Source organism: Aeromonas sp. R5-1 (assembly GCF_040908265.1).
GTDB lineage: Bacteria > Pseudomonadota > Gammaproteobacteria > Enterobacterales > Aeromonadaceae > Aeromonas > Aeromonas caviae.
Window position 1 is genome coordinate 1 of sequence record NZ_JBFODJ010000071.1, and the last position, 44,612, is coordinate 44,612.

The window sequence follows — 44,612 nt, forward strand, 5'->3', positions numbered from 1 at the left end:
GTAACCGTTCACCGGGACGGTGTTGACAGCACCAACTCCTCCGGGAACGGGTAGTCGGTTTTCTCGATGCAGGACCTGACAACTGCCCTCAGCCACTCCTGCGGGCAGCGGCCCAATCGCTTGGCCGTCTCCACCAACGATAGGATACGCTGCCTGAACTGCTCGCCTCGATGCGACCAGACGCCATAGCTTCCCTTGCGCCACAGCACATAGCCACGCAGCGCCCGCTCCGCTTCATTGTTGGTCAGCGCTATCTCGTCGTTTTCCATAAAACGCCATAGCATCTCATCGTCCTTGAGCAGTAACTGGCAGCGCCCACGGTAGCGCTTGGAACACAGTACACTGCCCCGCTCCAGCTGCCTTCGCCAGCTTTGCCGACATCGCTGCAACCTTCGCTGGTACTGCTCCCGGCTTAAGCAGCCTTGTTCATAGCCATGCCGGGTTCTGAACACCGTGTCAGCCAGCAGTACCAGCCGGGCTCCGATAGGCTGGTTGACGGCGTCGCTACTCTCGGCAATCGCCGCCACGTTGCGCAGCACATGCGCCCAGCACAGTTGGCGCTGGGCGCTGTCGATGAAGCGGTATCCCGCATACTGGTCGGTCACCAGCACCCCATCAAGCTCACTGCCCAGCAACCGCTTCGCTGCCTCCTGACCGCGGCCAAACGCCGTCATGAAGCAGACCGCGACCTTGCTCAGGGCCAGCCACATCCAGCGTCGCTCACCGCCCCGCTGGTGCCGGGTTTCATCGGCATGGATGATGGCGGCAGACTGCACTTGCTGTTTGATGGCTTGGTGGGTCGGGGTGAGCATGGCGCTGACCCGGCCTTGCGCTTCACTGATGGCGCCTCGGCTAAAGCTCAAACCGAAGTGCTGCTTGAGCTGCTGCTGTATCTTGCTGATGCTCTGGTGGAACTGACCACTCTGCAAAGCGATATAGCTCAGCAGATTAGCCCCCATCTGGCTGTGGCTCACCGTATCGGGCAGGGCTGCTTCACTGGTGGTGACGCACCCACGGCAGGTGCCCCGATACAGCTGATGCTCTGTCACCACATAGCTGACCTCGGGCAGGTCAAACACCTGATGAACCCGGTAGGGCTTGTCATGGGACACCACCTGCTCACCACAGCAGGCGCACTGCCGGGCAGGATAGTGTGGTATTGCCGTCAGTCGGTCGTCCTCAGGATGACGTTCACGCCGCTGCCCCTTGTGGCCAGGCTGGGCACCACGAGCCTTGCCGGAAGCGGGGCGCTTGCGCGCAGGCGGGGTCCCCGAGCCATCAGTGGAGGGGGGCTTGGAGGAGTTATTGCTGTTTTGGTTGAGGCGGTCTTCAAGCTCGGCGATGCGCGCCATCAGCTTGTAAATCAGCTCGTTGGCTTGCTCGAGGGTCAGCGGCAGGCCGGGTGGTGGCGTAATGGGTTTGCTCATGACGTGATGGTGCCAAGCTGGCGGGATCAGGCAAGGGGCAACAGTGGATCAAGGGATGATCGTCTCACTTTTTCCTGTCAATGCCATCTGGGTGAACAGTTACGATGCGATAGGCCAGCCAGTCCTGGCGCATGCCGTCCCGCAGGCCCACCGCCAGGCGCTCCATGGCGCCCCCTTCCAGGCCGCCATAGGTCGGGAAGCCTTCCTGCACCACGCACAAGGTGCGGCACTCGGTGTAGACGTCCAGCATGCTGTCATCCTTGAAGCACAGCAGCCCCCCCATCTGCACCATGGCATCCTTCTTCGCCGACATGGCGAGGCCGTCGGCGTACTTGTAGGACTCTCTGGTAATCTCCTCGATGGTCCAGTTCGCGTAGCCAGGCTCCCGCTGCTGGATGAAGTAGGCGTTCTCGGCGAAGCGGGCGGAGTCCATGATGACCGGGATGTCGTACTTTCTGGCGATCTCGTACACCGCCTTCAGGTTGGCAATGGAGACCGGCTGCCCCCCGGCGGAGTTGCAGGTGATGGTGCTGACGATGTAGGGCACGTTGGCGGGGCCCGCCTCCAGGATGGCCTCTTCCAGCTTCACCAGATCGAAGTTGCCCTTGAAGTCGGCGGTGACCGAGGTATCGAACGCCTCCCTGGTGTAGACGTTCTTCGCCACGCAGCAGTTGATCTGGGTGTGGCCCTGGGTGGTGTCGAAGAAGTAGTTGGAGAGGGCCACCATCTTCTTGCGATCCAGCCCCTTCTCCTGCTCCCGCTTCTTGATGAGCACGGGGATGTAAATCTGCTCGGCGCCGCGCCCCTGGTGAGTGGGGATGGTCAGGGAGTAGCCGAAGATCTCCTGCACCGCCTGTTGCAGGGCATAGTAGCTGCGGCTGCCGCTGTAGGCCTCGTCACCGCGCAGCATGGCGGCCTGCATGTCCTGGGTGATGGCGCCGGTGCCGCTGTCGGTCAGCAGGTCGATGAAGACGTCTTCGCTGTCCAGCAGGAAGGGGTTCATGCCCGCCCGGACAATGGCCTCTTCCCGATAGGCACGGGTGGTGCGTTTGACCGGCTCGATGACACGAATACGGAAGGGTTCGGGCAGATGCTTGAAGTTTTCCATAATATAAACACCCCAGATTTAAATATTCAGAATGAGTCTCTTCCCCCGCCGAAAATAGAATGTCCGGCAGGTGGGAAATATTGGTAAATAGGTGCACGACATCGCCTCGCCAGAATAAACAGGCGAAGACGGGTGCAGCTATTTCAGTTCAGGAATGGAGGCGGGCTCGTGACATGGCAGGCATGCCGCGCCGCCGCGGGGAATTACAGCGGGAAGAAGAACGCGATCTTATGGTCCAGGGTAAACCACTTGGGATAGCTGACCTTGATATTCATGTTGTTGCTCATCCAATTGATATTAACAACGCCAAATAACAGCACCCATTATGGTGGGGAGCGCTATATGATCAATTGCAATATGAGCAAAGTGGGATGGCGCTAACAATTTGGCGGGGGATTTTTATACAGCTTTTATCGCCAATCCGAAAGATCCCCCCATCATCCACCTTTTGCCCTTTCCCCCCTCAGTGGCTCAACCAGGGCAGCCGCTGCAACAGCTCGTAGCGGTCAGGGATCGGTGTCTGGCTGACCCAGAGATCCAGCAAGCCGTAGGAGAGCAGCGGCAACACCAGCAGCAACAGACAGAGCAGTCCCAGCAGTTGGCGGGGGGCGAGCCGGCGCCCCTGGGTGCCCAAGTGCAGCGCATCAGCCCGCTTGGGGCAGGCGGCCACGCAGCTCTGGCAGCTGGTGCACTCGAGACTGCGCACCGCGATAAGCTGGTGTACCTGGATGCGAGACGGGCAGGCCCGGCTGCACTTGTCGCAGTCGTGGCCCAGGCTTCGCAAGCAACGGGCCGGGTCACGGCGAATGCGCAGCGGGGTCAGCAGGCCGAGCAGGGCCATCCAGGCGCCATAGGGACAGAGGTAGCGACAGAACCCTTGCCGGAAGGTGGCGGTGAGCAGCAGCACCCAGCCAAGGCACAGGCCCGAGATCAGGGTCAGGTTGAAGAAGAAGGCCCCCATCTTCATGTCCGCCGCCTGATGGTAGGGGCTGGCAAGGTAGCCGGGCAGGGCGGCGGCGGGTACCGCCAGCAAGATGATGAAGAGCAGAAAACCGAGCACCAGAAACTTCTGGCCGCGCAACACGGCATCGAGCCAGCGCGGCGGGGTCCACTCCCCCGGCAACAGGCGCGAGCGCAGGCCGTGCAGCGACTCCCCCACCAACCCGAGCGGGCAGAACCAGGCACAAAACGCCCGACCCAGCAGCAGGGCCGACAGGGAGAGCACCAGCACGGTGACGGTGGCCGCCGGATGGTGGGGGTCCGTCAGCCCCTGCCCGAGCCAGGCCCGCAGCCCGAGACCACCTGCGATGGGCAGGAAACCATCCACCACGTCGGGGCGCACCAGCCAGGGGGTCATCCCCAGCCCCAACTGTCCGATATGAACAACATATTGAACCGCCACCAACACCCAACACAGCAGCAATAGCTGCCTGGTGGCCGTTCTGAGACGTTGACTGTCTATGTGGGCCAGCATGAGTAGGGGGCGGTAGCGCAGCCAGAGCGCCAGGGTCGTGGCCACCAGCCCCAGTGCGAGCCAGAGTACCGAATCCGCCACCAGCAGCCAGAGCGCGGCGGCCAACAGCAGAGAGAGCGTCCAACCCCAACCGCTGCGGCCCTGCCACAACAACAGAACCAGATAGACCAGACCCGAGGTCATGGTCAGGGCTTCCAACAGGCTCATGCTTCCCTCACAGTGCTCATCCGAATCGAGGGGGCAGGATAACCAACATCTGAGTTGATGATTTTGATCTGCATGGGCAGAGGGGGCATTTGCCCGCTCCGCCCCCTCAGCCTTAAACCCCGTTATTTGCGGCTGTGGAACAGCGGCTGGTCGGATTCGGCCTGCTCGGCCCAGAAGTGGATGTTGAAGCGGGCATCCTCCGACAGCTCGACCCTGTGCCAGTACTGGGGCGGGCTGGTGGCAAACTCCCCAGCCCGGATCACCATGCTCAGCTCGGGCTCCTCGGCCTGTTCGTCGGCAAAGCCGTGATAGGTGACGGTCCCCTCCATCACGCAGAGCTGGCCGAACACCCCGGCCGCAGTGTTGTGGTGGGTGAGCAGGGCCTGGGGCACGTTCTGGCGGGTGAAGAAGGGGGTGGAGCGGCGCACTACCCAGTGAGACGGAATCAGTTGCATGGCCATATCGGTTCTCCTCAGATGGCCGGGTCAGCCCGGCCTGACGTTATCAATGAATCAACGGGGCAGCTGACGCAGCAGCGGGAAGGCGGCACTCATCTGGTCGCCCCCCACCACGAAACCGCACAGCTCGCCATCTTCGCCGCGCGCCTCGGCCACCATGCCGTGGCTGTTCCAGCGGCACTGCCAGGCGAGATCTTCACCCCGGGTACGACCCGCCAGTTGCAGCGGGTAGCGCGGCGTCTTCACCTTCACCAGCATGGGCGGCAGGGCCAGCAGGGTCGGCGTGCCGAGCAGGGTGCGCGCCAGCGCATTGGCCCCCAGCACTATGGGTTGCAGGAAGGGGAGCAGCTGACCCTGCCACTGCACGCAATCCCCCAGCGCGAAAATATGGGGGTCGCTGGTCTGCAGCCGATCGTCGACCAGGATACCGCGCTCCACTGCCAGCCCGGCCCCGCGGGCCAGGGCCAGATTCGGCCGCAGGCCGATCGCGGCGATCACCAGATCCTGCGCACTGACGCGCCCGTCGGTCAGGGTGACGCGCCAGCCATCCCCCGGCTGGGCATCCATCCTGGCGAGACCCGTCCCGCACTGCAGGCTGACCCCCTGGCTGCGCAGCGCCTGTTGCAGCGGCTCGGTCAGGGTGGCGGGCAGCAGGGCGCTTAAGGGGCTTCCCGCCAAGTCCACCAGCGTCACCTCTTTTCCTGCGCTCGCCATGTCCATCGCCAGCTCGCAGCCGATGAGCCCCGCCCCCAGCACCAGAATGCGGCGGGCCTGGCGCAGTTGCGCCTCGATGGCGGCGTACTCCTGCTGGCTGTTGAGGGTGACCAGGTGTTCGCTGCCCGGCAGATCGGGGCGCACCGCGCTCGCCCCGGTGGCCAGCACCAGCTTGCCGTAGGGGAATTCCCCCTGCTCGGTCAGCACCAACCGCCGGACAGGGTCGATGCCGAGCACCGGGCTGTGGGGCAGCAGCGCGATGCGCTGCTGCTCGGCAAAGTCGCTGCCGCTAAGACGGGTCATGGCTGCGGCGGCGCAGCCCCGGCTCACCACATGGCTCAAGTCCGGCTTGTTGTACTCGTCGCCGCTGTCGGCGGTGATGAGGCGGATAGGCTGATCCCAGTCCAGCTTGCGCAGGCTCTTGACCAGCTGCTGGGCAGCGAAGCCGCTGCCGATCACCACTATCTCCCGGCTGATGCCAGCGTCAGTTTGAATTGCTGCGCTCATACACAGGCCTCCACGGCGCAGGGTTCGAATACCTCCTTGCCGATGCCGCAACCCGGGCAGAGGAAGCTCTCCGGTACCTGGGCCCAGGGGGTGCCCGGCGCCACCAGCTGATCCGGCTCGCCCTGGGCCGGGTCGTAAACCCACTGGCAGACGGTGCAGAGCATGGCCTGGTCGTCATCCCATTCGGCGGCAGCCGCTTCGGTTTGCGGCTCAACAGCAGGCATCGCGGGGACGGGCGTCACGGTTGCCTGAGTCGTGGTGATCGGGCGGGGTGCGTCCAGGGGGTGCAGCGCCCACTGACGGGCGAGCTGGCGGCCATGCTCGCGGCATTCGGCCAGCGCCGAACCATCCGGGCGCCACTTGGCCTTGAGGGAGAGGCTGATGTCGAAACCTGCATCCATCAGGCGAGTCTGGATCCGGTCCACCGCACCGCCGGTCCAGCCGTAGCTGCCGAACGCCGAGGCGCGCTTGTTGCGAAAACGCAGGCCGGTGATCTCTTCGAGCATGCCCGCCACCTTGGGCATCATGACGTTGTTCATGGTGGAGGAGCCCACCAGTATCCCCTTGGAGCGGAACACCTGGGTCAGGATCTCGTTCTTGTCGTGGCGGGCCACGTTGTAGATCTTCACCGCCACGCCGGGGTCCACCTCGTGGATGCCCTGGGCGATGGCGTCGGCCATCATGCGGGTGTTGTTGGACATGGAGTCGTAGAACAAGGTGATGCGGTCTTCCTGATAGTGGTCGGCCCACTCCAGGTATTTCAGGATGATCTGGGTGGGGTCCTCGCGCCAGACGATGCCGTGGGAGGTGGCCACCATGCTCACCGGCAGGTTGAAGCCGAGCACCTCCTTGATCTTGGCGGTCACCAGCGGGCTGAAGGGGGTAAGGATGTTGGCGTAGTAGCGCTGGCACTGCTCCATCAGCTCGCTCTGATCCACCTCGTCGTTGAACAGGTGCTCGTCGCAGTAGTGCTGGCCGAAGGCGTCGTTGGAGAACAGCACCGCATCCTCGGTCATGTAGGTCATCATGCTGTCGGGCCAGTGCAGCATGGGGGTCTCGATGAACACCAGCTGCTTGCCGTTGCCGATGTCCAGGCTGTCACCGGTCTTGACCGGGTGGAAGTTCCACTCCGGGTGGTGATGATGGCCGGTGATGGAGTCGATGGCGTTGTGGGTGCAATAGATGGGGGTGCCTGGGATACGGGCCATCAGCTCGGTCAGGGCGCCGGCGTGATCCTCCTCGGCGTGGTTGATCACCACGTAGTCGATGGAAGCGAGATCGATCTCGGCCGCCAGGTTCTGCACGAACTCACGGCTGAACTTGTGATCGACGGTATCGATCAGCACATTCTTCCCTTCGCGGATGAGGTAGCTGTTGTAGCTGGTGCCCTTGTGGGTCTTGTACTCGGTGCCGTGGAAGTCGCGTACCTCCCAGTCCCGTTGGCCGACCCAGTGAATGTTGTTCTTGACGTGAATGCTCATCAGGCAGTTCCTCGGATGCAATAGTGGATGTTCAACTGAACCAGCTATTGCAGCGGACATGCCAACTTGTAACCCATTGTTTTTAATGGCTTCGTATATCACTCGTTGTCATTAAGACACCACACCTTTATAGTCAAAATCACAAATACACTGTCATTTGGACAATTATCGTGATCTCGACCGACAGCCTGGCGCGCATCGCCCTCGACCTGCAACTCGGCATCTCTCATCAGGACCGCTTCCACCGCCTGATCCAGAGCGTTCGCAGCCTGCTGAACTCGGATGCCTCGGCCCTGCTGCGCTACGAGGGGGGCCAGTTCATCCCGCTGGCCATCGACGGCCTGATGCAGGACGTGCTGGGTCGCCGCTTCGCCCTCAAGGATCACCCGCGCCTCGAGGCCATCGCCCGCGCCGGGGATGTGGTGCGCTTCCCTGCCGACAGCGCCCTGCCCGACCCCTATGACGGCCTGCTGCCGGATCACGACGACTTCAAGGTGCACGCCTGCGTCGGCCTGCCGCTCTTCTCGGATCAGACCCTCATCGGCGCCCTGACCATAGACGGCATGAACCCGGCCCAGTTCGACGGCATCAGCGACGAGGAGCTGCGTCTGGTGGGGGCCCTGGCCGCCGCCGCCCTCGACAACGCGCTGCTGCTGGAGCGGCTCGCCCGCCAAAGCAGCGAGCCCCTGGTCCCCGGCACCCGGCCCGGCCCTGAGCAGCCGGAGATGATAGGCCACTCCCCCGCCATGGCCCGGTTGCGCCACGAGATAGACGTGGTGGCCAGCTCGGAGCTGAACGTGCTGATTTTGGGGGAGACCGGGGTCGGCAAGGAGCTGATCGCCAAGGCGGTGCATGGCGGCTCGCCCCGCGCCCATACCCCCCTGGTCTACCTCAACTGCGCCGCCCTGCCCGAATCCGTGGCCGAGAGCGAGCTGTTCGGCCACGTGAAGGGGGCCTTTACCGGCGCCATCCACAACCGGGCGGGCAAGTTTGAGCTCGCGGACAAGGGCACTCTGTTTCTCGACGAGATAGGGGAGCTCTCCCTGGCACTGCAGGCCAAGCTGCTGCGGGTGCTGCAATACGGGGATCTGCAGCGGATCGGTGACGACACCCCGCTCAAGGTGAATGTGCGCATCCTGGCGGCCACCAACCGGGATCTGAAACAGGCGGTGGTCGAGGGGCAGTTTCGGGCCGACCTCTACCACCGGCTGAGCGTGTTCCCGATCCACGCCCCGGCACTGCGGGAACGCCCGGGCGACATTCCCCTGCTGGCCGGTTACTTTTGCGAGCGCTGCCGGCTCGGCCTGGGGCTGGAGCAGCTGCGTATCCAGCCACAGGCGCTGCAACTGCTCGAGCGTCACGACTGGCCCGGCAACGTGCGCGAGCTGGAGCACGCCATCCACCGCGCCGCCGTGCTGGCCAGGGCCGAGCAGGGCAGCCCCTCGCCGACCCTGGAACCCCACCACTTCAACCTGGGGACGACGGGCTCATCCCTGCCCGCCGACACCGTCAGCCAGCCCGCCTCTCCGGCCATTGTCGGCCTCGGCCTTCGCGCCGCCACCGATCTGTTCCAGCGCCAGCTCATCGAGCAGACCCTGACCGCCCATGACGGCAACTGGGCCGCCACCGCCCGGGCGCTGGATCTGGATGGCGGCAACCTGCACCGCCTCGCCAGGCGGCTCGGCCTCAAGGCCTGACGCCCCAGATACGAGAGGGGCCCAAAAACAGAAACCCCCTCGCTGGCGAGGGGGTTTCTAGTTCATGGCACCCGTGGCGCCGTCAGCGCAGGGACTTGACCGAGCGGCGGACGATGAGCTCGGGCTGCACCGTCATGGACTCCACTTCCAGCTCCTTGTTGCGGATCCGGCTCACCAGTTGCTGCACCGCCAGCAGACCGAGCTCGGCCTTGGGGTGGCGGATGGTGGTGAGCGGCGGGCTGGAGAAGCGCGCCATCTCCACGTCGTCATAGCCGATCATGGAGATATCGTCCGGCACCTTGACCCCGGCCTCCCAGGCGGCGCAGATGGCACCGATGGCCATGGGATCGTCGAAGGCAAAGACCGCAGTCGGGCGAGGGGTGAGGGCCAGGATGCGCTGCATGGCATCGAAGCCGCTCTGGCTCTCGTAGTCCCCTTCGAAGATCTGCTCTTCTTTCAGGGTCATCCCCTGTTCAGCCAGGGCATCGCGCACCCCGTCCAGCCGCTGCTGGGTGGTCGGCTTGGCGAGATGGCCGGTGATGCAGACGATGTCGGTATGGCCCTGCTCCAGCAGATGGCGCACCGCCAGACGCGCGCCGATGCGGGCGTTGTCGTTGATCACGTTGGCGAAATCGCACTCGTTGCCCCAGTCCAGCACCACCTGCGGCACCTTCTTGTGGATGCGCAGCATGTCCCTGAACTGGGTGTCGATATCGGTCCCCAGCACCAGCAGACCGTCCACCCGCTTTTCCATCAGCATGCGCAGATAGTGCTGCTGGCGTGGCGGCTGGTTCTCGGTGTTGCACAGGATCAGGCTGTAACCCTGCTCGAAGCAGTAGGCTTCCACCCCCTGTACCACTTCCGCGAAGAAGGGGTTGGCACTGGTGGTCACCAGCATGCCAATGGTCTTGGTCGAATTGATCTTGAGACTGCGCGCCACCGAGTTGGGCGCGTAGTTCAGCTCTGCCACCGCCTCAAGCACTTTCTGGGTTGCGTCTTCGCTGACCCGACGGGTGTGATTGAGTACATGTGAGACGGTGGAGATGGATACGCCTGCGCGCGAGGCGACATCCTTGATAGTTGCCATCTCTGTCTCCTGAATAACAAAGGCGGAACAGTAGCAGATTTCCCGAATAAAGGCTTGGTTTTAACGGGCGCTGCCAATGAATTATCAATGCTGGCTAATCTATGCGGTCATTTCTTTTTGCGCAAACGGATTTTGGTCAAAATGAGAGCGGACGCAGAATGAAATATCGTCAGTTTTTTACTCTGGAAATTGTCACCATGACAATTTGTTATCTGTATGTTGCACCACCTTGACAACATTAAACTCCAATAAACAGCAATAAACTGCGCGTTAGTTTCACAAAACCCCTCTCGCGCCTGCTCCGGTTAGTATCTTTAACATCTTGTTATTGCCCGGCGAGGAATGATAGAACCTTATCTATCGCCGGGCTGGCGGGACACAGGCTCGGAATGACGTGCATAAAATGAAACAATTCACTGATTAAGGGACGAATCAATGCATAACTTCAGCAAAATGGCAGTCAGAGCAGCGGTTTCTTTGGCTCTGTTTGGATCAGTTTCCATGGCCAATGCGGCCGATACCATCAAGATCGGCATCGCCGGCCCCCTGACCGGCCCGGTCGCCCAGTACGGTGACATGCAGTTCACCGGCGGCAAGATGGCGGTCGAGCAGATCAACAAGGCGGGCGGCATCAAGGGCAAGCAGATCGAAGCCGTCATCTATGACGATGCCTGCGATCCCAAGCAGGCTGTGGCCATCGCCAACAAGGTGATCAACGACGGCGTCAAGTTCGTGGTCGGCCACCTCTGCTCCGACAACACCCTGCCCGCCTCCGACATCTATGAAGATGAAGGGGTACTGATGGTCACCCCCGCCTCCACCAACCCCAAGATCACCGAGCGCGGTTACCAGCTGACCCTGCGTACCATAGGTCTGGACAGCGACCAGGGCCCGACCGCCGCCAAGTACATCATCGAGCAGGTCAAACCCCAGCGCGTGGCCGTCATCCACGACAAGAAACAGTACGGCGAAGGCATCGCCTCCAGCGTGAAAGCCGCGCTGGACAAGGCAGGCGTCAAGGTCGTTGCCTATGAGGGCATCACCGCCGGCGACAAGGACTTCTCCGCCCTGATCGCCAAGCTGCAAAAAGAGAACGTCGACTTCGTCTACTACGGCGGCTACCACCCGGAGCTGGGTCTGATCCTGCGCCAGGCTGGCGAGAAGGGTCTGAAGGCCAAGTTCATGGGTCCGGAAGGCGTGGGCAACAAGGACATCTCCGCCATCGGCGGCCCGGCTTCCGAAGGCCTGCTGGTGACCCTGCCGAACAAATATGACCTGGTGCCGGCCAACGCCCCCATCGTAGAAGCGTTCAAGGCCAAGGGTCAGGACTCCTCCGGTCCGTTCGTCTGGACCACCTATGCCGCCATGCAGGCCCTGGCGGCCGGTATCGCCAAGGCGGGCGAGGATGATCCGGCTGCCGTCGCTGCCGCCATCAAGGCCGCACCGATCGACACCGTCATGGGCCCCCTGACCTGGGCACCGAACGGTGACCTCAAAGGCTTCGAATTCGGTGTGTTCCAGTGGCACGCCGACGGTACCTCCACTCAACTCAAATAATCTGCCGGTCGGGGTGACGTGAGTCACCCCTCCTTTCTTTGCGGGCAAGTACACAGGGAACGCGGTATGTCCGAACACCTTCTTTATCTGGTTCAGCAGTTGCTGAACGGATTGACCATAGGCAGCACCTATGCGTTGATCGCCATCGGCTACACCATGGTCTACGGCATCATCGGCATGATCAACTTCGCCCACGGCGAGGTCTACATGATCGGCTCCTATGTCGCCTTCATGGTGATGGCCGGGCTCATGATGATGGGCATCGACAGCACCGTGCTGCTGCTGGGGGGCGCCTTCCTGGTCAGCATCATCATCACCGGCAGCTATGGCTGGTCCATAGAACGGGTGGCCTATCGTCCACTGCGGGGCGGCAACCGCCTGATCCCCCTCATCTCCGCCATCGGCATGTCGATCTTCCTGCAGAACATGATGCGGATGGCCCAGGGCTCGCGTGACATCGCCATGCCCACTCTGATCTCCGGGGGCTGGACCCTCGGCGGCGAGGATGGCTTCCAGGCCAGCCTCTCCTACATGCAGCTCATCATCTTCGTGGTGACCTTCATCACCATGCTGGCGTTGACCCAGTTCATCGGCCGCTCCCGCATGGGGCGTGCCTGCCGTGCCTGTTCCGAAGACATCAAGATGGCCAACCTGCTAGGGATAGACACCCACGTGGTCATCTCCATCACCTTCGTGCTGGGGGCCGCCCTGGCCGCCGTCGCGGGGGTGCTGCTCGGCATGTACTACGGTGTCATCAACCCCTATCTCGGCTTCATGGCGGGCTTGAAGGCCTTCACCGCTGCGGTATTGGGCGGCATCGGCAGCATTCCCGGTGCCGTACTGGGCGGCCTGCTGCTCGGCGTCGTGGAAGCGCTCACCGCGGGCTATCTCAGCACCGAGTACAAGGATGTGATGGCCTTTGCCCTGCTCATCTTCGTGTTGCTCTTCATGCCCACCGGCATCCTGGGTCGTCCGGAGGTCGAGAAGGTATGAAAAACCAATCTATGCATGCCCTCGTGCTGCTGTTCATGACCATCACTGGCATTCTCGGCCGTCCGGAAGTGGAGAAAGTCTGATGAAACGTCAATTTATCCATGCCTGCATCGCCAGCCTGGTGCTGCTGGTGCTCTCCTTCTGGCTGCTCGGCTTCAAGCTGGAGACCGATGGCTCCCGCCTGCTGGTGGTGAGCCGCCTCGATGTATCGCTGGCCTGGCTGCTGGGGGGCGCCACCATCGTTTTCTGGTTCCAGATGCTGCGCGGCCAGATAAGCCGGCTGTTCCAGGCCTCCATCAGCGGCTTCTCCGTCGGCTTCACCAAGCTGGTGCTGCCAAGCCCCGAAGAGGCCCCCAAGCTCTATAACCTGACCGCCGTGCTGGTGCTGCTGTTTGCGGTGAGCTGGCCCTTCATGGCCTCCCGCGGCGCCATCGATCTGGCCACCCTCACCCTGATTTACATCATGCTGGGGCTGGGACTGAACGTGGTGGTGGGCCTCGCCGGTCTGCTCGACCTCGGCTACGTCGGCTTCTATGCGGTCGGCGCCTACAGCTACGCCCTGCTCAACACCTACTTCGGTCTGAGCTTCTGGGAGTGTCTGCCCATCGCCGGTCTGCTGGCGGCCACCTTCGGCTTCCTGCTCGGGTTCCCGGTGCTGCGGCTGCGGGGGGACTACCTGGCCATCGTCACCCTGGGCTTTGGCGAGATCATCCGCATCCTGCTCAACAACATGACCACCCTGACCGGCGGTCCGAACGGGATCTCCGGCATTCCGAAACCGACTCTGGGGGGGCTCGAGTTCAACCGCACCGTCAAGGATGGGGGCTTTGGCACCTTCCACGACTTCTTCGGCATCGCCTACAACGCCAACCACAAGGTGATCTTCCTCTACCTGATGGCCTTGGTGCTGGTAGTGGCGACCCTGTTCGTCATCAACCGCCTGCTGCGCATGCCGCTCGGCCGTGCCTGGGAGGCGCTGCGGGAAGACGAGATCGCCTGCAAGTCCCTGGGGCTCAACCCCACCATCATCAAGCTGACCGCCTTCACCATAGGCGCCTGCTTCGCGGGCTTTGCCGGCAGCTTCTTCGCCTCGCGCCAGGGCTTCATCAGCCCGGAATCCTTCGTCTTCATCGAGTCGGCCATCGTCCTTGCGATTGTGGTGCTGGGGGGCATGGGATCCCAGATCGGGGTGGTGCTGGCGGCCATCGTGATGACGGTGCTGCCGGAGCTCGCCCGCGAGTTCAACGAATATCGCATGCTGATGTTCGGTCTCTTGATGGTATTCATGATGATCTGGCGGCCGCAGGGACTGCTGCCCATGAGTCGACCCCATATGGAGCTGCGTAAATGAGCAACAATCAACCATTGTTGGATGTCTCAGATCTGTCGATGCGCTTTGGCGGCCTGCTCGCGGTCAACGGCGTCAAGCTGGATGTGGAAAAGGGGGAGGTGATCTCCATCATCGGCCCCAACGGGGCGGGCAAGACCACCATCTTCAACTGCCTGACCGGCTTCTATCGCCCGAGTGGCGGTGTCATTCGCTACAAGGGTGAGGAGATCCAGGGGTTGCCCGGCCACCTCATCGCCCGCAAGGGCATAGTGCGGACTTTCCAGCACGTGCGCCTGTTCAAGGAAATGACAGCGGTAGAAAACCTGCTGGTGGCCCAGCACAGGCATCTCAATACCGGATTCATCGCCGGCCTGTTCAAGACCCCCTCCTTCCGCCGTGCCGAGAAAGAGGGGCTGGAGCAGTCCGCCTTCTGGCTGGAAAAGGTGGGCCTCAAGGATCTCGCCAACCGCGCCGCGGGCAACCTGGCTTACGGCCAGCAGCGCCGCCTCGAGATCGCCCGCTGCATGGCGACCCGGCCCGAGCTGCTGATGCTGGATGAACCGGCCGCAGGTCTCAACCCCAAGGAGACCGACGAGCTCAACGAGCTCATCTCCAACCTGAGGGACGAGTTCGGGGTCTCGGTGCTGCTGATCGAGCACGACATGAAGCTGGTGATGGAGATCTCCAACCGCATCTTCGTGGTCAACCAGGGCACCCCGCTGGCCCACGGCAAACCGGACGAAATCCGCAGCAATCCGGCGGTGATCAAGGCCTATCTGGGCGAGTCGTAAGGACAAAAAGATGTTAGAACTTCGCAACGTATCGACCCACTACGGCAAAATTCAGGCGCTGCACGACGTCAGCGTCGAGGTGAAAGAGGGGGAAATCGTCACCCTGATCGGCGCCAACGGCGCCGGCAAGACCACTCTGCTGATGACCCTGTGTGGCGAGCCCAAGCCCAGCAGCGGTTCCATCTGGTTCGAGGGGGAGCAGATAGACTCTCTCACCACCGCCCGCATCATGCGCAAGGACATCGCCGTGGTGCCGGAGGGGCGCCGCATCTTCGCCCGCCTCACGGTGGAGGAGAACCTGCTGATGGGGGCCTTCTTCGTCGACAAGGCGGAGCAGCGCGGCCTGCTGGATCAGATATTTACCCTGTTCCCCCGCCTGCACGAGCGGCTGGAGCAGCGGGCAGGCACCATGTCCGGCGGCGAGCAGCAGATGCTGGCCATCGGCCGCGCCCTGATGAGCAAGCCGCGCCTGCTGCTGCTGGATGAACCCTCCCTGGGACTCGCGCCCATCGTCATCCAGCAGATCTTCGACACCATAGAGCAACTGCGCCAGAAGGGGATGACCATCTTCCTGGTGGAGCAGAACGCGAACCAGGCGCTCAAGCTGGCGGATCGCGGCTATGTGCTGGAGAACGGCCGGGTGGTGCTGCAAGACACGGGAGAGGCCCTGTTGGCCAACCCCGCCGTCCGCCAGGCCTATCTCGGCGGCTGAGGATGCAGCAACCATCGTCACCCTTCCCCTGCCGCGCTCCCCGAGCCCGGCAGGGGAACAGCCCCCCGCCGAGGAGCACATCGTGAGCCGAGCGCGGGCGACACAGGATCAGCACCACTTCTGGCACGATCCCGCCCTGCCCTTCATCGAGGCGCGGGCGGTGCAGGATGGCCGGCGCGTCTGCTACGACAAGCACAGCCACCCCCACTTCTCCATCGGCGCCATCACCGGCGGCCACAGCCACTACCTCAACCAGCGCAGCCTGCAAGAGGTCGGCCGCGGCAGCCTGGTGCTGATGAACCCGGAAGAGGTGCACGCCTGCAATCCCGTCGCGGACCAGCCCTGGTCCTATCTGATGTTCTACATCGACAACCTCTGGTTGCAGCGCCAGCAGGAGGAGGCCGGGCTCGGCAACGCGTTTCGCCCCTTCGACATGACCGCAAGCCGGGATCCCCTGCTCTACCAGGGGCTCTGCCGGCTTCATCGGCAACTGGTGGAGGAGCCGGATCCCCTGGCTCGCGAAGTGGCCTGCCACCTCTTCAGCCGCCAGCTTCTGGCCAGGCTCACCCCGGCCAAGTGGGATGACCGCCCTCCCCAGCACCTGCAGCGAGCCGCCGAGCTGATGCAGGACGAGAGTGCCTGCGCCCTCACCCTGGCACAGCTGAGTGCGGTGGCCGGGCTGACCCCTTCCCACTTCGTGCGCGCCTTCAGCCGCCACTACGGCATGACGCCCCATTCCTACCTGCTCGATCAGCGCATTCGCCACGCCCGCACCCTGCTGCGCCAGGGGCAGCCCCTGGCGGAAGTGGCCCTTGCCAGCGGTTTTGCCGATCAGGCCCACTTCCAGCGCCAGTTCAAACGCCGGGTGGCCGCCACCCCGGGCCAGTACAGAGCGCAGCTCGCCCCTCAGGACGAGCGCACCAGATAGGCGGCGCTGAGCAGCAGCAAGAGCGCCATGGCCCGATTGAACCAGCGCAACCGGCGAGGAGAGACCAGCCACCCCTGCAATCGGCTGCCCGCATAGGCCCAACAGGCGATGGAGCCGAGGCAGATCACCAGATAGATGCCGGTAAAGAGGGCGATCTGGCGCATGCCGCCCGCGATCCCATAGGCTCCCATCCCCATGCTGGCGGCGAGCCAGGCCTTGGGATTCAGCCACTGCATCAAGGCCCCGTACCAGAAGGCGGGGGGCACGCCCTCCACTTCCTCCACCTCGCCGCTGTCCACCAGCAACTGCCAGGCCATCCAGCCGAGAAAGAGCACGCCGCCCCAGTGAATGGCCCCCAGCGCCACAGGCCAGCGGGACAGAGCGCCGCCAAGACCCAGCCCCATCAGCAGGAGCAGCAGGATGAAGCCGAGGGTGGCCCCCACCACGTGGCGCAGGCTGGCCGTGAAACCGTACCGGGCGCCGGTGCCAAGGGCGACCAGATTGACCGGCCCCGGGGAGATGGACATGGCCAGGGCAAACCCGGCCATGGATAACAGCAGACTGAATTCCATGGATGATGCTCGTTCAATTGAGGGAAGTCCGAGCCTACCCGGCCCCGGCGGCCCGATATTGAAGAAAATTGCGATCCCCTGGATGCCGCCCCCATTGCACACTTAGCGCAAACCGCCGCTTGCGGTAAACTGCCCTTCAACCCTCCATTTTCAGGACATCTCAATGGACCAGTTTGCCCATATCAGCGCCCATGATGCCCACCAGAAGCTGAGCGCAGGCGAAGCCCGTCTCGTGGACATTCGCGATCCCCAATCCTTCGAGACGGCCCACGCGGTCGGCGCCTTCCACCTCACCAACGGCACCCTGGTTCGCTTTATGAACGAGGTGGACTTCGATACCCCTGTCATCGTGATGTGCTATCACGGCAACAGCAGCCAGGGGGCAGCCCAGTACCTGCTGCAACAGGGCTATGACGAGGTCTATAGCCTGGATGGCGGTTTCGAGGCCTGGCGCAGGGAGTTCCCCATCCAGGCGGGGGACGCATGACAGAGGCGGGTCGCTCCTCCTCCACCGGCATGATCCAGCTGCTGGTGCTGGGCGACGCCCGCATGGCCCAGGCGCTGGTGGATTATCTCGCTACCCTGGGCATTCCGTGCGAGCTGACCCAGTCCGAGCTCGGCGTCTCGGTCTGGCTGGCGGATGAACGGCGCCTCGCCCAGGCCCAGCAGGAGGTCAAACGCTTCCTGAGCGAACCCAATCACCCCCGCTACATGGAGGCCTCCTGGCAGTCCGGCCATGCCGATGCCCGGATCGACTACAGCAAGGGGATGACGGATCCGGTCACCGATTTCCTCCACCAGGCGGGCCCTCTGACCCTGGTGGTCATCATCGCCTGCCTGGCCATCTACGCTCTGGATGCCATCGGCCTGCCCATCTTCGACGAGCTCGCCTTCCACCCCACCCTGGCCCAGTTCACCGACTGGCAGGCCTGGCGCTACGTCACCCCGGCCTTCATCCACTTCTCGGTGCTGCACCTGGTGTTCAACCTGTTGTGGTGGTGGTATCTCGGTGGCCAGATAGAGCAGCGCCTCGGCAGCGGCAAGCTGTTCATCCTGCTCATCGTCGGGGCTGCCCTGCCCAATATCGCCGAGTTCTTTGCCAGCGGCCCGCGCTTTGGCGGCCTCTCCGGGGTGGTCTATGCCCTGCTCGGCTACAGCTGGCTGCGAACCAGGCTGCAACCGGATTGCGGCCTCGCCATGCCGCCAGCCCTGATGGGCTTCATGCTGGTCTGGCTGGTGCTCGGCTTCCTGGACATGCTCGGCACCCCCACCGCCAACATGGCCCATTTGGTCGGCCTGCTGGTCGGTCTTGCCCAAGGCTGGCTGGACAGGCACCACAGGCCGGAGTGAGGCCTGGTTGCCGGCAACGGCTCGGCAACCAAAGCGACCACCAACATGGCTCACCTGGCGGGCCTGCTGATCGGCCTTGCCCAGGGCTGGCTGGACAGGCGCCACAGGCCAGCCTGAGCCGATTTGCCATAAAAAAACGCCGCCCCAAGGGGCGGCGTTTTTATTGGTCGGCCGGCTTACTGCTTGAGCAGGCTGGCGTCGGTCACCTTGACCGCGGTACCGCCACTTGCGAAGAAGCTGCCGAACTGGGTCTGCATCTCGGTGGTGACGGCGCCGGTCGGATCGAAGTTCTCGTCCGGTGCCAGCAGCGAGCTGTGCCCCCCGGCCACGAAGCGGGCCGCTCTGTGGTTGGCGGCGCCGGTGGCGGTCAGCGGTTGCAGGGCCAGGACCTTGAACAGCGGCTCGGTGCCACCCAGCGGGGCGGTGGCGATGCTGTTCGGGATCACTCGATCCGACAGGCTCAGGGCGCCGTCGCCGACGATTTCGGTGGCAAACAGCGGGAAGTCCGCCGCGATACCGCTCCCCAGGTTGATGGGGTCGGCCGAATCCAGCACCGACTGCGCCGCGAAGCTGTAGCTCTGCAGGGTACTGGCCGCCGTGGCCTGGGTGGCCGCATCCTGGCTCGGCAGGAACTCGTTGACGAAGCAGGTCGGCACTGCCGTCTTGCAGTTCGGGGCGTAGGCGGTGAAGGCTGCCTTCAGGGCTGCACTGCCAGCGGTCAGCACGCTCATCTGGATGGTCGGACCGAAGGTCGGCGAGTTCAGCAGCAGCGGCGCTATGCCGCCACCCGGCATGGCCAGGCCGCCAGTGTCGAACTTGAACAGGGCGTCTGCCGTCGGGTTGCCAACAGAATGGTTGGCCACCGCCAGCAGGTTGGCCCCCGCGATGGCACCCAGGGAGTGACCCAGGAAGTGCACCTTGAGGCTGCCTGCGGTGCCGATGGCGCCCTTGGCATTGGCCAGCCCCACTGCCAGACGCAGGCCCAGCAGATCCGCCACGCTCTGTTTCAGGTTGTCACGGGCCACGGTCAGGTAGCTCAGGTTCAGGTAGGGAGTCGGGTTGTCGGAGGTGGTCACCGAGTCCATGCTGCCGGTCAGGGCGAAGCCGCGTTCACCATGCAGGGGATGATCGATCACCACCACGGCCACGTTCTTGCTCGCCTGGGCACCGGCACCAATCTGGCCAAGGGCCAGGGCGTAGGCGTTCTCCTTCACGGAGGTGACGCCGTGCTGATAGATGATCACGTCGGTGATGTTCGCCAGCGGTGCGGCGGCGAAGATCCGCATCGGGACGGACTGCACCTCTTCCAGTGCCGGCAGCGGGTTGAAGCGCCCGATATTCATCTCGGGATCCAGCGCCTTGCCGCCGGAGGTGAGGGTCACCCCGATCAGCTTGCTCGCCTCCGCCAGCAGCTCGGCCTGACGGCTCGGATCGGCGATGAGTTCGCCCAGCAGGGCCGGATCCACACCCGCCCCCACCAGGCCGCCGATCACTTCGGCATCCTGGGCCTTCAGGGCGTTCGCGATGGCGTAGAGGCTGGGGATGGCACCGTGCCAGGACTGGGTCTTCGCCTTGTCCCAGGAGCCGGCGGTAGCCGGGGAGGAGAGGAAGTAGGGCAGCTTGACGGTGCCGCTGTAGACGGTGGTACCCAAGGCCAGATTGTGGAGTGGAGTGCCGTCACCAAAAGCGGCGGCAATCGCATCCTTCTGCTCCTGGGGCAGGAAGTTCTCGGCGTCCAGCTGGGTCAGGAAGGGGCTGCCGCCGCTCACCGACAGGGTATAGGTGCCAGGCAGGCTGGTATTGCCCAGGGCGTCCTGCTTCCACAGGGCGGCGGCGTCCAGGGTCGGGCTCTTGAGCACGGATGCGGCCGCCCCTTTCACCGCCACCAGCACGTCGGCGCCGGACTGGGTGCCGAACCAGTCGGAGAAGATCACGTGATCGCTGGTGATGCCGGTGGCAGCCTTGAACAGCCCTTCCTGCAGCGCAATCAGGCCGCTGATGGTCTGCTCCTGGGCGTTGCTGCCGGTGCTGGTCTTGTAGTTGCTGTAGTCGCTACCCGGTCGCAGGGGGGCACCCGTGCTGTCTCTGAGGGTATCAGTCGCCACTATCATGTAGTAGGAAGAGGGGTTGAGAGGCTTGAGCGGCACCAGATTCAGCTTGCCGGTCGTCTCGGCCACCACGAAGTCCACCCCGTAGGTCAGCACCTTTTTCACGCCGCTCGGACGCAGGGCCGCACTGTCAAACTCCAGCTCCATCAGGTAGAGGGGTGCCACGGAGGCTGCGAATTCAGCAGCGGCCGGCGCCTTGACCTGGATGCCGGAGGCCGTCACCGGCACTATCTGGATCGCCTGGGTAGTCGACCAGCCATCCAGGGTGGAGAGGGCGGACACCGGGTTGGAGAGATCCGCCGTTTCCGTGGAGAATTTCAGGGTACCGTCGGTCGCACGGGCTGCCAGGGCGCTGGGTCGGACTGCATTGGAGCCGCTCAGCAGATAATCGAGATAGCTTGAGGTATCGCCTGTGTTGTCGTCACTGCCACCACAACCGCTCAGCAGCGCACTGACGACGGCCGCGTAAATTAGCTTTTTCTTCATATCCTTATCTCTTTTATGTTGTTATCCATGATGAGCCTGACGGGGTAGGGTTCAAACCCGACCGAATCATATTAACAGCAACGCAACAATTAATAAGCCTCTGGTCAGTCATCTGATCTGATTTTTTGTGTACACCATCAAGGAATTGGAATTGATCCCCGGCGTCACAGGGTAGCAGCCAGGGTGCATCAACCAGACCCGACCAGAGCCCTGCTGGATCCATGGCGCAAAAAGCCGCTCCGATCTCGGCAAAGGGGACGATTTGTCGGTAGAATGGCGCCATTGCTTAAGGAGACCCCCATGATCGACCCGAAAAAACTGGAAGAGATCGCCAAACAGATACACAACGCCCTGCCCCCCGGCATTCGCAGCATGGGTGAAGAGGTGGAGAAAAAGACCCGTCAGGTCTTGCAGGCCCAGCTCAACAAGCTGGATCTGGTGAGCCGCGAGGAGTTCGACGTGCAGACCAAGGTGCTGCTGCGCACCCGGGAGAAGCTGACCGCCCTCGAGGCCAAGCTGGCCCAGCTCGAGCAGCAGCTCGCTGCCAAGGGCGAATGATCCGGCGTGACCCGCCGTAGATAGCACAAACCCCAGCCAGGCTGGGGTTTGTCGTTTTTATGGGGACAACGAGTTTCTCATCCCCCCTTCTCTCGCAAGACGATAAGGGGGCAGATCGACACACTGCGGTCGGCCGTGGTCAGATAAACTCGTAGGCATCGCCGAAGATGCGCTCGGGCTCGGCGCCCAGCACCTTGAACTCTTCCCGCGCGGCACCGGCCATCTCGAAGCGGCCCGCCACATAGATGTCGTAGTCATGCAGGCTGACGAAGTCATCCATGATGGCCTTGTGCACCAGCCCGGTCCTGCCGGTCCAGTCGCTCTCGGGCTCCTGCACCACGGGAATGAAGGTCAGCGGCGCGTAGTCGCGCTCCCACTGCTGCATCTGCTCCAGCTCGTAGAGCCAGTGCGCCTGGCGTACCCCCCAGTAGAGGAACACCGGACGCTTGCTGCCGCTGCCGATCAGGTATTCCAGGATGGCGCGGGCATAGGAGAAGCCGGTACCGCCCGCCATCAGGATCAGCGGTCGGGGGGATTCGTCGCGCAGGAACGCCTTGCCGGCGGCCAGCTCGACCTCGATCTCTCCCTGCTCGCGCATGCGGGCCAGCACCTGACCGGCATAGGCATTCTCGGGAGTGGCACCGATCTGCAGCTCCAGCACGCCGGAGCGGGTCGGCGAGTTGGCGATGGAGAAGGGGCGCTTGTCCGAATCGCTCATCACCACCAGCAGATACTGGCCCGGCTTGAAGCTCACCTCCTGCTGCGGCGCCAGCGCCACGTGCCAGATGGTGTCGACATATTCGCGCAGTTCCTCTACGCGGCACTTGATACGTTGCATTCTTGTCCTTGTGAGGGGCCTGCCCGGCCCGCTTCGCTCATGGTTTCACTGTTTTTATGGCGACCAGTTGGTGGTCAGGTCCGTCGAGCATACCCAATTCGGCACGGCAATACCGCACTTTTGCGTCACAATGGCCGCGCCGCATCGGGATCCCTCAGTCGAGGATCTTCAGCTCGTCCCAGATGGCATCGATCTTCTGCTTTACCGCCTCGTCCTGGACGATGGGCTGACCCCACTCCCGGTTGCTCTCCCCCGGCCACTTGTTGGTGGCATCCAGCCCCATCTTGGAGCCGAGCCCGGAGACCGGCGAGGCGAAGTCCAGGTAGTCGATGGGGGTGTGCTCGATCAGGGTGGTGTCCCTGGCCGGATCCATCCGGGTGGTGATGGCCCAGATAACGTCCTTCCAGTCCCGGGCGTTGATGTCGTCATCGCAGACGATCACGAACTTGGTGTACATGAACTGGCGCAGGAAGGACCAGACCCCCAGCATCACCCGCTTGGCGTGGCCGGGGTAGCGCTTCTTGATGGTCACCACCGCCATCCGGTAGGAGCACCCCTCCGGCGGCAGGTAGAAATCCACGATCTCGGGGAACTGCTTCTGCAACAGCGGCACGAACACCTCGTTGAGCGCCACCCCGAGCACCGCCGGCTCATCGGGCGGACGGCCGGTGTAGGTGCTGTGGTAGATGGCATCCCGGCGCATGGTCATGTGGGTGATGGTGAAGACCGGGAACTCGTCCACTTCGTTGTAGTAGCCGGTGTGATCGCCGTAAGGCCCTTCGGGGGCCATCTCCCCCGGCTCCAGATAGCCTTCCAGCACGATCTCGGCGCTGGCGGGCACTTCCAGATCGCAGCTCAGCGCCTTCACCACCTCGGTACGGCTGCCCCGCAGCAGACCGGCAAAGGCGTATTCGGAGAGGCTGTCCGGCACCGGCGTCACCGCGCCCAGGATGGTCGCCGGATCGGCGCCCAGCGCCACCGCCACCGGGAAGCGTTCGCCCGGGTGGGCCTCCTGCCACTCGCGAAAATCGATGGCGCCGCCCCGGTGATCCAGCCAGCGCATGATCAGCTTGTTCTTGCCGATTTTCTGCTGGCGATAGATGCCAAGGTTCTGCCGCTTCTTGTAGGGACCGCGGGTGATGGTCAGACCCCAGGTGACCAGTGGCGCCACATCCCCGGGCCAGCAGTGCTGGATGGGGATCTGATCCAGATCCACCGCGTCCCCTTCCAGCACCACCTGCTGACAGGGGGCCGAAGAGAGCCGCTTGGTCGGCATGTTGAGCACCTGCTTGAAGATGGGCAGCTTCTCCATCAGCTCCTTGAGCCCGCGAGGCGGCTCCGGCTCTTTCAGATAGGAGAGCCAGGTCCCCACCTGGCGCAGGGCGCTGACGTTGGGCTGGCCCATGCCCATGGCAACCCGGTCCGGCGTGCCGAACAGGTTGGTCAACACCGGCATGGTGTAGCCCTTGGGATTCTCAAACAGCAGAGCCGGGCCCCCCGCACGCAGGGTACGGTCGCTGATCTCGGTCATCTCCAGATAGGGGTCTATCTCGCGACTGATGCGCCTGAGCTGTCCGTTTTGTTCCAACTGCGCGATAAAATCACGCAAGTCCTTGTATTTCATGCAAGTACCCCAGCGGGATCAGGTGGTCCCGCATTATAACCCTGGCGGCGTATCCGGTGTACCCGTATCGGACCTCATGACGGACGAGGCGTGTCGCCGCTCCTGAAGCGTCAGCCGGTTTGCCAATTGACCCAGGAGCCTGGGCTCGTCCATCTGCAACAACAGGCCGGCCACCAGCCCGCCATACTGGTGCTTGCCGAGTTCGGCCAGGAGGAACTGCTGGGCCCCGTCCGGCAAGGGGGAGAGGCGGCTGAGCTGGTGCAGGGCGGGGACCATCAGGCGGCTGTTCTGGCTGGCGGCGATCAGCAGATCGCTCGCCTCCTGACCTGAATAAAAGCGGGAAATGGTGTGTAGCGCAGTCAGGCTATCGTGATCCACTGGCTGACGCCACAGCTTGAGGTAGAGTGCCGTCTCCCCGGTCTGTTCGATGAAGTGCAGCAGCAACTGGTTGTCCGGCAGGAAGAGATTGAGGGCGGCAAGCCGCTGCGCCTCCCGGCGCAGCACGGATACCGGCTGCCGATCGAGCACCGCCAGCAGGGCCTGCTGCTGCTGTGCCAGCTCGGGATTGCGGCTGTAGTAGACCTGCTTGAAGTCGAAGCGATCCTGCTCCAGCAACTGGCGATAGTTGTCCTGCCAGGCCAGCTGCTGCCAGTGGCTCAGCACCAGCCGGGCCTCGGCGGGGAAGTCATAGGCGGGTAGCTGCACCAGGAAACCGTCCACCTTCCCTTCCACCAGCCATTGTGGCGCCTTGGCCGCTTGTGCCCGTACCCAGGCCAGCAGCGCCGGGCTCGGTGCGCCCGATGACTTGAGCTCACCCAGCAACTGGAACAACAGGAACTCCCGCTGCCCCACCGACAGGGTCTCGAGCAACGAGTCCATGGCATCAAACTGTCCGAGCGCCATGCGGCCGTCCAGGTACGCCCGATGCCCCTCCAGTCCCTCGTCCGCCACCAGGGGAGCCTGCAATTGCGGCGGGGAGTCGGCATGCACCGGGGCCGCCAGCCACAACCAACCCATCCATATGAACAACACCAGCTTCATGACGTCCCTTTCCTTGTGACATCGAGGCTTCATACTACTAAGCCAGCCGTGAAATAGATAAACAAAAACCGCGACCTGGGCCGCGGTTTTGTCATTGAAGAGACTGTTACTTCTGTTGACGCTTCATGGAGTCGAAGAACTCGTCGTTGGTCTTGGTCGCAGCCAGCTTGTCGATGAGGAACTCGATACTGTCGATCTCGCCCATGGGGTGAATGATCTTGCGCAGGATCCACATCTTCTGCAGCTCGTCCGGGGCGGTCAGCAGCTCTTCCTTGCGGGTGCCGGAACGGGTGATGTCGATGGCCGGGTAGACGCGCTTCTCGGCAATCTTGCGCGAGAGGTGCAGTTCCATGTTGCCGGTACCCTTGAACTCTTCGTAGATGACTTCATCCATCTTGGAGCCGGTATCGATCAGCGCGGTGGCGATGATGGTCAGGCTGCCGCCCTCTTCGACGTTGCGCGCCGCACCGAAGAAACGCTTCGGACGGTGCAGGGCGTTGGCGTCCACACCACCGGTCAGCACCTTGCCGGAAGACGGGATGACGGTGTTGTAGGCGCGGGCCAGACGGGTGATGGAGTCCAGCAGGATCACCACGTCCTTCTTGTGCTCGACCAGACGCTTGGCCTTCTCGATCACCATTTCGGCGACCTGGACGTGACGGGAGGCCGGCTCGTCGAAGGTGGAGGCGATGACTTCGCCCTTCACCATGCGCTGCATCTCGGTCACTTCTTCCGGACGCTCGTCAATCAGCAGCACGATCAGCTCACAATCCGGGTGGTTGTAGGCGATGCTCTGGGCGATGTTCTGCAGCAGCATGGTCTTACCGGCCTTGGGCGGTGCAACGATGAGACCGCGCTGGCCCTTGCCGATCGGGGATGCCAGATCCAGTACACGGGCGGTGATGTCTTCGGTGGAACCGTTGCCACGCTCCATGCGCAGACGCTCGTTGGCGTGCAGGGGAGTGAGGTTTTCAAACAGGATCTTGTTGCGGGAGTTTTCCGGACGGTCGTAGTTGACGTCGTTGACCTTGAGCAGGGCGAAATAGCGCTCGCCCTCTTTCGGCGGCCGGATCTTGCCGGAAATAGTATCGCCGGTACGCAGGTTGAAGCGGCGGATCTGGCTCGGGGAGACATAGATGTCATCCGGACCAGCGAGATAAGAGCCGTCTGCACTGCGCAGGAAACCGAAACCGTCGGTCAGGATTTCCAGCACACCGTCGCCAAAGATATCCTCGCCGCCCTTGGCGTGCGCCTTGAGGATTGCAAAGATAATGTCTTTCTTGTGCGCCCGAGCCAGATTTTCCAACCCCATGGATTCGCCAAGCTGGACCAGCTCGGACACAGGAGTGTTCTTAAGTTCAGTCAGATTCATAGTGGTGAAAGTCTGTAAGCAAGGATTGAAATGAGGAGACAGTCTGCTGGATTGATGCTGATCGGATTTGACTTGCCAGGCTGGTAGTTAAGCAAAGAGTCAGGCAAAAAGGTTAGCAAACGAGCGATAAACTAGCACCAATCAGGGTGAGCGTCTAGGTGATAAAACACAAGGAGCGCATTATTGCAATGCGCTCCTTCTTGATTATTACAGGTTGCCGTCCAAGAACTCTTTCAGTTGGGTCTTGGACAGGGCGCCGACCTTGGTCGCTGCCACTTCACCATTCTTGAACAGCAGCAGGGTCGGGATACCACGAATGCCGTACTTGGGCGGAGTGTCGGCGTTATGATCGATGTTCAATTTCGCCACGGTCACGCGACCTTCATATTCCTGAGCAACTTCGTTCAGGATCGGGGCAATCATCTTGCACGGTCCACACCATTCGGCCCAGAAATCGACCAGAACAGGGCTGTCGGCGTTGATTACATCGGCCTCGAAGCTGGCATCGCTCAGCTGAACAATCTTGTCACTCATCTCCAACTCCAGTCAGTAATTAAGGCTTTATTGATGGTTCAACAAAGGCAATAGTTGCCCTATTTGAAATGATCCTGTTTATTATTGCAAGCCTAACCTGATAACCTACCGCCATGAGCAAAACACATCTAACGACCGAAAAATTCGCCCAAATGGGCCTCGAACCCGAAGTTCTGGCTGGTCTGGAATCAAAGGGATTTCACTATTGTACGCCCATCCAGGCACTCTCCCTGCCCCTGCTGGTTGAAGGTCATGACCTCGCCGGTCAGGCCCAGACGGGGACCGGTAAAACCCTGGCTTTCCTGGCGGCGACATTCAACTATTTGCTGACCCATCCGCTGACCAGGCCGCGCCTCGTCAACCAGCCCCGCGCCATCATCATGGCCCCGACCCGGGAGCTGGCCGTCCAGATCTATAACGATGCAGAGAGCATGTCCGCCTCCACCGGGCTCAAGCTCGGTCTCGCCTATGGTGGCGAAGGCTACGACAAGCAGCTGGCCGTGCTGGAACAGGGCGTCGACATCCTGATCGGCACCACCGGCCGCATCATCGACTACTTCAAGTCCAAGGTCATCGATCTCGGCAACATCCAGGTCGTGGTACTGGACGAAGCGGATCGCATGTTCGATCTGGGCTTCATCAAGGACATCCGTTTCCTGTTCCGCCGCATGCCCCCCGCTACCGAGCGTCTGAGCATGCTGTTCTCCGCCACCCTCTCCCTGCGGGTGCAGGAGCTGGCCTATGAACACATGAACCACCCGGAACATGTGCAGGTCGAACCGGAACAGATGACGGGCGTGCGGATCAAGGAGGAGCTCTTCTACCCCTCCAACGAAGACAAGATGTTGCTGCTGCTCTCCCTGATGGAAGAGGAGTGGCCCGAGAAAGCCATCGTCTTCGCCAACACCAAGCACGTCTGTGAAGACGTTCACGCCTGGCTGGAGAACGACGGCCACCGCGTCGGCCTGCTGACCGGCGACGTGCCGCAGAAGAAGCGGATGAAGATCCTGGAAGAGTTCACCAAGGGTACCCTGGATATCCTGGTCGCCACCGACGTGGCCGCCCGTGGTCTGCACATCCCCGACGTGACCCACGTCTTCAACTACGACCTGCCCGACGATGCCGAAGACTATGTCCACCGCATCGGTCGTACCGGCCGCGCCGGCAGAAGCGGTCACTCCATCAGCCTGGCCTGTGAAGACTATGCCTTCAACCTGCCGGCCATCGAGGAGTACATCCACCACCCCATCCCGGTCAGCAAGTATGACCGCGAGGCGCTGCTGGATGACGTCACCGCACCAAAACGGGTGTTCCGCAACCGCCAGCCGGTGAACCGCAACATGCGGGATCGCCAGGGCGGTGGCAACAGCAACAACCGTCGTCGTCCCCCCCGCAAGAACTGAGGGATCGGCCAAGTTGCACAACTCGCCTCTCTATGCCGCCATCGACCTCGGCTCCAACAGCTTTCACATGCTGGTGGTGCGCGAGGTCGCCGGTGCCCTGCGCACCGTCACCAAGGTCAAGCGCAAGGTACGCCTCGCCGCCGGCCTCGATGCCGATTTTCGCCTCAACCGTGCCGCCATGGAGCGGGGCTGGGATTGTCTGCGCCTCTTCTCCGAGCAGTTGCAGGACATCCCGTCCGACAACATCCGGGTAGTGGGCACCGCCACCCTGCGCCTGGCCACCAACGTCGACGAATTCATCAGCGAAGCGGAACGGGTGCTCAACCACAGCATCGAGATCATCTCGGGTGAGGAAGAAGCCAAGACCATCTATGAAGGTGTCTCCTGGACGTCGGCAGGGGAAGGCAACCGGCTGGTGATCGACATCGGCGGCGCCAGCACCGAGCTGGTGATCGGCGAGCAGAGCGAAGCCAAGCTGCTCAACAGCCTGCACATGGGCTGCGTCACCTGGCTCAACAACCACTTCGGTGATGGCGAGCTCTCCGAGACGCGCTTCAACCAGGCCATTGCCGCCGCCAAGGCGGTACTGGAGAAAGTGGCTGCGGACTACCGTGTCCTCGGCTGGCGCACCTGCGTCGGCGCCTCCGGCACCGTCCAGGCGCTGCAGGAGATCATGCTGGCCCAGGGCAAGAGCGAGCGGGTCACCCTGCCCAAGTTGCAAGAGCTGATGGGTCAGGCCATCGCCTGCGGCAGACTCGATAAGTTGCAGCTCGAAGGGCTGGCGGCCGAACGGCTGACCGTGTTCCCCTCCGGTCTCGCCATCCTGATCGCCATCTTCGAGACCCTCGACATCGAGAGCATGACCCTGGCGGGTGGTGCCCTGCGGGAAGGGCTCATCTACGGCCTGCTCGGCAACAATCACGATTGTGATGCCCGGGATCGCACCGCCGACAGCCTGATCAGCCGCTACCAGCTCGACAAGGAGCACGCCGAGCGGGTCCGCGACACCGCCATCGAGGCGTTCACCCAGTTGCAGCCGGCCTGGCGCCTCTCCAAGCGCTACGGTCGCCCGATCCTGCGCTACGCGGCCCTGCTGCACGAAATCGGTCTGTGCATCGAGTACAAGAAGGCGCCGCAGCACGCCGCCTACATCATCGACAACATCGACATGCCGGGCTTCACCCCCGCGCAGAAGAAGCTGCTGTCGGCCCTGCTGTTCAACCAGCGAGATGAATTCAAGCTGGAGCCGCTGGAGAAACAGGGCGCCGTCACCGGTCGCCAGGCGATCCGGTTGGCCCGCATCCTGCGCATCTCCCTCATCCTCTGCATGCGCCGGACCCAGGGCACTGTGCCCAGGTTCATGCTGCAAGCCGATGAAGATGCCCTGACCCTGACCCTGCCCAAGGGTTGGCTGGACGAGCACTACCTGCGCGCCAGCGAGCTGCGCCTCGAGGTGGAGCGCCAGCAGAAGATGGGCTGGTCCACCCGGCTGCTGGAAGCCTGAGCCGCACACCCCATGGCCGATTACCAACCCGTCAGCTGTGACCTGTACGACTGGCTGGAGATCGCCGCCAGCTGGCAGCTGCCCGTCACGATCACCGACCGGGATGGACGAACCTGGGCGGACAGGATCCGCACCATAGAAGCCAGCGATGGAGTCGAATATCTGCTGCTGGAGCGCGCTGAGCGCCTCAGCCTGGCGGACCTGGCGACCCTGGAACTCGTCTGGCAAGGGGAAGAAAAGCGGATCCACTTCGCTCCACCCCGCAGCCAATGAATAGCAAGAGGGCCAACCTGATCAGGTTGGCCCTCTTCGTTTGACGCTCAGATTCCCTGCCAGTCGCCACTCAACTCGCCAGCGCCGCCATCACGTAGACGTCGAAGCGGTTGCTCTTGGTCTCGATGGCCATGCTGGGCTTGTGCTCGTTGAGCCAGCCCGCATAGTCGGGCCGCTTCACCACCACCCGCTTGTCAGCCATCCTGAGCGCCGCCGGCAGCAGGGCATCCGCGTCGAGATCCGCCCCCACCAGGGACTGGAACACCCGCATCTCTTTTTTCACCAGCGCCGACTTCTGCTTGTGGGGGAACATGGGGTCCAGGTAGATGACCTCCGGCCGCTCGGTCAGCGCCAGCAGGGTTTCCACCGCCGGGCCTTGCAGCAGTTGCATCCGCTCGCGCACCCAGGGGCCTATCTCGGGATCCTGCCCCGCCCGGGTCAGACCGTCCTGGAGCAGGGCCGCCACCACGGGGCTGCGTTCGATCAGGGTCACCTTGCAGCCGAGGGAGGCGAGCACGAAGGCATCGCGCCCGAGCCCGGCGGTGGCATCCACCACGGTCGGCATGGCTCCCGACTTCAATCCCACCGCCTTGGCGATGGACTGGCCGCGCCCGCCACCGAACTTGCGCCTATGGGCCACCGCCCCTTCCACGAAGTCCACATAGACGGCCCCCAGCTTGGGTTCGTCCAGCTTGCGTAGCTCCAACCGCGATGCGGTCAGCACCAGGGCGAAGGGAGCGGGAAACGCCACGTCGGCAAGGCGCTGGCGCAGGGCGTCGAGCTCGCCATCGCGGGCGGGCACTTCACTGAAAACCTGAATATGGGGCATTACATGGACTCATCACGGCGCAGAAGCCGGCATGATAGCAGAAGCGGGGGGTCAGCTCACCGTGGTCAGATTCGCCAGGTTCATTCCCTGACGGTTGAGGTTCAGGTACTCGGTCAGATCGTCGAAGGGCAGCGGGCGGCTGAGCAGATACCCCTGGGTGAAGGCGCACCCCTTCTGGCAGAGGAAATTGAGCTGCTCCCGGGTCTCCACCCCTTCGATCACCACCTGCATGCCGAGGTTGTGCACGATGTTGATGATGCCGTCGAGCAGCAGGCGGTCCTGCTCGTTGAAGGGAATATGGCGCACGAAGGAGCGATCGATCTTCACCAGATCCACCGGGAAGGTACGCAGGTAGTTCAGTGCCGAGTAGCCGGTGCCGAAGTCGTCGATGGCCAGCTTGCAGCCCGCCTCGCGCAGGGCATCGATCCGCACCCTGTGCTGATCGCTGGTCTCCATCAGCAGGGATTCGGTGATCTCGATGATGATGTCCGCCGGATCCAGCTCGAAGTGGCGGATCACCCTGAGCCACTCGTTGGCCTCCGGGTCTATGGTCTGGAACTCCAGGGTGGAGCGGTTGATGGACATCTGCAGATCCGGGAAGCCGGACTGCTGCAATCTGGCCAGATCCCGGCAAGACTGCCACAGCACCAGGGCACCCAGCCCCTGGATGAGCCCCGCCTCTTCCGCCAGCGGGATGAAATCCGCCGGTGAGACCTGACCCCAGTGGGGGTGATACCAGCGCACCAGGGCCTCCAGCTTGGCGACCCGGCCGCTGCGGTTGTCCCAGATGGGCTGGTAGGCCATGGTCAGCTGGCCCAGCTTGATGGCCTCCGCCAGATCGTGCTGCATCTGGTGGCGCTGGCTCACCTCTTCCCGCATGGAGGCGTTGTAGGTGCCGAGGGGGCGTCCCTGGCGCTTGGCGACGAACAGGGCCTGCTCGGCATTGCGCAAGAGCTCGTCGCTGTCGCCGCCGTCATTGGGACAGAGGGTGATCCCCAGGGTGGCGGTCACATAGAGGTGCTGGTTGGCCAGCATGAAGGGACGGGCAAAGCCGCCGATCACCTGCTTGGCAAACACCTCGGCCTGACGGCGGTTGACGATGCCGGGCACCAGGAAGGCAAACTCGTCGCCGCCGATGCGGGCCACCAGGTCCTCGGTGCGCACCCGGCTCACCAGCCGATCCGATACCTCCCGCAGCAGGGCGTCGCCCACATGGTGATCCATGCTGTTGTTGACCGCCTTGAAGTTGTTGAGGTCGAGCACCATGAGGGCGAAGCGCTCCCCCCGCTCGCAGAAGCGGGCCAGACAGCGACCGAACAGCCAGCGGTTGGGCAGGCCGGTGAGGTTGTCGTAGTTGGCCTGGGCGGCGATCTTCTGCTCCGCCAGCTTGGTCTGGGAAAGATCGCTGAAGATGGCGATGTACTGACTGATCTTGCCCCCTTCCCGCACGGCGCTGATCATCAGCTGCTGGGGATAGAGCTTGCCGTTCTTGCGCTTGTTCCACACCTCCCCACGCCAGATCCCCACCCGCTCCAGAGCGTGGTACATGTCCGCATAGAAGGTCTGATCGTGCAGTCCGGACTTCAGCATGCTGGGCCGCTGGCCACACGCCTCCTCCTCGCTGTAACCGGTGATCTTCTCGAAGGCCGGATTGACCGAGATGATGCGGCTGTCGGCATCGCACACCAGAATGGCTTCGGAGAGGTTGTCATAGACCCGGTGGGAGAGCTTGAGCTGCTCCGCATGGCGCCTGATGGGATCGATGTTCTCCAGCACCACCATCAGATAGTCGGGGTGCATCTGCTCGTTGCGGATCAGGGTCACCGTCACCCGTCCCCACAGGACGGTCCCATCCCGATGGAGATAACGCTTCTCCTGGGTAAACGCGGGACGCTCTCCCCGTTTGAGGGCGTCGTAGAGCGCAATACTGGTCTGCCAGTCGTCCGGATGGTTGATTTCGGCAACGGTGAGCTGTTGCAGCTCCTCCTGGCTGTAGCCGAGCATCTTCTCGATGGCCGGGTTCGCCCAGAGGATCTTGCCGCCCAGATCCACCTTGCCGATGCCCACGGGCGCATGGGACATCATGGTGTCCAGGAAGTGGTGATGTTCCGGTTGCGCCGGCTGCTCCTGGCTCTGGCGCTGCTGATACATCAGCGCCAGTTCACGACCGGCGAGCGGGGCCAGCAGACGCAGCAGGCCCACTATCTTCTCCATTCTCGGCATGGCCCGCTTGAACATGACGCTGCACAGGCCGATGGTCTCTCCCTCGGCGTTCTTGAGCGCGACGCCGGCATAGGCTCTCACCTCGCAGCGCTCCAGCACGGCGGCGTGGGGGAACAGCTGGCGGGTGCGATCACTGAACCAAGCTTCACCCTGTTGCATGGCGATCTCGCCCGGAGTGTCGGCGAGGGGGAAGCTGTAGGCGTTGATGTCGAGGGAGGCGGGATAGGCGGCATGCACGGTAAAGAACAGACCCGCCTGATCCTTGCCGGACACCAGGACGAAGTCAGCCCCCACCGCGTTGGCGATTTCACTCACAAAGGCATCAAAATATCCCTGACCACTCGAATGAGACAGGCTGGAGATGATTTGATAGACAGACTCGAGTGCTCGCCTCATGGCAAGGTTCTTTCTCTCCCTGGAAGGTAGAACCCGACTCTACTGAAGAGGCGGGGACAGTGCAAACATGCACTCCGCAAGATATTAAAAAGGCTTGGAAAAAGGGACCAAAAGGTCCCTTTTTCTATCAAAAATCACGTTTCGATCCCACTATGCCGCAAATGTGTACCTGCTTGAAGCTCCCGCAGTGGCGCGGCAGCTCATCCAACCGAGGCTCACTGTTGCGGCGGGACCTCACGCGGCGATACCACTGTGACGCAGCAGCGCATCCACCTGGGGCTCCCGGCCACGGAAGGCACGGAACAGCTCCATCGGCTCCCTGGAGCCGCCCTTTTCCAGAATGTTCTTCAGGAAGGAGTGGCCCGTGGCCGGGTTGAAGATCCCCTCCTCCTCGAAGCGGGAGAAGGCGTCGGCAGAGAGTACCTCGGCCCACTTGTAGCTGTAGTAGCCCGCCGCGTAGCCGCCCGCGAAGATGTGGGAGAAGCTGTGCTGGAAGCGGTTGAACGCCGGAGGCGTCATCACGGCGACCTGGCTGCGCACCTCAGCCAGCAGCGCAGGGATCTGATCCGCTCTGGCCGGGTCAAAGGTCTGGTGCAGACGGAAGTCGAACAGGGCGAACTCCAGCTGACGCAACATCTGCATCGCCGCCTGGAAGTTGCGGGCGGTCAGCATCTTCTCCAGCAGATCGGCGGGCAGCGGCTCCCCGGTCTCGTAATGGCCGGAGATGAAGGCCAGCGCCTCGGATTCCCAGCACCAGTTCTCGAGGAACTGGCTAGGCAGCTCCACCGCATCCCAGGCCACGCCGTTGATGCCGGCCACGCCGGCCACATCGATGCGGGTCAGCATGTGGTGAATGCCGTGGCCGAACTCGTGGAACAGGGTGACCACTTCGTTGTGGGTGAACAGGGCCGGTTTGCCGTCCACCGGGCCGTTGAAGTTGCAGGTCAGGTAGGCCACCGGCTTTTGCAGGGAGCCGTCCTGACGGTAGCGGCGACCCAGGCAGACATCCATCCAGGCGCCGCCCTGCTTGTGCTCGCGGGCGTAGAGATCCAGGTAGAAGCTGCCGCGCAGCTCGTCATCGGCGTCAAAGATGTCGTAGAAGCGCACATCCGGGTGCCAGGTGTCGATGCCGAGACGCTCGCGCACCTTCATGCCGAACACCCGCTTGACCACCTCGAACAGCCCCTTCACGACCCGACCGGCGGGGAAATAAGGACGTAACTGCTCATCAGAGACCGAAAACTTGTGCTGTTTGAGCTTTTCTGCGTAATAGGCAAGATCCCAGGCCGCCAGTTCGTCCTGACCGTGCTGCTCGGCGGCAAAGGCGCGGATCTCCTCCAGCTCCGCCTTGCCTTGGGGCAGGGACTTGGCAGCCAGGTCGGTGAGGAAGTCCACCACCTGCTCCGGCTTGTCCGCCATCTTGGTCGCGAGGGAGAGCTCGGCATAGTTGGCAAAGCCCAGCAGTCGGGCCAGCTCCCGGCGCAGGGTGAGCAACTCGGTCATGATGGCGGAGTTGTCCCACTTGCCGGCGTTGGGGCCCTGGTCGGAGGCGCGAGTGGTGAAGGCCTCATACAGCTCGGCACGCAGGGCGCGGCTGTCGGCGTACATCATCACCGGCAGGTAGGAGGGGATGTCCAGGGTGAACAGCCACCCCTCCTTGCCCTTGAGTTCGGCCATCTGGCGCGCGGCAGCCTGGGCGCTCGCGGGCAGACCGGCCAGCTCGGCCTCGTCGGTCACCAGCTTGTGCCAGCCCTGGGTCGCGTCCAGCACGTTGTTGCTGAAACGGGAGGCGAGCTCCGAGAGGCGGGCCTGGATCTCGCCGTAACGCTGCTGCGCCTCGGCAGGCAGACCGATGCCGGAGAGGCGAAAATCGCGCAGGGTGTTCAGGATTTCCTTGCGCTGGGCATCATCCAGCCGGGGGAAGTCATCGCTCTCGGAGAGGGCCAGATAGGCTTGATAGAGCCCTTCATGCTGACCGACATAGGTCTGGAATTCGGACAGCAGCGGCAGGCAGGCATCGTGAGCCGCTCGCAGCGCCTCGCTGTTCTGCACGGCATTGAGGTGGCTGATGGGGGACCAGATCCGGGAGAGGCGGTCGTTGACCTCTTCCAGCGGGGCGATCAGGCTGTCCCAGGTGTGAGGCTCCTTCTGGGCCAGCACATCCTCAATCTTCTGTTTGCAATCGGCGATGGCCTGCGTCACGGCAGGTTGCACCTGATCGGGCTGGATCTGGCTGAAGGGAGGCAGCGAGTCCATTGTCAGCAAAGGGTTAGTCATCTGCGGTACCTCTAAATGCTCTGCAGCCCCTGCCGTCCAGAAGCCTGCTTGGACCATCTAAGATGTAGGCAGAAACCCCATTTATCAAGCCTTTGCCGCCAAGAGACGGGCTTGTTGCCCACTTTTTCAGGCATTTTGTTCATAAAACCAGCACTTCATCTGCCAGAGACGACAATGCCGGCCCGAGGGCCGGCATTGTGAGGGCATGGACACTCCCCGCCTCAGCGTCGGGCGTCCTCTTTCAACCACTGGGCGACCCGCTTGGCGAAGTAGGTGAGGATGCCATCGGCCCCGGCCCGCTTGAAGCAGAGCAGGGATTCCATCACGCACTCCTTCTCCTTGAGCCAGCCGTTCTGGATCGCCGCCATGTGCATGGCGTACTCGCCGCTCACCTGATAGGCGAAGGTCGGCACGCCGAACTGATCCTTCACCCGGCGGATGATGTCCAGGTAGGGCATGCCCGGCTTGACCATGACGCTGTCCGCCCCTTCGGCGATGTCGAGGGCCACCTCGTGCAGGGCTTCGTTTCCGTTGGCCGGATCCATCTGGTAGGTGGCCTTGTTGCTCTTGCCGAGGTTGGCGGCGGAGCCCACCGCATCGCGGAACGGGCCGTAGTAGTGGGAGGCGTACTTGGCGGAGTAGGCCATGATCTGCACGTTGACGAAGCCATTCTCCTCCAGCGCCGCGCGGATGGCACCAATGCGGCCGTCCATCATGTCGGACGGGGCCACCATGTCGGCCCCGGCGGCGGCATGGGAGAGCGCCTGCTTCACCAGGATCTCGGTGGTGATGTCGTTCTGCACATAGCCTTCGTCATCGATGATGCCGTCCTGACCATGGGTGGTGAAGGGGTCGAGCGCCACATCGGTGATGACCCCGAGCTCCGGGAAGCGCGCCTTGAGGGCACGGGTCGCCCGCTGGGCCAGGGCATCCGGGTTGTAGGCCTCTTCCGCCATCAGACTCTTTCTCTCCAGCGGCGTCACCGGGAACAGGGCCACCGCCGGCACACCCAGGGCCACCAGTTCGGCGGCCTCTTCGAGCAGCAGATCGATGGAGAGTCTGTCCACCCCCGGCATGGAGGCAACGGCCTCTCGCTGACCCTCCCCCTCCAGCACGAACACGGGATAGATGAGATCGTCGACGGTCAGTACGTTTTCGCGCACCAGGCGGCGGCTGAAGTCATGTTTGCGCACCCGGCGCAGGCGACGGCCCGGGAAGGCCCCCGGAAGAGTTGTGGCCATGAATCACTCCAAAAGCGGAAGTTGGAAGAATGCGGCGGAGGTGGCCCGGGTATGGGCCAGCAAGGCCTCGGGCGCTTCACCACGGCAGGCCGCCACCACCTGGGCGATGTGCGGCAAAAAAGCGGGTTCGTTGCGTCTGGGCCTGGGTTTCAGATCCCGCGGCACCAGGTAGGGGGCGTCCGTCTCTATCATCAGGCGACCAGCCGGAATGCGGGCCACCTGCTCGCGCAGCAGCTGGCCACGGCGCTCGTCACAGAGCCAGCCGGTCACCCCGATATGCAGCCCCAGCGCCAGGCACTCGTCCAGCTCGGCGTCGGAACCGGTGAAGCAGTGCAGCACGGCCCCCGGCAGGCGGGGCAACCAGGGGCGCAGGATCTCGACGAATTTGTCATGGGCATCGCGGCAGTGCAGAAACACCGGCATCCCGAGCTCGGCGGCGATCGCAAGCTGGGCGTCAAACACCGCGTCCTGCACCGGACGGGGGGAGAAGTCCCGGTTGTAGTCGAGACCGCATTCGCCGATGGCCACCACCTGGGGCAGGGCCGCCAGTTCGCGCAGGGCGGGCAGGGTCGCCTCATCGACGCTTTTGGCATCGTGGGGATGCACCCCGGCGGTGGAGAAGCAGTAACCGGGCCAGCGGGCGGCCAATGCGGCGCTCTCGCGGCTGCCGGCCAGATCGGTGCCGGTCAGGATCAGGGCTTCCACCCCGGCGGCGCGCGCGCGTTCCACCAGGTCGGCCTGTTCGCCGGCGAACTGGCTGCTGGTCAGGTTCAAACCGATGTCGATCATGGAGTCAGGGGTTCCGGACAAACGAGGTGCATATCAGGCATTTGAAAACCATCTACTCGATGGGGCCTTACCATACGCCTCGAACGGATGCATGAAAAGAGGAAGGGAGCCTCAGCTCCCCTCTTCCGTTTGTTGCTGCTCCTCGTCCTCTTTCTTCACGTAGAAGCGGGCGAAGAACAGACCTATCTCCCACAGGCCCCACATGGGGATCGCGAGCAGGGTCTGGGAGAAGACATCGGGCGGCGTCAGCAACATACCGACCACGAAGACCCCGACGATGACGTAAGGGCGCTTCTCCTTCAGGCTCCTGGGGGTGGTCACCCCGGTCCAGCAGAGCAGTATGGTGGCCACCGGGATCTCGAACGCCACCCCGAACGCGAAGAACAGGGTCAGCACGAAGTCCAGGTAGCTGGCGATGTCGGTCGCCACCGTCACCCCGGCGGGGGCGGTACTGGTGAAGAAACCGAACACCAGGGGGAACACCACGTAGTAGGCAAACGCCATGCCGGCGTAGAACAACACGGCACTGGAGGCGACCAGCGGCATGATGAGACGCCGTTCATGCTGGTACAGACCGGGGGCGATGAAGGCCCAGGCTTGGTAGAGCAGATAAGGGATCGCCACGAAGAAGGAGACCACCAGGGTCAGCTTGATGGGCGTGATGAAGGGGGTCGCCACATCCGTCGCTATCATGCTGGTCCCTTCCGGCAGCTGGCTGAGCAGCGGCTGGGCCACGAAGTCGTAGATGTTGTTGGAGAAGTAGATCAGCGCAATGAACACCAGCAGAATGGCGGTGATGGAACGCAGCAGGCGCGTTCTCAGCTCCACCAGATGGCTGATGAGGGGTTGTTCTGCCTGACTCATGGCTTACCCTCCCCCTTGGCTGCGGACTCGCTGGTGGGCACAGGCTCGCTCTCTCGCTGGCTGTTGACCGGTGACACCTCTGGGGTCGCAGGCGCCGGGGCCGCCACCGGAGTGGCTGGCTCGGCCTGGGCGGGCTCCCGAGGCGGACAGATCTCGTTCTCCCCCTGATAGGGACGATTCACCGACTGGGCAGCCGCCTTCAGCTGCCCGATGGACTCCTGCAGCTCGGGGCTCAGGTTATTCATCTGCAACCGTTCGGCCTTCTTCAGGTCGTTGTGCAGCTCTTGCAACTTGAGCTCCTGCTCCAGATCGGCCTTGACCGAGTTGGCGGTGCTGCGGATCAACCTTATCCAGTGGCTGGCGGTGCGGATCGCGACCGGCAACCGCTCGGGGCCCAGCACCACCAGGGCGACGACGCCAATGACGACCAGTTCCCAAAAACCGATGTCGAACATGGTTTAGGCCTGATCTTTGTCTTTCTGCTTGGCGGCTTCGGCGTTGCTGGCCGTCTCGTTCAACTGCTTGGTCGGAAACTCGGCATCTTTCTGCTCGGGTTTGGTGTCGGCCGGCTCATCGGAGAGCGCCTTCTTGAACCCTTTGACCGCTGCGCCCAGGTCGCCGCCGATACCGCGCAGTTTCTTGGTGCCGAACAACAGCACGACGATGACTGCGATGATCAACAACTGCCAAATACTGATACCACCCATGACTTTCTCTCCGGATAGGCGCCCGATGGCGCAGGTTATTTAATGTGAACGGGTTCGCAACCAACCCAGCAGCCAGCATAACCCGGCGCCGGCGAGGCTGATTTGTCCCCACTCAATGTATTGTTTTTTGGTCAGCAAGAATACACCCGCGAGCAGCAGACTGGCTCCAACCCCTAAGAGGTAGCGGGCCTGCCCCTGACGGCGACTGTGGCGACGGAAATCGGCAAACATCTGGTCGAAGTGGTGCTGCTGATGGCGGGCCTGACGCAGGGTCTCATAGACCAGCTCCGGCAGCTCCGGCAGTTTCTCCGCCCAGAACGGCGCCTTCTCCTTGATGGCATTCCACACCGCCTTGGGGCCGACCTGCTCGTGCATCCAGTTTTCCAGATAGGGCTTGGCGGTCTGCCACAAATCCAGCTGGGGATAGAGCTGGCGACCCAGCCCTTCCACATAGAGCAGGGTCTTTTGCAGCAGCACCAGTTGCGGCTGCACCTGCATGTTGAAGCGACGGGCGGTGTTGAACAGATTGAGCAGCACGTGGCCGAAGGAGATCTCGGAGAGCGGTTTCTCGAAGATGGGCTCCAGCACGGTGCGGATGGCGAACTCGAACTCGTCCACCTTGGTATCGGGCGGTACCCAGCCTGACTCCACGTGCAGCTCGGCCACACGGCGGTAGTCGCGATTGAAGAAGGCGAGGAAGTTCTCCGCCAGGTAGCGCTTGTCTTCCCGGTTGAGGGTGCCGACGATGCCGCAGTCGATGCCGATCCAGAGCGGATTCTCCGGGTGTTCGAAAGAGACGAAGATGTTGCCCGGGTGCATGTCGGCGTGGAAGAAGCTGTCGCGGAACACCTGGGTGAAGAACACCTCCACTCCGCGCTCGGCCAGCAGCTTCATGTTGGTACCATTGGCTTCCAGCGCGGCAATGTCGGAAACCGGAATGCCGTAGATCCGCTCCATCACCAGCACCTGCTCACGGCAATGGTCCGTGAACACCTCGGGCACATAGAGCGCCTCGGAACCGGTGAAGTTGCGGCGCAGCTGGATGGCGTTGGCCGCTTCGCGCATCAGGTTGAGCTCGTCGAGTATGGTCTTGCGATACTCCTCCACCACCTCGACGGGGCGCAGTCGTCCGCTCTGGGGCACGAAACGGGCCACCAGACGGGCCAGGGCCTGCATCAGGCGCAGGTCGGCCTCGATGACCGGCTCGATATCGGGACGGATCACCTTGATGACGATCTCGCGGCCGTTCTCCTTCAACCGGGCGGTGTGCACCTGGGCGATGGAGGCGGACGCCAGCGGCGTCTCGTCGAAGTCATCGAACAGGGCCTCGACGGGGCAACCCAGGCTCTCTTCAATCTGGCGACGGGCGGCCTGACCACAGAAGGGAGGCACCCTGTCCTGCAGCAGGGCCAGCTCTTCGGCAATGTCAGGGGGCAGCAGGTCTCGGCGGGTCGAGAGCATCTGGCCGAACTTGATGAAGATGGGACCCAGGGCCTCGAAGGCGAGGCGAATACGGGCACCACGGCTCATGCCTTGTTGCTTGTTCTTGAGCCAGAACAGACTGCGACGGGCCAGACGGCCAGGCCAGGGCTGATAACGAGCGGGCACCAACTCGTCGATGCCCTGTTCCAGCAGGATGCTGACGATGCGATAGAGGCGTTTGAACTCCTTCGGGGTCATCAGCTCACCTGCTGTTCGAGGCGGGCAAGCCGCAACTCGATCGCCTTCATCTGTTGGGCCAGCTCTTCGACATCGTCATTGAAGCTCGCCACTTCCAGCGGACCCGGGGCAAGCCTCGCCTCCTCGGTCAGATACTCGGCCACTTGACGCTGGGAACGGCACAACTCTCGCCCTACAAAACGGCGAGCCTGACGGGCACCACTGCACAGGGTGTGGGCCACCACGTCGCCGGTGTAGCGGGACAGCTCCTCTTCCCAGTCGATATCGAGCTCGCCAAGCAGGGCGCTGAATGCCTGCACCAGCTGGGGGTCACCGCTCAGGTCCAGCTTCTCCTCGCGGATGTAGCGGGTCAGGGCGGAAGGCTCCTTGAGCAGGCCGAGGGCGGTCAGGGAGAGGCTCAGCACCGCATCCGCCTCCCCTTCAAACCTGGCCAGCACATCCAGACGGCGCTCCGAGAAGACAAACCAGAGCGGCTTGAGCTCGCGCAGCTCCAGTTTGAGTACCTTGCCCGTCAGCTTGCGCAGCCGCTCCGGGCTCTGTTTGTCCAAGGCCAGCAACTGGTTGAGGCTGGTTTCGATCACCGCGGTGACCATGGCATCCATCGGCATAGGCGACCTTAAAACTTGTAACCGCGGTGCAGGGCAACCACGCCCTGGGTCAGGTTGTAGAACTCAACCTGTTCGAACCCGACATTCTCCATCATGCCTGCCAGGGTCTGCTGATCCGGGTGCATGCGGATGGATTCCGCCAGGTATTTGTAACTTTCGCTGTCATTCGCGACGATTTCGCCCATTTTCGGCAGCAATTTGAAGGAATAGAGATCATACAGCTTGGCGATCACTTCGCTCACCGGCTTGGAGAACTCCAGCACCAGCAGGCGGCCACCCGGCTTGAGCACCCGGAACATGGAGGCGAGCGCCTTGTCCTTGTCGGTGACGTTGCGCAGGCCGAAGCCGATGGTGATGACGTCGAAATGGTTGTCAGGGAACGGGAGCGCCTCGGCATTGGCCTGCACGTAGGAGACGTTGTTGGCCACCCCCAGGTTGCGCAGTTTGTCGCGGCCCACTTTCAGCATGGAGTCGTTGATGTCCGCCAGGACCACCTGACCGGTCTCACCCACGATGCGGGAGAACTTGGCGGTCAGATCCCCTGTGCCGCCAGCCAGATCCAGCACCTTCTGTCCTTTGCGGACACCGGAGCAGTCGATGGTAAAGCGCTTCCAGAGGCGATGGATGCCGAACGACATCAGATCGTTCATCAGATCATACTTGGCCGCTACCGAATGAAAGACACCGGCGACCAGGGTTTCCTTCTCGGTCGCTGCCACGGTTTTATAGCCAAAATGCGTAGTAGTAGTCTGTTCCGACATCCCTCAAATACCCATAGAGCAAAGAATGGCCGCCAGTTTACCAGAGCCGATGGCGTGCGGACACCTCAAACCCGGCTTGCGACCAACTGCATCCCCAGCACGACCATGGCCAGACAGAGGAACAGATTGAGACCGATATTGAGCAGCGCCTTCAGATAGGCCCCTTGCTGGGCCAGCACGACCGTGTCGAGGGCAAAGGAGGAGAAGGTGGTCAAGGCGCCGAGGATACCCACCATCAGCAATGGTTTCATCGGGTGTTCCACCACGTGACCATGGCTGATCAGCGCATAGGCAATCCCCATGATGAAGGAACCCACCACGTTGACCACCAGGGTGCCATAGGGAAAGTGGCGTCCCAGCAGCCATGCCATCAGCTCGGCGATGCCAAAGCGCAGGCAGGCACCGAAGGCGCCCCCGACAGCGACAAATAACCAGGTTTGCATCAAGCAGTCTCCAAGAGTGTCAGGTTGGCATTATGCAAAATGTCGGCAGCAGGGGACAGCCGGGCAATTAATCGACCCTGCTAGACCCTAGCGGCGAAAGTCTACCGATTCTGCATTCACAAGATGGAGGGTCGTCTCGGCCGGGCGAGTATCGGCGATGACTCTGCCATGGCGGATGGAATAACGCACCGGCACTTGGCGGCGCACCGCATCGAAACCATTCTCTGCAGGAAGGATCAGCAGGTTGGCGGGCTTGTCCACCTCGATGCCGTAGCGATCCTGCACGTTCAGGGTGCGGGCGCTGTGGCTGCCGATGAGCTTGAGACTGTCGTTGATCTGTTCATAGCCCATGATCTGGCAGACATGCAGCCCCATGTGCAGCACCTGCAACATGTTGGCCGTGCCCATGGGATACCAGGGATCGAACACGTCGTCGTGGCCGAAGCAGACGTTGATGTTCGCCTCCAGCATCTCCTTCACCCGGGTGATGCCACGACGCTTGGGATAGCTGTCGAAGCGCCCCTGCAGGTGAATGTTCACCAGCGGATTGGCGACGAAGTTGATGTCCGCCATCTTCAGCAGCCTGAACAGTCGCGACGCATAGGCACCGTTATAGGAGTGCATGGCGGTGGTGTGGCTGGCGGTCACCCTATGGCCCATGCTGCGCTCGTAGGCCAGGGTTGCCAGCGTCTCGATAAAACGGGACTGTTCGTCATCGATTTCGTCGCAATGCACATCCACCAAAACCTGATATTTCTCCGCAAGATCGAAGACGTAGTGCAGACTTTCGACCCCGTACTCCCGAGTGAACTCGAAATGGGGGATGGCACCGATCACGTCGGCCCCCAGCTTGAGGGACTCTTCCAGCAATGCCTTGCCGTTGGGGTAGGAGAGGATCCCCTCCTGTGGGAAGGCCACTATCTGCAGCTCCACCCACTCCTTCATCTCCTCCCTCACCTCCAGCATCGCCTTCAGAGCAACCAGATTGGGGTCGGAGACATCCACGTGGGTACGGACAAACTGGATGCCGTTCGCAATCTGCCATTTCAGCGTCTGGATGGCGCGCTGTTTCACATCCTCATGGGTCAGCAGCGCTTTGCGCTCGGCCCAACGCTCGATCCCCTCAAACAGGGTACCGGAGAGGTTCCAACTCGGCTCGCCAGCCGTCTGGGTGGTATCGAGGTGAATGTGCGGTTCGATAAAGGGGGGGATGACAAGGCCTTGCTCACCATCAAGCTCGCGGGCAGAGAGCAGCTGAGTGCTCATGGGCTCAATGGCCCGGATCACGCCTCCCTGACAGAGGATTTGCCACATCCCTTCCCTGCCCGTCAAACGCACATTCCTAATCAGCATGTTCTTTCCCCTTCGAAAGCGTGGTTGTCTTTGCCAATCCACAACTTAGCCCGGATCCCTTTAATAGAGAAGCGCCGCCCGGAAAGCATACGGGATAGAAAGGGAGGATATGTCAGCAACAAGAAGGTGCGACATTGCAGGACTGCAATTTGCGATGGATGGCCTGAAAAGCAGATACAAAAAAGCCTCCCGATTGGGAGGCTTTCTTATTTAATGGTGCTGATACCCAGAATCGAACTGGGGACCTCATCCTTACCAAGGATGCGCTCTACCGACTGAGCCATATCAGCACACTAACCGGTAAAGA

Annotated in this window: 41 protein-coding genes and 1 tRNA gene; 13 read left to right on the forward strand and 29 right to left on the reverse strand. The window is 62.6% G+C overall.

Annotation, left to right across the window (positions count from 1 at the left end; translation table 11 throughout):
* Positions 1-8 precede the first annotated feature (8 nt).
* The 7 genes from AB5Y64_RS10655 to norV all read right to left on the reverse strand — a co-directional run bounded on the left by AB5Y64_RS10655 (position 9) and on the right by norV (position 7,376).
* On the reverse strand, positions 9-1,427 hold the full coding sequence (locus tag AB5Y64_RS10655) for an IS66-like element ISAs21 family transposase (protein ID WP_004576012.1): 1,419 nt from the start codon (positions 1,425-1,427) through the stop codon (positions 9-11).
* Positions 1,428-1,491: 64 nt separating this feature from the next.
* Entirely contained in the window at positions 1,492-2,535 is a 1,044-nt protein-coding gene (locus AB5Y64_RS10660) for a tryptophanase (RefSeq protein ID WP_368203750.1), read from the reverse strand.
* A gap of 203 nt (positions 2,536-2,738) precedes the next feature.
* A complete protein-coding gene (gene tnaC / locus AB5Y64_RS10665) occupies positions 2,739-2,822 on the reverse strand; it encodes a tryptophanase leader peptide (RefSeq protein ID WP_069652909.1) in 84 nt (27 codons plus the stop codon).
* A 176-nt stretch (positions 2,823-2,998) separates the two neighbouring features.
* Positions 2,999-4,216 (reverse strand): 4Fe-4S binding protein, encoded by a 1,218-nt coding sequence (locus AB5Y64_RS10670; protein WP_039041008.1) that lies wholly within the window; start codon positions 4,214-4,216, stop codon positions 2,999-3,001.
* Between the two features lie 122 nt (positions 4,217-4,338).
* Positions 4,339-4,677, reverse strand: coding sequence for a DUF1971 domain-containing protein (locus AB5Y64_RS10675; RefSeq protein ID WP_226044870.1), 339 nt, complete (start codon positions 4,675-4,677; stop codon positions 4,339-4,341).
* 51 nt (positions 4,678-4,728) lie between these two features.
* Positions 4,729-5,895 (reverse strand): NADH:flavorubredoxin reductase NorW, encoded by a 1,167-nt coding sequence (norW, locus tag AB5Y64_RS10680; RefSeq protein ID WP_368203752.1) that lies wholly within the window; start codon positions 5,893-5,895, stop codon positions 4,729-4,731.
* Entirely contained in the window at positions 5,892-7,376 is a 1,485-nt protein-coding gene (norV, locus tag AB5Y64_RS10685) for an anaerobic nitric oxide reductase flavorubredoxin (protein WP_368203754.1), read from the reverse strand. Before norV ends, norW begins: the two co-directional genes overlap by 4 nt.
* Before the next feature lie 170 nt (positions 7,377-7,546).
* Here norV and norR point away from each other — a divergent pair, with 170 nt between their 5' ends.
* The gene (gene norR / locus AB5Y64_RS10690) at positions 7,547-9,073 is read left to right on the forward strand and encodes a nitric oxide reductase transcriptional regulator NorR (RefSeq protein ID WP_368203756.1); all 1,527 of its coding nucleotides are present in this window, start codon (positions 7,547-7,549) and stop codon (positions 9,071-9,073) included.
* 82 nt (positions 9,074-9,155) lie between these two features.
* Here the strand turns inward: norR and AB5Y64_RS10695 are convergent, their stop codons facing one another.
* Complete coding sequence (locus AB5Y64_RS10695) at positions 9,156-10,160, reverse strand: substrate-binding domain-containing protein (protein ID WP_041212034.1); 1,005 nt, start codon at positions 10,158-10,160, stop codon at positions 9,156-9,158.
* 435 nt (positions 10,161-10,595) lie between these two features.
* Between AB5Y64_RS10695 and AB5Y64_RS10700 the strand changes: the two genes are divergently transcribed.
* The 6 genes from AB5Y64_RS10700 to AB5Y64_RS10725 all read left to right on the forward strand — a co-directional run bounded on the left by AB5Y64_RS10700 (position 10,596) and on the right by AB5Y64_RS10725 (position 16,471).
* Positions 10,596-11,717, forward strand: coding sequence for a branched-chain amino acid ABC transporter substrate-binding protein (locus AB5Y64_RS10700; protein WP_039041003.1), 1,122 nt, complete (start codon positions 10,596-10,598; stop codon positions 11,715-11,717).
* Positions 11,718-11,783: 66 nt separating this feature from the next.
* Positions 11,784-12,710: a high-affinity branched-chain amino acid ABC transporter permease LivH gene (gene livH / locus AB5Y64_RS10705; protein WP_119197145.1), complete on the forward strand. Its 927-nt coding sequence runs from the start codon at positions 11,784-11,786 to the stop codon at positions 12,708-12,710.
* 82 nt (positions 12,711-12,792) lie between these two features.
* Positions 12,793-14,061, forward strand: a complete 1,269-nt coding sequence (locus AB5Y64_RS10710; protein ID WP_039041002.1) for a high-affinity branched-chain amino acid ABC transporter permease LivM — start codon at positions 12,793-12,795, stop codon at positions 14,059-14,061.
* Positions 14,058-14,831 carry a high-affinity branched-chain amino acid ABC transporter ATP-binding protein LivG gene (gene livG / locus AB5Y64_RS10715; RefSeq protein WP_010672381.1) on the forward strand — a complete coding sequence of 258 codons (774 nt, stop codon included), beginning with the start codon at positions 14,058-14,060 and terminating at the stop codon, positions 14,829-14,831. The genes AB5Y64_RS10710 and livG overlap by 4 nt, the downstream gene beginning before the upstream one ends.
* A gap of 10 nt (positions 14,832-14,841) precedes the next feature.
* Complete coding sequence (locus tag AB5Y64_RS10720; protein WP_010672380.1) at positions 14,842-15,543, forward strand: ABC transporter ATP-binding protein; 702 nt, start codon at positions 14,842-14,844, stop codon at positions 15,541-15,543.
* A gap of 82 nt (positions 15,544-15,625) precedes the next feature.
* Positions 15,626-16,471, forward strand: a complete 846-nt coding sequence (locus tag AB5Y64_RS10725; protein WP_039041001.1) for an AraC family transcriptional regulator — start codon at positions 15,626-15,628, stop codon at positions 16,469-16,471.
* Here AB5Y64_RS10725 and AB5Y64_RS10730 read toward each other — a convergent pair.
* On the reverse strand, positions 16,450-17,043 hold the full coding sequence (locus AB5Y64_RS10730) for a LysE family translocator (protein WP_039041000.1): 594 nt from the start codon (positions 17,041-17,043) through the stop codon (positions 16,450-16,452). The two genes, AB5Y64_RS10725 and AB5Y64_RS10730, sit on opposite strands and share 22 nt — an antisense overlap.
* Before the next feature lie 163 nt (positions 17,044-17,206).
* On the opposite strand from AB5Y64_RS10730, the gene glpE reads away from it, so the two are divergent.
* Positions 17,207-17,530, forward strand: a complete 324-nt coding sequence (gene glpE, locus AB5Y64_RS10735; RefSeq protein WP_005307320.1) for a thiosulfate sulfurtransferase GlpE — start codon at positions 17,207-17,209, stop codon at positions 17,528-17,530.
* A 29-nt stretch (positions 17,531-17,559) separates the two neighbouring features.
* The gene (glpG, locus tag AB5Y64_RS10740; RefSeq protein WP_368203769.1) at positions 17,560-18,393 is read left to right on the forward strand and encodes a rhomboid family intramembrane serine protease GlpG; all 834 of its coding nucleotides are present in this window, start codon (positions 17,560-17,562) and stop codon (positions 18,391-18,393) included.
* A gap of 176 nt (positions 18,394-18,569) precedes the next feature.
* Here glpG and AB5Y64_RS10745 read toward each other — a convergent pair whose 3' ends face one another.
* The gene (locus AB5Y64_RS10745; RefSeq protein ID WP_368203760.1) at positions 18,570-20,987 is read right to left on the reverse strand and encodes a VolA/Pla-1 family phospholipase; all 2,418 of its coding nucleotides are present in this window, start codon (positions 20,985-20,987) and stop codon (positions 18,570-18,572) included.
* Between the two features lie 300 nt (positions 20,988-21,287).
* Here AB5Y64_RS10745 and AB5Y64_RS10750 point away from each other — a divergent pair, with 300 nt between their 5' ends.
* Positions 21,288-21,545, forward strand: a complete 258-nt coding sequence (locus tag AB5Y64_RS10750) for an accessory factor UbiK family protein (RefSeq protein WP_010672374.1) — start codon at positions 21,288-21,290, stop codon at positions 21,543-21,545.
* A 139-nt stretch (positions 21,546-21,684) separates the two neighbouring features.
* Here AB5Y64_RS10750 and fre read toward each other — a convergent pair whose 3' ends face one another.
* The 5 genes from fre to trxA form a co-directional block, all read right to left on the reverse strand.
* Positions 21,685-22,383 carry an NAD(P)H-flavin reductase gene (gene fre, locus AB5Y64_RS10755; RefSeq protein WP_010672373.1) on the reverse strand — a complete coding sequence of 233 codons (699 nt, stop codon included), beginning with the start codon at positions 22,381-22,383 and terminating at the stop codon, positions 21,685-21,687.
* Positions 22,384-22,537: 154 nt separating this feature from the next.
* Positions 22,538-24,007 carry a 4-hydroxy-3-polyprenylbenzoate decarboxylase gene (gene ubiD / locus AB5Y64_RS10760; protein WP_010672372.1) on the reverse strand — a complete coding sequence of 490 codons (1,470 nt, stop codon included), beginning with the start codon at positions 24,005-24,007 and terminating at the stop codon, positions 22,538-22,540.
* Between the two features lie 33 nt (positions 24,008-24,040).
* On the reverse strand, positions 24,041-25,048 hold the full coding sequence (locus tag AB5Y64_RS10765) for a hypothetical protein (protein WP_010672371.1): 1,008 nt from the start codon (positions 25,046-25,048) through the stop codon (positions 24,041-24,043).
* A gap of 106 nt (positions 25,049-25,154) precedes the next feature.
* On the reverse strand, positions 25,155-26,420 hold the full coding sequence (gene rho, locus AB5Y64_RS10770; protein WP_010672370.1) for a transcription termination factor Rho: 1,266 nt from the start codon (positions 26,418-26,420) through the stop codon (positions 25,155-25,157).
* Between the two features lie 207 nt (positions 26,421-26,627).
* On the reverse strand, positions 26,628-26,954 hold the full coding sequence (gene trxA / locus AB5Y64_RS10775; protein ID WP_010672369.1) for a thioredoxin TrxA: 327 nt from the start codon (positions 26,952-26,954) through the stop codon (positions 26,628-26,630).
* A gap of 113 nt (positions 26,955-27,067) precedes the next feature.
* Between trxA and rhlB the strand changes: the two genes are divergently transcribed.
* The 3 genes from rhlB to AB5Y64_RS10790 are packed head-to-tail and all read left to right on the forward strand — an operon-like array spanning position 27,068 to position 30,134.
* Entirely contained in the window at positions 27,068-28,357 is a 1,290-nt protein-coding gene (gene rhlB, locus AB5Y64_RS10780) for an ATP-dependent RNA helicase RhlB (protein WP_029313424.1), read from the forward strand.
* A 13-nt stretch (positions 28,358-28,370) separates the two neighbouring features.
* Positions 28,371-29,861, forward strand: coding sequence for a guanosine-5'-triphosphate,3'-diphosphate diphosphatase (gene gppA, locus AB5Y64_RS10785; protein ID WP_010672367.1), 1,491 nt, complete (start codon positions 28,371-28,373; stop codon positions 29,859-29,861).
* Between the two features lie 12 nt (positions 29,862-29,873).
* Positions 29,874-30,134, forward strand: coding sequence for a Rho-binding antiterminator (locus tag AB5Y64_RS10790; protein WP_041214156.1), 261 nt, complete (start codon positions 29,874-29,876; stop codon positions 30,132-30,134).
* 70 nt (positions 30,135-30,204) lie between these two features.
* Here the strand turns inward: AB5Y64_RS10790 and AB5Y64_RS10795 are convergent, their stop codons facing one another.
* The 14 genes from AB5Y64_RS10795 to AB5Y64_RS10860 all read right to left on the reverse strand — a co-directional run bounded on the left by AB5Y64_RS10795 (position 30,205) and on the right by AB5Y64_RS10860 (position 44,595).
* The gene (locus AB5Y64_RS10795; RefSeq protein ID WP_104453203.1) at positions 30,205-30,954 is read right to left on the reverse strand and encodes a class I SAM-dependent methyltransferase; all 750 of its coding nucleotides are present in this window, start codon (positions 30,952-30,954) and stop codon (positions 30,205-30,207) included.
* Positions 30,955-31,014: 60 nt separating this feature from the next.
* Positions 31,015-33,582, reverse strand: a complete 2,568-nt coding sequence (locus AB5Y64_RS10800; protein ID WP_048209339.1) for a bifunctional diguanylate cyclase/phosphodiesterase — start codon at positions 33,580-33,582, stop codon at positions 31,015-31,017.
* 234 nt (positions 33,583-33,816) lie between these two features.
* A complete protein-coding gene (prlC, locus tag AB5Y64_RS10805; protein ID WP_042879059.1) occupies positions 33,817-35,859 on the reverse strand; it encodes an oligopeptidase A in 2,043 nt (680 codons plus the stop codon).
* A gap of 221 nt (positions 35,860-36,080) precedes the next feature.
* On the reverse strand, positions 36,081-37,100 hold the full coding sequence (gene hemB / locus AB5Y64_RS10810; protein ID WP_039041081.1) for a porphobilinogen synthase: 1,020 nt from the start codon (positions 37,098-37,100) through the stop codon (positions 36,081-36,083).
* Positions 37,101-37,103: 3 nt separating this feature from the next.
* Positions 37,104-37,889: a TatD family hydrolase gene (locus AB5Y64_RS10815; protein WP_368203763.1), complete on the reverse strand. Its 786-nt coding sequence runs from the start codon at positions 37,887-37,889 to the stop codon at positions 37,104-37,106.
* A 111-nt stretch (positions 37,890-38,000) separates the two neighbouring features.
* Positions 38,001-38,753, reverse strand: coding sequence for a twin-arginine translocase subunit TatC (gene tatC / locus AB5Y64_RS10820; RefSeq protein ID WP_104455029.1), 753 nt, complete (start codon positions 38,751-38,753; stop codon positions 38,001-38,003).
* Positions 38,750-39,208 carry a Sec-independent protein translocase protein TatB gene (gene tatB / locus AB5Y64_RS10825; protein ID WP_368203765.1) on the reverse strand — a complete coding sequence of 153 codons (459 nt, stop codon included), beginning with the start codon at positions 39,206-39,208 and terminating at the stop codon, positions 38,750-38,752. Before tatB ends, tatC begins: the two co-directional genes overlap by 4 nt.
* Before the next feature lie 3 nt (positions 39,209-39,211).
* Positions 39,212-39,460 (reverse strand): Sec-independent protein translocase subunit TatA, encoded by a 249-nt coding sequence (gene tatA, locus AB5Y64_RS10830; protein ID WP_010672358.1) that lies wholly within the window; start codon positions 39,458-39,460, stop codon positions 39,212-39,214.
* Positions 39,461-39,499: 39 nt separating this feature from the next.
* On the reverse strand, positions 39,500-41,140 hold the full coding sequence (gene ubiB, locus AB5Y64_RS10835; RefSeq protein WP_368203767.1) for a ubiquinone biosynthesis regulatory protein kinase UbiB: 1,641 nt from the start codon (positions 41,138-41,140) through the stop codon (positions 39,500-39,502).
* Positions 41,140-41,748, reverse strand: a complete 609-nt coding sequence (locus tag AB5Y64_RS10840; protein ID WP_029313421.1) for an SCP2 domain-containing protein — start codon at positions 41,746-41,748, stop codon at positions 41,140-41,142. The genes ubiB and AB5Y64_RS10840 overlap by 1 nt, the downstream gene beginning before the upstream one ends.
* 8 nt (positions 41,749-41,756) lie before the next feature.
* Positions 41,757-42,509, reverse strand: a complete 753-nt coding sequence (ubiE, locus tag AB5Y64_RS10845) for a bifunctional demethylmenaquinone methyltransferase/2-methoxy-6-polyprenyl-1,4-benzoquinol methylase UbiE (protein ID WP_039041078.1) — start codon at positions 42,507-42,509, stop codon at positions 41,757-41,759.
* A 65-nt stretch (positions 42,510-42,574) separates the two neighbouring features.
* Positions 42,575-42,952, reverse strand: coding sequence for a fluoride efflux transporter CrcB (gene crcB / locus AB5Y64_RS10850; RefSeq protein ID WP_039041077.1), 378 nt, complete (start codon positions 42,950-42,952; stop codon positions 42,575-42,577).
* An 87-nt stretch (positions 42,953-43,039) separates the two neighbouring features.
* On the reverse strand, positions 43,040-44,305 hold the full coding sequence (locus AB5Y64_RS10855; RefSeq protein WP_039041076.1) for a cytosine deaminase: 1,266 nt from the start codon (positions 44,303-44,305) through the stop codon (positions 43,040-43,042).
* 214 nt (positions 44,306-44,519) lie between these two features.
* Positions 44,520-44,595, reverse strand: a tRNA-Thr gene (locus tag AB5Y64_RS10860).
* Positions 44,596-44,612: the final 17 nt, after the last annotated feature.

Bases quoted from the DNA above. Each gene is read 5' to 3' on its own strand.
- AB5Y64_RS10700 (WP_039041003.1), top strand. From the start codon at position 10,596: ATGCATAACTTCAGCAAAATGGCAGTCAGAGCAGCGGTTTCTTTGGCT.
- tatA (WP_010672358.1), bottom strand. From the start codon at position 39,460: ATGGGTGGTATCAGTATTTGGCAGTTGTTGATCATCGCAGTCATCGTC.
- ubiD (WP_010672372.1), bottom strand. From the start codon at position 24,007: ATGAAATACAAGGACTTGCGTGATTTTATCGCGCAGTTGGAACAAAAC.
- hemB (WP_039041081.1), bottom strand. From the start codon at position 37,100: ATGGCCACAACTCTTCCGGGGGCCTTCCCGGGCCGTCGCCTGCGCCGG.
- AB5Y64_RS10720 (WP_010672380.1), top strand. From the start codon at position 14,842: ATGTTAGAACTTCGCAACGTATCGACCCACTACGGCAAAATTCAGGCG.
- AB5Y64_RS10790 (WP_041214156.1), top strand. From the start codon at position 29,874: ATGGCCGATTACCAACCCGTCAGCTGTGACCTGTACGACTGGCTGGAG.
- AB5Y64_RS10840 (WP_029313421.1), bottom strand. From the start codon at position 41,748: ATGCCGATGGATGCCATGGTCACCGCGGTGATCGAAACCAGCCTCAAC.
- tnaC (WP_069652909.1), bottom strand. From the start codon at position 2,822: ATGAGCAACAACATGAATATCAAGGTCAGCTATCCCAAGTGGTTTACC.
- AB5Y64_RS10745 (WP_368203760.1), bottom strand. From the start codon at position 20,987: ATGAAGAAAAAGCTAATTTACGCGGCCGTCGTCAGTGCGCTGCTGAGC.
- livH (WP_119197145.1), top strand. From the start codon at position 11,784: ATGTCCGAACACCTTCTTTATCTGGTTCAGCAGTTGCTGAACGGATTG.
- AB5Y64_RS10655 (WP_004576012.1), bottom strand. From the start codon at position 1,427: ATGAGCAAACCCATTACGCCACCACCCGGCCTGCCGCTGACCCTCGAG.
- AB5Y64_RS10695 (WP_041212034.1), bottom strand. From the start codon at position 10,160: ATGGCAACTATCAAGGATGTCGCCTCGCGCGCAGGCGTATCCATCTCC.
- AB5Y64_RS10710 (WP_039041002.1), top strand. From the start codon at position 12,793: ATGAAACGTCAATTTATCCATGCCTGCATCGCCAGCCTGGTGCTGCTG.
- AB5Y64_RS10660 (WP_368203750.1), bottom strand. From the start codon at position 2,535: ATGGAAAACTTCAAGCATCTGCCCGAACCCTTCCGTATTCGTGTCATC.
- livG (WP_010672381.1), top strand. From the start codon at position 14,058: ATGAGCAACAATCAACCATTGTTGGATGTCTCAGATCTGTCGATGCGC.
- AB5Y64_RS10815 (WP_368203763.1), bottom strand. From the start codon at position 37,889: ATGATCGACATCGGTTTGAACCTGACCAGCAGCCAGTTCGCCGGCGAA.
- AB5Y64_RS10730 (WP_039041000.1), bottom strand. From the start codon at position 17,043: ATGGAATTCAGTCTGCTGTTATCCATGGCCGGGTTTGCCCTGGCCATG.
- norV (WP_368203754.1), bottom strand. From the start codon at position 7,376: ATGAGCATTCACGTCAAGAACAACATTCACTGGGTCGGCCAACGGGAC.
- tatB (WP_368203765.1), bottom strand. From the start codon at position 39,208: ATGTTCGACATCGGTTTTTGGGAACTGGTCGTCATTGGCGTCGTCGCC.
- fre (WP_010672373.1), bottom strand. From the start codon at position 22,383: ATGCAACGTATCAAGTGCCGCGTAGAGGAACTGCGCGAATATGTCGAC.
- AB5Y64_RS10765 (WP_010672371.1), bottom strand. From the start codon at position 25,048: ATGAAGCTGGTGTTGTTCATATGGATGGGTTGGTTGTGGCTGGCGGCC.
- ubiB (WP_368203767.1), bottom strand. From the start codon at position 41,140: ATGACCCCGAAGGAGTTCAAACGCCTCTATCGCATCGTCAGCATCCTG.
- AB5Y64_RS10670 (WP_039041008.1), bottom strand. From the start codon at position 4,216: ATGAGCCTGTTGGAAGCCCTGACCATGACCTCGGGTCTGGTCTATCTG.
- glpG (WP_368203769.1), top strand. From the start codon at position 17,560: ATGATCCAGCTGCTGGTGCTGGGCGACGCCCGCATGGCCCAGGCGCTG.
- AB5Y64_RS10750 (WP_010672374.1), top strand. From the start codon at position 21,288: ATGATCGACCCGAAAAAACTGGAAGAGATCGCCAAACAGATACACAAC.
- glpE (WP_005307320.1), top strand. From the start codon at position 17,207: ATGGACCAGTTTGCCCATATCAGCGCCCATGATGCCCACCAGAAGCTG.
- crcB (WP_039041077.1), bottom strand. From the start codon at position 42,952: ATGCAAACCTGGTTATTTGTCGCTGTCGGGGGCGCCTTCGGTGCCTGC.
- AB5Y64_RS10855 (WP_039041076.1), bottom strand. From the start codon at position 44,305: ATGCTGATTAGGAATGTGCGTTTGACGGGCAGGGAAGGGATGTGGCAA.
- prlC (WP_042879059.1), bottom strand. From the start codon at position 35,859: ATGACTAACCCTTTGCTGACAATGGACTCGCTGCCTCCCTTCAGCCAG.
- rhlB (WP_029313424.1), top strand. From the start codon at position 27,068: ATGAGCAAAACACATCTAACGACCGAAAAATTCGCCCAAATGGGCCTC.
- ubiE (WP_039041078.1), bottom strand. From the start codon at position 42,509: ATGTCGGAACAGACTACTACTACGCATTTTGGCTATAAAACCGTGGCA.
- tatC (WP_104455029.1), bottom strand. From the start codon at position 38,753: ATGAGTCAGGCAGAACAACCCCTCATCAGCCATCTGGTGGAGCTGAGA.
- AB5Y64_RS10675 (WP_226044870.1), bottom strand. From the start codon at position 4,677: ATGGCCATGCAACTGATTCCGTCTCACTGGGTAGTGCGCCGCTCCACC.
- trxA (WP_010672369.1), bottom strand. From the start codon at position 26,954: ATGAGTGACAAGATTGTTCAGCTGAGCGATGCCAGCTTCGAGGCCGAT.
- rho (WP_010672370.1), bottom strand. From the start codon at position 26,420: ATGAATCTGACTGAACTTAAGAACACTCCTGTGTCCGAGCTGGTCCAG.
- norW (WP_368203752.1), bottom strand. From the start codon at position 5,895: ATGAGCGCAGCAATTCAAACTGACGCTGGCATCAGCCGGGAGATAGTG.
- AB5Y64_RS10800 (WP_048209339.1), bottom strand. From the start codon at position 33,582: ATGAGGCGAGCACTCGAGTCTGTCTATCAAATCATCTCCAGCCTGTCT.